The 57,671-nt window shown below is 70.3% G+C and carries 52 protein-coding genes (2 of these 52 only partly in view); 23 read left to right on the plus strand and 29 right to left on the minus strand.

Features of this window, described 5'->3' with window-relative positions; all coding sequences use genetic code 11:
- Positions 1-1,205, plus strand: the 3' portion of a protein-coding gene (locus VGB75_08485) for an acetyl/propionyl/methylcrotonyl-CoA carboxylase subunit alpha (protein ID HEY0167064.1). 565 nt of this gene lie to the left of the window's left edge; 1,205 of the gene's 1,770 nt are visible here — the last part of the coding sequence; the start codon falls outside the window, past its left edge; it ends in the stop codon at positions 1,203-1,205.
- Between the two features lie 62 nt (positions 1,206-1,267).
- On the opposite strand, the gene VGB75_08490 is transcribed toward VGB75_08485, so the two are convergent.
- Positions 1,268-2,122 carry a thioesterase family protein gene (locus VGB75_08490; GenBank protein ID HEY0167065.1) on the minus strand — a complete coding sequence of 285 codons (855 nt, stop codon included), beginning with the start codon at positions 2,120-2,122 and terminating at the stop codon, positions 1,268-1,270.
- A 32-nt stretch (positions 2,123-2,154) separates the two neighbouring features.
- Here VGB75_08490 and VGB75_08495 point away from each other — a divergent pair, with 32 nt between their 5' ends.
- A complete protein-coding gene (locus VGB75_08495; protein ID HEY0167066.1) occupies positions 2,155-2,481 on the plus strand; it encodes a DUF5313 family protein in 327 nt (108 codons plus the stop codon).
- Between the two features lie 36 nt (positions 2,482-2,517).
- Here VGB75_08495 and VGB75_08500 read toward each other — a convergent pair whose 3' ends face one another.
- A complete protein-coding gene (locus VGB75_08500) occupies positions 2,518-2,865 on the minus strand; it encodes a hypothetical protein (GenBank protein ID HEY0167067.1) in 348 nt (115 codons plus the stop codon).
- Positions 2,866-2,985: 120 nt separating this feature from the next.
- Positions 2,986-4,392 (minus strand): NAD(P)H-quinone dehydrogenase, encoded by a 1,407-nt coding sequence (locus VGB75_08505; GenBank protein ID HEY0167068.1) that lies wholly within the window; start codon positions 4,390-4,392, stop codon positions 2,986-2,988.
- 84 nt (positions 4,393-4,476) lie between these two features.
- On the opposite strand from VGB75_08505, the gene VGB75_08510 reads away from it, so the two are divergent.
- Complete coding sequence (locus tag VGB75_08510) at positions 4,477-4,929, plus strand: gamma-glutamylcyclotransferase family protein (protein ID HEY0167069.1); 453 nt, start codon at positions 4,477-4,479, stop codon at positions 4,927-4,929.
- A gap of 158 nt (positions 4,930-5,087) precedes the next feature.
- Here the strand turns inward: VGB75_08510 and VGB75_08515 are convergent, their stop codons facing one another.
- The 7 genes from VGB75_08515 to VGB75_08545 form a co-directional block, all read right to left on the minus strand.
- Positions 5,088-5,492 (minus strand): MmcQ/YjbR family DNA-binding protein, encoded by a 405-nt coding sequence (locus VGB75_08515; GenBank protein HEY0167070.1) that lies wholly within the window; start codon positions 5,490-5,492, stop codon positions 5,088-5,090.
- Between the two features lie 501 nt (positions 5,493-5,993).
- Positions 5,994-6,365, minus strand: a complete 372-nt coding sequence (locus VGB75_08520) for a hypothetical protein (GenBank protein HEY0167071.1) — start codon at positions 6,363-6,365, stop codon at positions 5,994-5,996.
- A gap of 297 nt (positions 6,366-6,662) precedes the next feature.
- Positions 6,663-7,853 carry an amidohydrolase gene (locus tag VGB75_08525; protein HEY0167072.1) on the minus strand — a complete coding sequence of 397 codons (1,191 nt, stop codon included), beginning with the start codon at positions 7,851-7,853 and terminating at the stop codon, positions 6,663-6,665.
- A gap of 9 nt (positions 7,854-7,862) precedes the next feature.
- Entirely contained in the window at positions 7,863-8,582 is a 720-nt protein-coding gene (locus VGB75_08530) for a VOC family protein (GenBank protein ID HEY0167073.1), read from the minus strand.
- Complete coding sequence (gene meaB / locus VGB75_08535; GenBank protein HEY0167074.1) at positions 8,579-9,622, minus strand: methylmalonyl Co-A mutase-associated GTPase MeaB; 1,044 nt, start codon at positions 9,620-9,622, stop codon at positions 8,579-8,581. Before meaB ends, VGB75_08530 begins: the two co-directional genes overlap by 4 nt.
- 6 nt (positions 9,623-9,628) lie before the next feature.
- Positions 9,629-11,809: a methylmalonyl-CoA mutase gene (gene scpA, locus VGB75_08540; protein HEY0167075.1), complete on the minus strand. Its 2,181-nt coding sequence runs from the start codon at positions 11,807-11,809 to the stop codon at positions 9,629-9,631.
- Positions 11,806-13,668, minus strand: coding sequence for a methylmalonyl-CoA mutase subunit beta (locus VGB75_08545; GenBank protein ID HEY0167076.1), 1,863 nt, complete (start codon positions 13,666-13,668; stop codon positions 11,806-11,808). Before VGB75_08545 ends, scpA begins: the two co-directional genes overlap by 4 nt.
- 175 nt (positions 13,669-13,843) lie before the next feature.
- On the opposite strand from VGB75_08545, the gene VGB75_08550 reads away from it, so the two are divergent.
- From VGB75_08550 to VGB75_08560, 3 genes are read left to right on the plus strand one after another with little or no spacing between them, the layout of a single operon-like run.
- Entirely contained in the window at positions 13,844-14,740 is an 897-nt protein-coding gene (locus VGB75_08550) for a purine-nucleoside phosphorylase (GenBank protein ID HEY0167077.1), read from the plus strand.
- Positions 14,737-15,591 carry an NAD(P)-dependent oxidoreductase gene (locus VGB75_08555; protein HEY0167078.1) on the plus strand — a complete coding sequence of 285 codons (855 nt, stop codon included), beginning with the start codon at positions 14,737-14,739 and terminating at the stop codon, positions 15,589-15,591. Before VGB75_08550 ends, VGB75_08555 begins: the two co-directional genes overlap by 4 nt.
- Complete coding sequence (locus VGB75_08560) at positions 15,588-17,345, plus strand: phospho-sugar mutase (GenBank protein ID HEY0167079.1); 1,758 nt, start codon at positions 15,588-15,590, stop codon at positions 17,343-17,345. The genes VGB75_08555 and VGB75_08560 overlap by 4 nt, the downstream gene beginning before the upstream one ends.
- A gap of 46 nt (positions 17,346-17,391) precedes the next feature.
- On the opposite strand, the gene VGB75_08565 is transcribed toward VGB75_08560, so the two are convergent.
- From VGB75_08565 to upp, 3 genes are all read right to left on the minus strand, one after another.
- Positions 17,392-18,180 (minus strand): hypothetical protein, encoded by a 789-nt coding sequence (locus VGB75_08565; protein ID HEY0167080.1) that lies wholly within the window; start codon positions 18,178-18,180, stop codon positions 17,392-17,394.
- Between the two features lie 166 nt (positions 18,181-18,346).
- Positions 18,347-19,234 carry a hypothetical protein gene (locus tag VGB75_08570; protein ID HEY0167081.1) on the minus strand — a complete coding sequence of 296 codons (888 nt, stop codon included), beginning with the start codon at positions 19,232-19,234 and terminating at the stop codon, positions 18,347-18,349.
- A gap of 234 nt (positions 19,235-19,468) precedes the next feature.
- Complete coding sequence (gene upp / locus VGB75_08575; GenBank protein ID HEY0167082.1) at positions 19,469-20,092, minus strand: uracil phosphoribosyltransferase; 624 nt, start codon at positions 20,090-20,092, stop codon at positions 19,469-19,471.
- 77 nt (positions 20,093-20,169) lie between these two features.
- Here upp and deoC point away from each other — a divergent pair, with 77 nt between their 5' ends.
- The 5 genes from deoC to VGB75_08600 all read left to right on the plus strand — a co-directional run bounded on the left by deoC (position 20,170) and on the right by VGB75_08600 (position 25,676).
- The gene (gene deoC / locus VGB75_08580; GenBank protein HEY0167083.1) at positions 20,170-21,147 is read left to right on the plus strand and encodes a deoxyribose-phosphate aldolase; all 978 of its coding nucleotides are present in this window, start codon (positions 20,170-20,172) and stop codon (positions 21,145-21,147) included.
- Between the two features lie 71 nt (positions 21,148-21,218).
- Positions 21,219-22,658, plus strand: a complete 1,440-nt coding sequence (locus VGB75_08585; protein ID HEY0167084.1) for an aldehyde dehydrogenase family protein — start codon at positions 21,219-21,221, stop codon at positions 22,656-22,658.
- A gap of 2 nt (positions 22,659-22,660) precedes the next feature.
- Positions 22,661-23,548, plus strand: a complete 888-nt coding sequence (locus VGB75_08590; GenBank protein ID HEY0167085.1) for an aldehyde dehydrogenase family protein — start codon at positions 22,661-22,663, stop codon at positions 23,546-23,548.
- A 45-nt stretch (positions 23,549-23,593) separates the two neighbouring features.
- Positions 23,594-24,226 carry a hypothetical protein gene (locus VGB75_08595; GenBank protein ID HEY0167086.1) on the plus strand — a complete coding sequence of 211 codons (633 nt, stop codon included), beginning with the start codon at positions 23,594-23,596 and terminating at the stop codon, positions 24,224-24,226.
- The gene (locus VGB75_08600; GenBank protein ID HEY0167087.1) at positions 24,210-25,676 is read left to right on the plus strand and encodes an amidase family protein; all 1,467 of its coding nucleotides are present in this window, start codon (positions 24,210-24,212) and stop codon (positions 25,674-25,676) included. Before VGB75_08595 ends, VGB75_08600 begins: the two co-directional genes overlap by 17 nt.
- A gap of 83 nt (positions 25,677-25,759) precedes the next feature.
- On the opposite strand, the gene VGB75_08605 is transcribed toward VGB75_08600, so the two are convergent.
- Entirely contained in the window at positions 25,760-26,866 is a 1,107-nt protein-coding gene (locus tag VGB75_08605; protein ID HEY0167088.1) for an adenosine deaminase, read from the minus strand.
- A gap of 116 nt (positions 26,867-26,982) precedes the next feature.
- On the opposite strand from VGB75_08605, the gene VGB75_08610 reads away from it, so the two are divergent.
- Complete coding sequence (locus VGB75_08610; GenBank protein ID HEY0167089.1) at positions 26,983-28,551, plus strand: aminopeptidase P family protein; 1,569 nt, start codon at positions 26,983-26,985, stop codon at positions 28,549-28,551.
- A 61-nt stretch (positions 28,552-28,612) separates the two neighbouring features.
- On the opposite strand, the gene arfB is transcribed toward VGB75_08610, so the two are convergent.
- The 3 genes from arfB to mca all read right to left on the minus strand — a co-directional run bounded on the left by arfB (position 28,613) and on the right by mca (position 30,450).
- Positions 28,613-29,041, minus strand: coding sequence for an alternative ribosome rescue aminoacyl-tRNA hydrolase ArfB (arfB, locus tag VGB75_08615; protein HEY0167090.1), 429 nt, complete (start codon positions 29,039-29,041; stop codon positions 28,613-28,615).
- A 72-nt stretch (positions 29,042-29,113) separates the two neighbouring features.
- Positions 29,114-29,470, minus strand: coding sequence for a hypothetical protein (locus VGB75_08620; protein HEY0167091.1), 357 nt, complete (start codon positions 29,468-29,470; stop codon positions 29,114-29,116).
- The gene (gene mca / locus VGB75_08625) at positions 29,467-30,450 is read right to left on the minus strand and encodes a mycothiol conjugate amidase Mca (GenBank protein ID HEY0167092.1); all 984 of its coding nucleotides are present in this window, start codon (positions 30,448-30,450) and stop codon (positions 29,467-29,469) included. The genes VGB75_08620 and mca overlap by 4 nt, the downstream gene beginning before the upstream one ends.
- A 209-nt stretch (positions 30,451-30,659) precedes the next feature.
- Here mca and greA point away from each other — a divergent pair, with 209 nt between their 5' ends.
- From greA to VGB75_08640, 3 genes are all read left to right on the plus strand, one after another.
- On the plus strand, positions 30,660-31,163 hold the full coding sequence (gene greA, locus VGB75_08630) for a transcription elongation factor GreA (protein ID HEY0167093.1): 504 nt from the start codon (positions 30,660-30,662) through the stop codon (positions 31,161-31,163).
- 76 nt (positions 31,164-31,239) lie between these two features.
- Complete coding sequence (locus tag VGB75_08635; protein HEY0167094.1) at positions 31,240-32,691, plus strand: magnesium chelatase; 1,452 nt, start codon at positions 31,240-31,242, stop codon at positions 32,689-32,691.
- 171 nt (positions 32,692-32,862) lie between these two features.
- Entirely contained in the window at positions 32,863-34,809 is a 1,947-nt protein-coding gene (locus VGB75_08640) for a VWA domain-containing protein (protein HEY0167095.1), read from the plus strand.
- 40 nt (positions 34,810-34,849) lie between these two features.
- On the opposite strand, the gene VGB75_08645 is transcribed toward VGB75_08640, so the two are convergent.
- Positions 34,850-35,581, minus strand: coding sequence for an HU family DNA-binding protein (locus tag VGB75_08645; protein ID HEY0167096.1), 732 nt, complete (start codon positions 35,579-35,581; stop codon positions 34,850-34,852).
- A 182-nt stretch (positions 35,582-35,763) separates the two neighbouring features.
- Between VGB75_08645 and VGB75_08650 the strand changes: the two genes are divergently transcribed.
- Positions 35,764-36,228 (plus strand): GNAT family N-acetyltransferase, encoded by a 465-nt coding sequence (locus VGB75_08650; protein HEY0167097.1) that lies wholly within the window; start codon positions 35,764-35,766, stop codon positions 36,226-36,228.
- A 1-nt stretch (position 36,229) separates the two neighbouring features.
- Here VGB75_08650 and VGB75_08655 read toward each other — a convergent pair whose 3' ends face one another.
- Both VGB75_08655 and VGB75_08660 read right to left on the minus strand, forming a co-directional pair.
- Positions 36,230-38,944: a GNAT family N-acetyltransferase gene (locus VGB75_08655; protein ID HEY0167098.1), complete on the minus strand. Its 2,715-nt coding sequence runs from the start codon at positions 38,942-38,944 to the stop codon at positions 36,230-36,232.
- Positions 38,937-40,133 carry an acetoin utilization protein AcuC gene (locus tag VGB75_08660; protein HEY0167099.1) on the minus strand — a complete coding sequence of 399 codons (1,197 nt, stop codon included), beginning with the start codon at positions 40,131-40,133 and terminating at the stop codon, positions 38,937-38,939. Before VGB75_08660 ends, VGB75_08655 begins: the two co-directional genes overlap by 8 nt.
- Before the next feature lie 187 nt (positions 40,134-40,320).
- On the opposite strand from VGB75_08660, the gene VGB75_08665 reads away from it, so the two are divergent.
- The 4 genes from VGB75_08665 to VGB75_08680 all read left to right on the plus strand — a co-directional run bounded on the left by VGB75_08665 (position 40,321) and on the right by VGB75_08680 (position 44,250).
- The gene (locus VGB75_08665; protein ID HEY0167100.1) at positions 40,321-40,611 is read left to right on the plus strand and encodes a hypothetical protein; all 291 of its coding nucleotides are present in this window, start codon (positions 40,321-40,323) and stop codon (positions 40,609-40,611) included.
- Positions 40,608-41,429 carry a hypothetical protein gene (locus VGB75_08670; GenBank protein HEY0167101.1) on the plus strand — a complete coding sequence of 274 codons (822 nt, stop codon included), beginning with the start codon at positions 40,608-40,610 and terminating at the stop codon, positions 41,427-41,429. The genes VGB75_08665 and VGB75_08670 overlap by 4 nt, the downstream gene beginning before the upstream one ends.
- Before the next feature lie 69 nt (positions 41,430-41,498).
- On the plus strand, positions 41,499-43,415 hold the full coding sequence (locus VGB75_08675; GenBank protein HEY0167102.1) for a fumarate reductase/succinate dehydrogenase flavoprotein subunit: 1,917 nt from the start codon (positions 41,499-41,501) through the stop codon (positions 43,413-43,415).
- An 82-nt stretch (positions 43,416-43,497) separates the two neighbouring features.
- Entirely contained in the window at positions 43,498-44,250 is a 753-nt protein-coding gene (locus VGB75_08680) for a succinate dehydrogenase/fumarate reductase iron-sulfur subunit (protein ID HEY0167103.1), read from the plus strand.
- Between the two features lie 30 nt (positions 44,251-44,280).
- Here the strand turns inward: VGB75_08680 and VGB75_08685 are convergent, their stop codons facing one another.
- The 6 genes from VGB75_08685 to VGB75_08710 are packed head-to-tail and all read right to left on the minus strand — an operon-like array spanning position 44,281 to position 49,648.
- On the minus strand, positions 44,281-44,850 hold the full coding sequence (locus VGB75_08685; GenBank protein HEY0167104.1) for a hypothetical protein: 570 nt from the start codon (positions 44,848-44,850) through the stop codon (positions 44,281-44,283).
- A complete protein-coding gene (locus VGB75_08690) occupies positions 44,847-46,169 on the minus strand; it encodes a DUF58 domain-containing protein (protein ID HEY0167105.1) in 1,323 nt (440 codons plus the stop codon). Before VGB75_08690 ends, VGB75_08685 begins: the two co-directional genes overlap by 4 nt.
- A gap of 32 nt (positions 46,170-46,201) precedes the next feature.
- Complete coding sequence (locus VGB75_08695) at positions 46,202-47,188, minus strand: MoxR family ATPase (GenBank protein ID HEY0167106.1); 987 nt, start codon at positions 47,186-47,188, stop codon at positions 46,202-46,204.
- A complete protein-coding gene (locus tag VGB75_08700) occupies positions 47,188-47,706 on the minus strand; it encodes a hypothetical protein (GenBank protein ID HEY0167107.1) in 519 nt (172 codons plus the stop codon). Before VGB75_08700 ends, VGB75_08695 begins: the two co-directional genes overlap by 1 nt.
- Positions 47,699-48,418, minus strand: a complete 720-nt coding sequence (locus VGB75_08705) for a DUF4129 domain-containing protein (protein ID HEY0167108.1) — start codon at positions 48,416-48,418, stop codon at positions 47,699-47,701. Before VGB75_08705 ends, VGB75_08700 begins: the two co-directional genes overlap by 8 nt.
- A gap of 57 nt (positions 48,419-48,475) precedes the next feature.
- On the minus strand, positions 48,476-49,648 hold the full coding sequence (locus VGB75_08710; GenBank protein ID HEY0167109.1) for a cystathionine gamma-synthase: 1,173 nt from the start codon (positions 49,646-49,648) through the stop codon (positions 48,476-48,478).
- A 107-nt stretch (positions 49,649-49,755) separates the two neighbouring features.
- Between VGB75_08710 and VGB75_08715 the strand changes: the two genes are divergently transcribed.
- Entirely contained in the window at positions 49,756-50,742 is a 987-nt protein-coding gene (locus VGB75_08715) for a serine hydrolase (protein ID HEY0167110.1), read from the plus strand.
- Between the two features lie 48 nt (positions 50,743-50,790).
- Here VGB75_08715 and VGB75_08720 read toward each other — a convergent pair whose 3' ends face one another.
- Positions 50,791-52,182, minus strand: a complete 1,392-nt coding sequence (locus VGB75_08720) for a cystathionine beta-synthase (protein HEY0167111.1) — start codon at positions 52,180-52,182, stop codon at positions 50,791-50,793.
- A gap of 66 nt (positions 52,183-52,248) precedes the next feature.
- Here VGB75_08720 and VGB75_08725 point away from each other — a divergent pair, with 66 nt between their 5' ends.
- On the plus strand, positions 52,249-53,283 hold the full coding sequence (locus tag VGB75_08725; protein ID HEY0167112.1) for an SGNH/GDSL hydrolase family protein: 1,035 nt from the start codon (positions 52,249-52,251) through the stop codon (positions 53,281-53,283).
- Positions 53,284-53,322: 39 nt separating this feature from the next.
- The gene (locus VGB75_08730) at positions 53,323-54,552 is read left to right on the plus strand and encodes an acetyl-CoA C-acetyltransferase (protein ID HEY0167113.1); all 1,230 of its coding nucleotides are present in this window, start codon (positions 53,323-53,325) and stop codon (positions 54,550-54,552) included.
- Positions 54,553-54,775: 223 nt separating this feature from the next.
- Here VGB75_08730 and VGB75_08735 read toward each other — a convergent pair whose 3' ends face one another.
- Both VGB75_08735 and VGB75_08740 read right to left on the minus strand, forming a co-directional pair.
- Complete coding sequence (locus VGB75_08735) at positions 54,776-55,528, minus strand: Bax inhibitor-1/YccA family protein (GenBank protein HEY0167114.1); 753 nt, start codon at positions 55,526-55,528, stop codon at positions 54,776-54,778.
- Positions 55,529-56,021: 493 nt separating this feature from the next.
- Positions 56,022-57,671: the 3' portion of an NACHT domain-containing protein gene (locus VGB75_08740; protein ID HEY0167115.1), read on the minus strand. The gene runs 1,017 nt beyond the window's last position; 1,650 of the gene's 2,667 nt are visible here — the last part of the coding sequence; its start codon lies off the right edge, out of view — the gene reads right to left on this strand; its stop codon occupies positions 56,022-56,024.

The raw sequence follows: 57,671 nt of genomic DNA on the forward strand, positions 1-57,671 counted from the left end.
CCGCCTTCGGCCGCGGCGAATGCTTCGTGGAGCGGTACCTGGACCGGTCCCGGCACGTCGAGGCGCAGGTGCTGGCCGACACCCACGGCAACGTGATCGTGGTCGGCACCCGGGACTGCTCGCTGCAGCGGCGCAACCAGAAGCTGGTCGAGGAGGCCCCGGCCCCGTTCCTGTCCGACGAGCAGCGCGAGCGCATCCACGCCTCGGCCAAGGCGATCTGCCGAGAGGCTGACTACACCGGCGCCGGAACCGTGGAGTACCTGGTCGGCGCCGACGGCGTGATCAGCTTCCTCGAGGTCAACACCCGGCTGCAGGTCGAGCACCCGGTCTCTGAGGAGACCACCGGCCTGGACCTGGTCCGCGAGCAGTTCCGGATCGCCGACGGCGAGCCGCTGCGCTGGACCGAGGACCCGACGCCGCACGGGCACGCGATCGAGTTCCGCATCAACGGCGAAGACCCGGGCCGGGGCTTCCTGCCGGCCCCCGGCATGGTGACCACCTACCGCGAGCCGGCCGGCCCCGGTGTCCGGGTCGACTCCGGCATCGAGGGCGACTCGGTGATCGGCGGCGCCTTCGACTCGCTGCTGGCCAAGCTGATCGTCTGGGGCGAGACCCGCGACGAGGCACTGGCCAGGTCACGCCGCGCGCTGGATGAGTTCGTGGTGGACGGCATGGCGACCGCGCTGCCGTTCCACCGCGCGGTGGTCCGCGACCCGGCCTTCGCCCCCGCTGACGGCGCGCCGTTCACCGTGTTCACCAGGTGGATCGAGACCGAGTTCGACAACCAGCTGCCGGCCTTCAGTGGCGGCGCCGACGCCGAGACCGAGGCCGGTGAGCGGGATCGGGTGGTCGTGGAGGTGAACGGCAAGCGGCTGGAGGTCACGCTGCCGGCCGGCTTCGGCGCGGCCGGTGCGGCGGGCGCCGGCGGCGGCGGCGTGAAGAAGGCGCCCAAGCGTTCGGGCAAGAAGCGAGCCGGCGCGGCAGTGTCCGGTGACGCCCTCACCGCGCCCATGCAGGGCACCATCGTCAAGGTCGCGGTCAGCGACGGGGACACGGTGGAGGCCGGTGACCTGGTGGTGGTGCTGGAGGCCATGAAGATGGAGCAGCCCATCAACGCCCACAAGGCCGGCACGGTCACCGGGCTGTCGGCCGAGGCCGGAGCGGTGGTCACGTCCGGCTCGGTCATCTGCGAGGTCAAGGACTAGAGGGACTGCAGCCGCCCGGGTGACGTGCGCCAGGGCTGATCCCGGTGAGTTTTCGGCCGGGGCTAGTCCCGGCGACTGCGGATGAGCAAGGTCTGCATGCCCGCGCCGATCAGGCCGGCGCGGTCGGACAGGGTGGAGCGCGCCAGTCCCAGCCCGGCCCCGAGCTCGGTGACGGCCTGCATCAGCACCCAGTCGTCCTGGCTCTGCCGCATCAGGTGCACGTCCAGGTCGACGTTGGCGAAGGACCAGTCATCCCAGTCCACCAGTGATGAGATGCCACTGGCCGAGTCGGCGACCAGCGCCAGCCGTTGCAGGGTGGAGGGCCGCTCACCGGCCACCAGCGGCACTCGGGACCGGGTCCAGGTGGCCGCCGGCCCGGGCTTGCGGGCCGCTCCGGAGACCGCTCGCCACTCCAGGTGCTGGGCGTAGGGAAAGCCGTACATGTCCAGGACCGGCAGGACAGACGGGTCGTCCGGGGCTTCTGGCGTGTCCGCGACGGCTGCCGGCGCACGCCGGCCGTGCGTGCCGGCCGCGTCGGCCGCGGAACCGTTCTCGGCCATCAGCCAGACCCGCGCCTGCAGGCAGGCACGCCCGTCAGCGGCCAGCTCGGCCGAGATCAGGACGGCGCTGCGCGCCAGCCGAAGCACCCTGGCCGACACCGTGAGCGGGGCGACCGGGACCGGCGCCAGGAACTCGGCCGCGATCCGGGCCGCCATCAGGTCGGCTCGCCCGGAGGCGGCGACGCCGAGCCGCTCGGCCAGCAGGACCAGCAGCGCGTTAGGCGGCCCGCCGTGCTGCAGCTCGTCTGACCACGGTCCGCCGCAGGCCGCCGCGCTGTTCACCGAGCCGTCCAGCTCGGTGCGCGCTCCCGCGCCGCTGAGCTCGGTGTTCAGCTCTGTGAAGAAGGCGGTGTCCACCTCGGGAACGATAGCGGCAGACTGGAACGGTGATGACGCCCGCTGAGCACCCCAGCGTGTTGAGGTGGCTGGGATACGCATTCGGCGGCCGGCTGCCCGAGCGCTATCACGACTGGGTCTTCGCCGACCTGATGGGCCCGGATTGGCGGCTGCGCGAGGCCGGCCGGATCATGCTGTTCGCCGTCGTCCCGATCACCGTGCTGCTGTTGCTGCCGGGCCGGCTGGAGATCCGGATCTACGCCGCGCTGTTCGTCCTGGTCGGGCCGCTGTTCATCGGTCTGGCCTACGGCGACGAGCTGCGCGACCGGCGGCTGCGTCAGCACGGCATGCTGCCTCCGTCCGGGCCTGATCCGGACTGACGGGCCGGGCCTGATCCGACTGACCGGTTGGGGGTCTCAGGCCTGCCGGCGGGCGGCGATCCGCGAGATCATCTCGATGCGCTTCTCGGCCAGCGAGATCATCTCCGTGGTGCGCGAGCCGACGTGGGCGGTGTCGGCGCCCTCGGAGAACACCATCGCCCAGCCGCGGTCGCCCTCCAGCGCCGGCACCCGCTCGACCAGCTCGGTGCGCGCGACATGGTGCACGCCGTCGAACAGGTAGTCCTCGGTCACCACGGCGACCACCACGTGGTCGGCAGGTAGCAGGGCCACGTGCGCCACGATCCGCTCGGAGTTCTCGGCGAACACCGCGGCCGCTCGTATCGTCCGGCGAGATTTCTCGATCTGTTCAGGTGAGATGTCCATCTGCTGCCTTCCGGTTCCTCACTTCTCCGGTCGCTGAGCCGTGTCAGTCCAGGTCGCCATGGCGCATCAGCTGCCGAGCCGTGTCAGTCGTGTCGCCCAGTCCTCAGTCACTCAGTCGTGTCAGTCCAGGTCGCCATGGTGCATCAGCTGCCGAGCCGCTTCGGTGACCGAGCCTGAGATCGACGGGTAGATGGTGAAGGTGGCCGCGAGCTCGTTGACGGTGAGCCCCAGCTGGACCGCCACGGCGATCGAGTGGATCAGCTCCGAAGCCTGCGCCGCCACCACCGATCCCCCGATCACGACGCCGGAGGCCGGCCGGCAGTAGATCTTGACGAACCCCTCGGTGACGCCCTGCATCTTGGCACGGGCGTTGCCGCTCAACGGCAGCGTGATGGTGCGAGCCGGCACCTGTCCGGAGATCACCGCGGCGTGGCCGATGCCGACCGTGGCGATCTCTGGATGGGTGAAGACGTTGGCGGCGACGGTCTTGAGCCGCAGCGGCTGCACCGCCTCGCCGAGGGCGTGCCACATCGCCACCCGGCCCTGCATGGCAGCGACCGAAGCCAGCAGCATCACACCCGTGCAGTCCCCAGCCGCGTAGATTCCCGGGACCTCGGTGCGCGAGACCCGGTCCACCTCGATGAAGCCGGCCTCGGTGGGGGCCAGGCCCACGTGCTCCAGGCCCAGCCCGGCCGTGTTCGGCACCGAGCCGACGCACATCAGCACGTGCGAGCCGGCGACGGTGCGCCCGTCCACCAGTTGCACCTCGACGCCGTCGCCCACCCGGGACACCGAGGCGGCCCGAGCCTGCTTGATCAGGTTCCCGCCGCGCTGGGTGAACACCTTCTCGATGACGTCGGCGGCCTCCGGGTCCTCTCCGGGCAGCACCTTCTCGCGGCTGGACACCAGGGTCACCGGCACGCCCATCTCGCTGTAGCCGGAGGCGAACTCAGCGCCGGTGACGCCGGAGCCGACCACGATCAGGTGCGTCGGCAGCTCGGTGAGGTCATAGAGCTGGCGCCAGGACAGGATTCGCTCGCCGTCGGGCTCGGCGCCGGGCAGCACCCGCGGCGTGCCGCCGGTGGCGAGCAGCACCACATCGGCCTCGATCCGCTGGGTCGATTCGAGCTCGCCGGCGGCGGTGACGTCGATGGCGAAGGTCCGGCCCTGCTGATCGGGGGCGAAGCAGGCCCGACCGGGCAGCACGGTGACGCCGTGCTTGCTGAGCCGGTCGGCGATGTCGGCGGACTGGTTGGCGGCCAGCTGGCGCACCCGCTCGTTGACCACCGCCAGCTGCACGCTCACCTCACCGGCGCCAGTGGAGACGCCGACCGCGGGGGCGTCCCGGAAGGCGGTCACCTTCTCGGAGGTGGCGATCAGGGTCTTCGACGGCACGCAGTCATAAAGCACGCACGCCCCGCCGACGCCGTCAGACTCGACCAGGGTGACCTCGGCGCCCAGTTCGGCCGCCACCTGAGCTGCCTCGTAACCGGCCGGGCCGCCGCCGATGATCGCGATACGTCTCACGGAAGCCATTGTCGCCGATCTTGCCCCGGCGCACCCGCGCGGGGCTGGCGATGACCTGGCGAGATGTCGGTAGGCTGCCTGATCGTGCCCCTTTACGCCGCCTATGGATCCAACATGGACCCGGCCCAGATGCGTACCAGGTGTCCGCACTCCCCGTTCGCCGGCACCGGCTGGCTGGCCGACTGGCGGCTGACCTTCGGCGGTGAGGACCTGGGGTGGGAAGGCGCGCTGGCCACCCTGGTCGAAGAGCCCGGCGCGACGGTCTTCGTCGCGCTCTATGACATCACCCCCCAGGACCGGGTCGCCCTGGACAAGTGGGAGAGCGCTGACTCGGGCCTTTACCGCACCTCCCGGCTGCGGGTCTCCACGCTGGACGGCGACGTGCTCGCCTGGACCTACGTGCTCAACGGCTACGAGGGCGGCCTGCCCTCGGCCCGCTATCTCGGCCTGATCGCCGAAGCCGCCGACGCCGCCGGAGCGCCCGGCGACTACGTCGACGAGCTGCGCAAACGGCCCTGCCGCTCCATCGGCGGCTGACGCTCCGACTGGGATAACTAGTACGCCCCCGGTGGTGGATAAGCTGGCGCTATGCGGGCTGACAAACCCTAGGTCCCAAATCGGCGCCGGCAAAGGCGGACATTTCTTGGAAACTGCCGGCTGCGTGTCGCAATATGGACGGCCGCCTATCCCCTCCCTCAGTCCTGATAAGGGCGTGCCTGATAAGGGCGTGGAACGCTGTCGATGCCTACGAGGTCGTTTGGGGCTCGCATCCGCCAGGCGTCGGTCACCAGCTCTTCCAGGCGCTCGACGTCCACCTTGTCCAGTCGCAGCATCACCAGGGGTGATCCGTCGTAGGAGGGCGTGGTGAAGAAAACCTCGGGCTCGCCGAGCAAGAGCGCCTGCTTCTCGGCCTCGTCACCGACGAACAGCACTGCGATATCGGTTCGGATCAGTCGCGCCTGGCCCGGCCGGCGCTCGGGATAGGACCAGACAAATCCCTTGTTCGCCACTCGAAAGTCGAACCCCTCGCTGTCGATCTCCATCACCTGAGGCAGGGCGAGCGCCATCCGGCGCACGTCCTCGGCATTAACCATCGACATGTCCTTCGGATCGCTTCACCCACACCCGCACAGGTTAAGCGGCGGCCCTGGCCTGTCACCGACGAAGTCGCCAGAACCCGACTGTCAACGGTGCGGGGGCCGGTCAGGTCGGATCCGTTCAGGCTGCGGATTGGTCGCAGAGGGCCTTGGCGGTGGCGTAGTCGAGGCCGTAGAAGTCGTGACTCAACTTCCCGGCGGCGGGTGCGGTGCGCCGGGGGGTAACCCTGGGAACCCGTTGAACCACGCCTGCACCTGGCATGGCCCTAGCACGTCAACCGAGCAAAAAGCTCCGGTCCATCCGACGAAGACATCTACATAACCCTGATGCGAATTACCTTCCAGATAGAATGGAATTGCGGCACCAAAAGTACGCCACCGGAAGTCACATCCATTTCCGCGAAGTACCAAGTGCGCGGTGGGCGGTGCGGTGCTAAACACGAAGACGTTTGTCCAAGTTGCGGTGGGTGGGGCGGGCGGCGGGTTTGGGCTAGGCATACGAGCTCAGCTCCTCGACTCGGCAACTGCACGCTTATGTTGAGTTACCCGCTGCTCGGCATGGTGAAATTCTCGCCCGGCGCAGAATGCGGCATAGAGCTTTGTCAGTAGATCATCTTCATCCACTATGGGTAAAAAGACCTGAGGAAAATGATCAAGAGCATTTTCTGCACTGATCGTGATCCCATCAAGTTGAGCGTGCGACTTGCCCTCGTCGACGGTGGCAGCGATAAGCTGCTCCAGCGTCTCGAGAGGAAAGGTCGAGGAGTCCACGCGCGCAGCGACCTGAACCGTATACCAGAGTTCTGGGTTCAGCCGAAGCGCCTTCTGGCAAAGCTCGACGTTCATGATCTTGCCCCCGTTCTCATCGGCGCCCAAAGGGAACCGCTGATCCTGTTCGGACAGCTACCAGCTTTCCACTACTTGATGCAGCGATCAATGCTTGCGGGTGAAGAAAGCAGACTGCTGCCCGGTCTGAGCGAGCACGAGGACCAGGCGCTCAATATCCCGACAAATTAGGTTTCGTTCTGCACCAATCTTTGGGAGTAGATCAAAATGCGATTCACGGGTCAACGCGACCAAGGCACCTATCTCAGAGCGCTACGCAAGACCAATTCATACGATCACATTATTCGGGACGTACGTGTAAGTGGGTTCGCAGAAGTCCGCAAGCGATCAGGCCGACTTGACGGCCTCGGCCCAGAACTCGTCCAGCAGCGCGGCGGTGAACCGGACGCCGATCGCCAGGGCGTCCTCGTCGATGTCGAAGTTCGACTGGTGCAGGTCATAGATCGGCGCGCCCGGCGCCCGTACCCCGAGCCGGGCCAGCGCCCCGGGAACGGTCTGCAGGTACCAGGCGAAGTCCTCCCCGCCCATCGACTGCGGGGTGTCTGAGACCGCCTGCGGACCGAACGCCGCCAGCGCCGCCTGGGTCTGCAGACCGACCAGCGTGCCGTCGTTGGTGACCGCCGGCACGCCCGGGTCGTAGTTGATCTCGATCTCGACGTTCGTCGGCGCCACGATCTGGCGGGCCAGCTCGGTGACCACCGACTCCAGGCGGTTCCACAGCTGACCGTCGAGCATCCGCACGGTGCCACGCAACGTGCCGGTGGTGGGGATGGCGTTGGCGGCCGAGCCGGCGGCCACCGCGCCCCAGACCAGCGAGACGGCGGCGCGGGGGTCGACCCGGCGCGACAGCAGCCCGGGCAGCTCGGTGATCAGCTTGCCCATCGCGTAGACCAGGTCGACGGTCAGTTGCGGGCGAGCGGTGTGCCCGCCGGGGCCGGACAGCTTGATGTCGAGCTGGTTGCACGAGGCCGTGATCGGCCCGACCCGCAGCCCGATCTGGCCGACGGTGAGCTTGGGGTCGCAGTGCAGCGCGAAGATCTGGTTGACACCGTCCAGCGCGCCCTCTTTCACCGCCGCTTCAGCGCCGCCGGGCAAGCGTTCCTCAGCGGGCTGGAAGATCAGCCGGATAGAGCCGCCGAGCTCCTCGGCCCCGGCCAGGCAGCCGGCGACGGCCAGCAGGATCGCGGTGTGCACGTCATGCCCGCAGGCATGGCAGACCCCGGCGTTCTGCGAGGCGTAGCTGACCGTCTTGGTGTCGGGCAGCGGCAACGCGTCGATGTCGGCCCGCAGGGCGAGGTAGTCCGGGCCGGCGCCGACATCGCAGATCACCCCGGTGCCGAAGGACAACCGCCTGGGGTCCAATCCGAAGCCGGTGAGCACCCGGACGATCAACTCGGTGGTGCGGTGTTCGGAGTAACCCACCTCGGGATGGCTGTGCAGCTCACGCCGCCATCCCACCAGCTCAGCCTGGTGACCGCCCAGCCAGTCCAGGGCATGGGTGTGAAGGCTGCTCGGCACAGGGGCACCTTATCCGGCGCTGGGGCCGTCCTGGTGGGCAGTCGGCTGGAATACGCAGAACTCGTTGCCGGCCGGATCGGCCAGCACGTGCCAGCCGATGTCACCGCCGCGCGGTCGCAGCAGGGTGGCGCCGGCGTCGACCAGCAGCTGCGGGTCCGACGCCTCGACATCCCAGTGCACCCGGTTCTTGACGGTCTTCGCCTCGGGCACCGGCACGAACACCAGGTACTCGAACGGGACGCCGGGCGCCTTGGACAGCCACCAGCCACCGTGGCCGGACTGCAGCTCACCGCCCAGCACCGAAGCCCACCAGCGGGCCAACGGCTCAGGCTCAGCGCAGTCGATCACCAGCTCATACAACCGGTACTCCGGCGCCTCGTCGCCGATGAAGGCGCAGAACTCCTGGCCGTCCGGGTCGCTCATCACCGTCCAGGCCCGGCCGGCGCCTTCCGGCTCGACCACCAGCGCGCCCGCGGCGGTGAGTTCGTCCAGCGACCGGGTGTGGACGTCGAGATGCACGCGGTTCTTGACCGTCTTGGGCTCGGGCACCGTGTTGACCCACACGGTGTGGGCCTCGGACGGGCCGACCAGCCGGACGCCCCACTCGCCGCGGTGGACGCGCAGGCCGAGCGCCGTGGACCAGAAGCGGGCCGCGTCCTCAGCGTCGACGGCGTCGAGGCACAGGTCCTTGAACCGAGCCGGCGCGGTCGAGCTGTCGTGGGCGGTCATGGGCGCTGACCTGTCCTGGGCGGCGCCGTCGGCTCGCCGGCGGAAGCGCTGCCCGGGGCTGATGGCAGGCCTGCCAGGATCTGCTGCGCCGCCTGGTCCGCGGTCAGCTCACCGGCCAGCACCGCCCGCTCAGCGGCGGCGCTCAGCTCGCGCGCGGCGGGAGTCTGCAACTGCTCCAGCAGCCGGTCGCGCACCATCGACCTGGTCCACTCCACCAGCTGGCGGCGGCGCTTGGCCTCGAACTCACCGTCAGCCATCAGCTTGTCGCGATGGCGCTGCACGTGCTTCCACACCTGGTCCAGGCCGGTGTTGCGCAAGCCGCTGCAGGTCAGCACCGGCGCCTGCCACTCGCCCTCGACGCCGCGCAGCAGCCGCAACGCCGCCGACAGCTCACGGGCCGCGCGCTGCGAGGTGTCCTGATGCTCGCCGTCGGCCTTGTTGACAGCGATCACGTCGGCGATCTCGAGAATGCCGCGTTTCATGCCCTGCAGCTGATCACCGGTGCGCGCCAGGGTCAGCAGCACGAAGGTGTCGACCATGTCGGCCACTGTGAACTCCGACTGGCCCACCCCGACCGTCTCGACCAGCACCACGTCATAGCCGGCCGCCTCCATCACCAGCATCGACTCGCGGGTCGCCTTGGCCACCCCGCCGAGGGTGCCGGAGCTGGGCGAGGGACGCACGAACGCGTTGTCGTCGGCGGCCAGCCGGGTCATCCGGGTCTTGTCCCCCAGGATGCTGCCGCCGCTGCGCGCTGAGGACGGGTCCACCGCCAGCACCGCGACCCGGTGGCCGGCCGCGGTCAGGTTGCTGCCGAGGGTGTCGATGAAGGTCGACTTGCCGACCCCGGGCACCCCGGTGATGCCGACCCGCTGCGCCGAGCCGGTGTGCGGGTGCAACCGTGCCAGCAACCGCTGGGCCTGGGCCCGGTGATCGGAGCGGTGGGACTCGACCAGGGTGATGGCCCGCGCGATCGCGGCCCGGTCCCCGGCCAGCACGGCCTCGCTCAGCGCCCCGACGGCGGCGTCCTCGACGTCCACCGCGGTTCAGCCGGCGCTGGGCTGCTGGGTGGTGAGCACCTCGAGCAACTGCAGCGCAGCCGTGGCTATGACGGTGCCGGGCGGGAAGATGGCCGCCGCGCCCGCTGCACGCAGCTCGTCGAAGTCCTGTTCCGGGATCACCCCGCCGACCACGATGAGGATGTCCGAGCGGCCGAAGGCGGCCAGCTCGTCCCGCAGCGCCGGCACCAGGGTCAGATGCCCGGCGGCGAGGGAATTCACACCCACCACGTGGACGTCGGCCTCGATCGCCTGCCGGGCCACCTCGGCCGGCGTCTGGAACAGCGGCCCGACGTCGACGTCGAAGCCGAGGTCGGCGAAGGCGGTGGCGATCACCTTCTGGCCGCGGTCGTGCCCGTCCTGGCCCATCTTCGCGACCAGGATGCGCGGCCGGCGGCCGTGCTCGGCCGCGAACCGGTCGGTGGCGGTCCGGGCCTGCTCGATCGAGGTCACCCTGCCCTCCTGTTCGGCCTCGGCGCCATACACCCCTGAGATCGTCCTGATCTGCCCGGCGTGCCGGCCGAAGACCACCTCCAGCGCGTCGGAGATCTCGCCCACGGTGGCCTTGGCCCGGGCGGCGTCGATCGCCAGCGCCAGCAGGTTCTGCTCCAGACCGGCCGGCCTGCTGCCCTCTGCCACCGCGGCCGCGGCCCGGGTCAGCGCGGTCAGCGCCTGCTCGCAGGCCCGCGGATCGCGTTCGGCCTTGAGCCGCAGCAGCTTCTCACGCTGGGATGCCCGCACGCCGGCGTTGTCGATCTTCAGGACGTCGATCTTCTCGTCGCTGTCGACCCGGTGCTTGTTCACCCCGATGACCGGCTGGCGGCCGGAGTCGATCCTGGCCTGGGTGCGGGCGGCGGCCTCTTCGATGCGCAGCTTCGGCAGCCCCGCCTCGATCGCGGCGGCCATCCCGCCCGCCTTCTCGACCTCTTCCAGGTGGCCCCACGCACGGCGGGCCAGGTCATGGGTCAGCTTCTCGACGTAGGCGCTGCCGCCCCACGGGTCGATCACCCGGGTGGCGCCGGACTCCTGCTGCAGCAGCAACTGGGTGTTGCGGGCGATCCGGGCCGAGAAGTCGGTCGGCAGCGCCAGCGCCTCGTCCAGGGCGTTGGTGTGCAGCGACTGGGTGTGCCCCTGGGTCGCGGCCATCGCCTCGACGCAGGTGCGCACCGCGTTGTTGAAGACGTCCTGAGCGGTCAGCGACCAGCCCGAGGTCTGGCAGTGCGCCCGCATCGCCAGCGACTTCTCACTCGCCGGCTCGAACTGCCGGATCAGCTTGGCCCACAGCAGCCGGGCCGCGCGCAGCTTGGCGACCTCCATGAAGAAGTTCATGCCGATGCCCCAGAAGAACGACAACCGGGGCGCGAAGGCGTCGATGCCCATGCCCGCCGCCAGCCCCGCGCGCACGTACTCCACGCCGTCGGCCAGGGTGTAGGCCAGCTCCAGGTCGGCCGTCGCGCCGGCCTCCTGGATGTGGTACCCCGAGATCGAGATCGAGTTGTAGCGAGGCATCCGCGCCGAGGTGAAGGCGAAGATGTCGCTGATGATCGTCATCGAGGGAACCGGCGGGTAGATGTAGGTGTTGCGCACCATGAACTCTTTGAGGATGTCGTTCTGGATGGTGCCGGTCAGCTGCTCGGGCGCCACCCCCTGTTCCTCGGCGGCCACCACGAACAGCGCCAGCACCGGCAGCACCGCGCCGTTCATGGTCATCGACACGCTCATCTTGTCCAGCGGGATGCCGTTGAACAGCTCGCGCATGTCATAGATCGAGTCGATCGCCACCCCGGCCATCCCGACGTCGCCGATCACCCGGGGGTTGTCGCTGTCATAACCCCGGTGGGTGGGCAGGTCGAAGGCGACCGACAGGCCCTTCTGCCCGGCGGCCAGGTTGCGCCGGTAGAAGGCGTTGGAATCCGCGGCCGTGGAGAACCCGGCGTACTGCCGGATCGTCCAGGGCTGGTTGACGTACATGGTGGGGTAGGGCCCGCGCAGGAACGGCGCGATGCCTGGATAGGTGTCGAGGAAGTCCAGCCCAGCCAGGTCGGCGGCGGTGTAGAGCTCAGCGACCTCGATGCCCTCCGGGGTGCTCCAGCCGCCGCCGGTGGGAGGCCGGCTCGACTGCCCGGCCGCGGGGCGGCCCAGCGACAGCCCGCCGAAGTCGGGGATCACGAAGGCACCTCCAGCACCTCGAACATCGACCGCAGGGCCGCGACCGCGTCACAGCCGGAGTAGACCGCGGCGTCGACCGCGTTGCCCGTGGATTCGACGAGCTTCGGCGGGCCAGCGATCCAGACCTGATCGGCGCCGGCGGCCCTCAGCCCAGCGGCCAGCGACTCGGCCTGCTGGGTGTACTCCGCGTCGGAGGAGCACAGCACCGCCAGCGGGGTCGCGCTCGCCCCGAACGCCGCCACCACCTCCTCGGGCCGCCCGAGGCCCACCACCGGCTCAAGGCCGCCGGCGGCGAGCAGGTTGCGGGCGAAGCCCAGCCGCCCGGCGTGCGCCGTAGCCGGCCCGAACGCGGCCAGGAACACCTTCGGCCGGGCGCCGGTGGCAGCCAACTGGGCGTCGGAGCGGTCCCGCAGCGCCTCGAACGGCTCGGCGTAGCGCACCCGGGGCAGCCCGCCGGCCGGCGGCGCCGGCTGCGGCCGGCGGCTGAGCGCGGGCTCATCGGGCATCGCGAACTCGCTGACGCCAGTGATCGGGTCGCGACGGCGGGCGATGTTGTCGCGGCGCGGTTGCCAGCTGGCCGCCAGCATCCCGGCCAGCTGCCCGGACTCCAGGGCGGCCACCACGCCGCCACCGCGCTCGATCGCGGTGAACTTGCTCCAGGCCACCTCGGCCAGCTGCTCGGTCAGCGACTCCAGGTACCAGGAGCCGCCGGCCGGGTCGAGCACCCGGCCCAGGCCGGACTCGTCGTGCAGGATCGACTGGGTGTTGCGGGCGATCCGGCGGCTGAAGTCCTCGGGCAGCCCGACCGCGGAGTCGAACGGGGCCACCGTGATCGCGTCCGCGCCGCCGACGGCCGCGGCGAAGCAGCCGACGGTGGCCCGCAGCAGGTTCACCCACGGATCGCGCCGGGTCAGCGTGACCGCGGCCGTGATCGCGTGCTGGCGCTGACCCTGGCTGCCGGCCGAGGCGCCGCACAGCTCGGCCACCCGGCTCCAGAGCCGGCGCCCGGCTCGGAGCTTGGCCATCGAGGCCCACTGGTCGGCGCTGACGGCGTACCGGAATTCCAGTCGCGCCAGGGCCGAGTCGACGCTCAGGCCGGCGTCGGTCAGGGCCCGCAGATAGGCCACCCCGACCGCGACGCTGATCGCCAGCTCATCGGAGTCGCTGCCGCCGGCCTCGGAGTAGACGCCGGCGTCGACCGTGCACAGCCCCAGCCGGGGGAAGACGGCGGCGACTTCGACCAGCCGTGCGATCAGGCCCGAGTCCGGCGCGAGGCCGGTGCGCGCGGCGTGCCCGATGGGGTCCGCGCCCAACGTGCCCGACACCTCCTCCGGGGCCAGGCCGCGGTCGCTCACCAGCCGCAACAGCGCTTGGGCCGCCGGGCCGGTCTCGGCGCCGGCGTCCAGGGCCACTGGCGCCAGCTCCAGGTACATCCCGTCCAGGACCTCGGCCAGCGACTCGACCGGCGCCCCGCCCTGGCCCAGCTGCAGCCAGATCGAGGAGGCGCCGCCGGTCAGCTCGGCCAGCACGGCCCGGTTGCTGGCCACCGGATCAGGATCGCTGACCCGTTGCCGGACGTCCCAGCCCGTTCGCTCGGCACTGGACCCGCGCGTGAAAGGGGGCTGGCCCGGCAGCCCGGCAGCCTCAAGCCCCACCCCGTCCGGCAGGTCGGCGGCGGTGTAGAGCGGAGCGATCCGCAGGCCGTCGTAGCTGCGGTAGGACAACGCGTCCTCCGGCTCACCGGCGCCGGCGCTGATTCCTGACTTGGCCAACACCGCGGCCACCAGCGAACGCCATTGCTCCCGGTTCGCCGCCGGGAAGTCAGCAGCCAGAGCCAGGTGATCGGAGGGCGCCGTCATAGCGTGATGTTAGAGCGAACCGGTTCACTCCGGATGCGGGGGCGTGGCCTATCTCTCGACCATCGAACGCGCGCTCGGCCTGAACCGTGTGCGGGCCCGGACGCGGCGGAGCCTGCGCTGGCCGCGGCGGTTCTATCGGGTGCGCCCCGGGGCCGCGAGGCTAGGCTCTGCTCCCGTGACCGAGACCGAGACCGAGATCCCGACCGCAGGCGCCCCCCGGCACGGGCAGCCGCAGCAAGCCGAGCGCGGGGCGCCCGATCCGGGCCAGCTGGCCGCCGAGGCAGCCCAGGCACTGGCCGCCCGGACCGGCGCCGAGCGGCATGACCTGGCACTGGTGCTCGGGTCCGGCTGGCTGCCGGCGGTCACCGCGCTGAGCGAGCGGGCCACCGCCGACGAGGAGTTCGCCAGCACCGAGCTGCCCGGTTTCCTGCCGCCGGCGGTCGCCGGGCACGCCGGCACGATCCGATCGCTGGCCATGCCGGGCGAGGACGGCAGGCCCGGCAAGCGCGTCCTGATCTTCTCCGGGCGCACCCACTTCTACGAGGGCCGCGGAGTGGCGGCGGTGGTGCACGGCGTGCGGGTGGCCGCCGCGGCCGGCTGCGCCGTCACGGTGCTGACCAACGGCTGCGGAGGGCTGCGCGAGGACATGCGGGTCGGTGATCCGGTGCTGATCTCAGACCACCTCAACCTGACCGCCACCTCGCCGCTGGTCGGGCCGCGGTTCGTCGACCTGACCGACCTGTACTCACCCCGGCTGCGGGCGCTGATGCGCCAGATCGACCCGTCCCTGGCCGAAGGGGTGTACGCGCAGTTCCCGGGCCCGCACTACGAGACCCCTGCCGAGGTGCGGATGGCCAGGACGCTGGGCGCGGACCTGGTGGGCATGTCCACCGCGCTGGAGGCGATCGCGGCCCGGGCCGAGGGCTCTGAGGTGCTCGGCATCTCACTGGTCACCAACCTGGCGGCCGGCATGACCGGTCAGCCGCTGAACCACGAAGAGGTGCTGGCTGCCGGCAAGGCCGCCGCGGCCCGGGCCGGCGGCTTGCTCGGCGAGCTGATCGGCCGGCTGTGACCGTCCTGATCACCGGCTGCAGCGGTGTGATCGGCAGCTCGCTGGCGACGCTGCTGCCGGCGATGGGCTGGCAGCTCAGGGGGTTCGACCGGGAGCCGGCGACCACCCCGATCAAGCAGGTCCAGGGTGACATCACCGATCCGGACGCCCTGGATCAGGCGATGGCCGGGGTGCGGGCTGTGGTCCACCTGGCCGGCCGGTCCACCGAGGCGCCCTGGCCCGAGATCCGCGACGCCAACATCGACGGCGTCTACCAGGTGTTCGAAGCCGCCCGGCGCGCCGGCGTCCGGCGGGTCGTCTACGCCTCGTCCAACCACGCGGTCGGCTTCACCCCCAGGCAGCCGGGCCAGGCTGCCGACGGCCAGCGCTCGCCGGCCGGCGATCCCACGGCGGCCGGCGCCGCTGAGCTGGCCGCGGACACGCCGCCGCGGCCGGACACCCTGTACGGGGTGAGCAAGGTGTTCGGCGAGGCGCTCGGGCGCTACTACGTCGACCGCTACGCCATGCAGGTCGCCTGCCTGCGGATCGGCACCTTCGCCGACTCCCCACCCCATGCCCGGGCGATGTCGACCTGGCTGTCACCGCGGGACTGCGCGAGCCTGGTGGACGCCTGCCTGCGCACCGACCAGCTCGGCTTCGCGCTGGTGTGGGGCGTGTCGGCCAACCGGGACCGGTGGTGGTCCCTGGACGCCGGGCGCGCGCTGGGCTATCAGCCGCTCGACGACGCCAGCAAGCTCCGATCGGACCCGCCGGGCGCCGAGGGCGAGGACGTGCTGGTCGGCGGCGGCTTCACCGATCCGCCCTTCGGCATCGACGAGGTGCGTCAGCGCGCGCAGGAGCAGGCCCGATGAGCGCCACCGTGCCCCAGCAGCTCAGCGACCAGGTGAGCGAGTGGATCGCCGATGAGCCCGACCCCGCCGCCGTCGCCGAGCTGCAGGCGCTGCTGGCCCGCGCCCAGGACGGTGACCCAGCCGCGCTGGCCGAGCTCGGCGACCGATTCGCCGGCCCGCTGACCTTCGGCACCGCCGGGTTGCGCGGACCGCTGCGAGCCGGCCCGAACGGCATGAACACCGCCGTGGTCCGGCGCGCGGCGGCCGGGCTGGCGGCTCAGCTCACCGCGTCCGGACGGGGCGGCGGCATCGTGGTGATCGGCTATGACGGCCGGCACGGCTCGCGGTCCTTCGCCACCGACTCCGCGGCGATCCTGGCCGCCGCCGGCTTCGACGCCCGGCTGCTGCCCCGGTTGCTGCCCACCCCGCTGCTGGCGTTCGCGGTCAACCATTTCGGCGCGGTGGCCGGGGTGATGGTCACTGCCTCGCACAACCCGCCGCAGGACAACGGTTACAAGGTCTACGCCCACGACGGCGCGCAGATCGTGCCGCCGATGGACGCCGAGATCGAGGCTGCGATCCGGGCGGTCGGCTCGGCGCGCGCGATCGCCATGTCGAGTGACTACCGGACGCTGGACGAGTCGGTGGTCCAGGCCTACGTGGTGGCGGTGGCCGGCCTGGTGCGTCCCGGCGCTCCTCGCGAGCTTCGGGTGGCGCACACCGCGCTGCACGGGGTCGGCGCCCCGCTCATCCGGGCGGTGTTCGCCGCAGCCGGCTTCAGCGCGCCGAGCGAGGTCAGCGAGCAGGCCGAGCCCGACCCGGACTTCACGACCGTGAGCTTTCCCAACCCGGAGGAGCCCGGGGCGATGGACCTGGCCCTGGCGTTGGCCGAGCGGGACCAGGCCGACCTGGTCATCGCCAACGACCCCGACGCCGACCGGTGCGCGGTGGGCGCGGTGTTTCCGGCGTCGGCCGACCGCCCGGGCGGCTGGCGGATGCTGCGCGGCGACGAGGTGGGCGTGCTGCTGGCGGACTGGCTGCTGCGCCGCGGCGCCCTAGGGACCTACGCCACCACGATCGTCTCCTCCACGATGCTGTCGGCGATGGCAGCACGGCATGGGGTGGGCTTCGCCGAGACGCTCACCGGGTTCAAGTGGATCTCGCGGGCCGCGCCGGACCTGGTGTACGGCTACGAGGAAGCGCTGGGCTACGCCGTGGCGCCGGGGCTGGTGCGCGACAAGGACGGCATCTCCGCGGCGCTGCTGATCGCCGAGCTGGCAGCCGACCTCAAGGCCGCCGGCTCGTCGCTGCCCCGGCGGCTGGCCGAGCTGGCCGCCGAGTACGGCCTGCACGCCACCCGCCAGCTGTCCTGGCGGGTCACCGACCTGGGCCTGATCACCGAGGCGATGAGCCGGTTGCGCGCCGAGCCGCCCGGTGAGTTGCTGGGCAGGCCGGTCAGCGTCAGCGACCTGGCGCCTGACAACGATGTGGTGATCCTGCGATTCGAGGGTGGCCGGGTGGTGGTGCGACCCTCGGGCACCGAGCCCAAGTGCAAGGCCTACCTCGAACTGGTGATCCCGACCGCCGCTGGCCAGCCGGACGAGCCGGTGACCGCCGAGCCGCTGCTGGCTGAGCCGCTGCTGGCCGCCGACCCGCTGCTGGCCGCCGACCCGCTGCTGGCCGCCGTCGCGTCAGCCGAGCAGCGAGCCGCCGCTGAGCTGGCGTCCCTGGCGGCCGAGGTGACCCGGGCTCTGGGGATGCCCTCGGCCGGCTAGCGCCCAGCATGGTGAGCGCCCAGCCATGGTGAGCGCCCAGCTTCGGCTAGCTGGGAGACCGCACCGGGCAGGCGCCGGTGAGCAGCCGGCTCGGCGGCGGCTCGGCGGCGGTCCGGCGCGGTGAGCAGCCGGTCCGGAGCAGGCTGCCGTCGGCGAACCGGTAGGTGGCCCAATAGTTCTTGCCGGTGGCGTAGTTGGGCTGGTAGTCGTTCTCGGTGCCGAACACGTCCAGCCAGCCGTCCCGATCAAGGTCGGCGGCCATCGGCCGGCCGCCGTCGAAGCTCACGCTCGCCTGGGCCGGGCTGGCCAGCGCGCCGGAGCGCAGCAACACCAGCTCGGCAGTGCCGGCATGCGAGCCCGCCGCGGCGAGCACCGCGCAGTGCGCGCTCACCCCTGCCTCGACCGGCAGGCAATCCAGCTTTGTCGTCCAGCCGAAACCGGATCGGCCGACCCACCATTGCAGGTGCTGGCCGTCTCGCAGCAGTTGCAGCACCGGCGCGCTGTTATCCGGTGGTGAGACCGTCGCGGTGGGCGCCGCGCTGGACCACAACCGCACGGCGTAACCGCCGCCGAGCTGCACCGGTTGCCTCGGCGTGCACGACCATTGCCGGCACGGCGCGTCCGCGGCGTCGCCGGGGCCGGGCGAGATCGCGCCGGGCGGCTGCGACGAGCTGGCCGCCGCCGAGCCCCCGGCCGTCGACCCACCCGACTGTGTGGCCGAGCTCGCGCATCCAGCCAGCACCACGCCCAGCGCCAGCGCGGACCCCAGCAGCGCCAGGGCTGGTCCGGGACTGAGTGGCCGGCGCCGGGCCAGGGCTGTCGCGCGCTTGGTCATCTGACACCTTCTCGGCAGTGCTTGCATCCGGCGGCGGGGGCCTTCGCCGGCGGTGAGAAGCGCCACCGCCTCTCATCAGAACACCCAACAGGGTTCTGCGCTTTCAGCACTTGGCATCAAGTCGGTAACAAGGGCCTCAAGTCGGTAACGAGGACAGGCAGGCCCGTCAGGAAGTGGCGCTCGGCGACGGTGAGCTGCTGCTGGAGCGCTGCCAGCGACTGTTGTCCTGGGTCGCGCTGGCGCTCGGGACCGGTGGGAGTTTGGCGGCGGCGATGGGCTGGTCGCCGACCTCGATGATCGAGCGCAGCACACCCGTGGCGTCGATCGCGGCTTGGGCGAAGAACCCGGCGTCTGCCGCGCGGATCAGCTGATCCAGCGTGCACGTGCTGCCCGCCGGCGGGCAGATGCTGCCACCGGAGATGACGACGGCCGAGGGCGCCAGCGCGGCGGTGAAGGTCTGGGAGTCACTGATCAGGTACAGATCGCCGCCGTCGGCCGCGGCGCGGGGCTTGACGGTGGCGAACTGGTAGGCGAGCCGGCCGCTGGACTGGTCGAAGCCGCTGACGTGAATCACCGCGTTGCCCAGCGGGCCGCTGGGCGAGGGTGTCGGCGTCAGCGACGGGCTGCCGGCCGGCGCGGACGCGGACGGACTGCCGGCGCGGGAGGTGGCAGGCGTCGTCGCGAGCTGCCGGGCAACGCTGCTCAGGGCCGGAGCTCCGGCGACGCCGGGCACGCTGCCCCCGCCGGCGGCGCCGGGGCTGGTCAGAAGGCCGGCGGGCGGCGGGATCTGGGACTGCCGGCCGGTGGTCGGCGAGGCCGGGCGGTGCGGCGCGGCTGACCGCCTGGCCGCGACGGACTTGCCGGAGCTGGCCGCATGCTGGCTGGCTGACGGCGCCACCGCGTGGCCGGGCCGGGCCGGCAGGTCATCGGATCCGATCGCCGAGGCGGTGATCACGGTCGCCGCCGCCGCCACAGCCAGCGAGCCGCCGAGCGCGGCCACCAGCATCCCGCCGCCGAGCACGAACGGCCCGAGGACGACGCGCCGGATAGGCATCAACCGAGCCATCCCGCGACGCTCCCGCGGAACCTCTTCGAACATGCGACGAACTCCTGACGTCTGACCCGGCTGCTACCTGCCGGTGAGGTCAGTCACCGGCAGGGGCGTCGCAGGAGGCAACGGCAGGCAGGTCAAATTTTGATTCCTCATCTATATGACCAGGCTGAGGAGTGCTTAAACATCTCATCTGATACCGAGAGTGGCAAACGCTTAACGGGCGCGAACTGCCGGTTAACGGGGCCCGAACTGCCGGTCGCCGGCGTCGCCCAGGCCGGGCACGATGTAGGCGTCGGCGTTGAGGCCCTCATCGACGCTGGCGGTGAACAACCGACCGGCCAATCCGCTGCGCTCGACCGTGGCTATGCCCTCAGGAGCGGCCAGCGCGCAGATCACGGTGATGTCGCTCGCCCCGCGCGAGGCGAGTAGTTCACAGCAATGCACCAGCGAGCCGCCGGTGGCCAGCATCGGATCGAGCAGCAGCACCGGCCGGCCGGCCAGCGAGTCCGGCAACGAGGCCATGTACGCGGCGGGCAGGTGGGTCTGCTCGTCGCGGGCCAGCCCGACAAAGCCCATCTGGGACTCTGGCAGCAGGTTGAACGCCGCCTCGGCCATCCCGAGCCCCGCCCGCAGCACCGGGACCAGCAGCGGCGGGTTGGCCAGCGTGGCGCCCAGGGTCGGGCCGACCGGGGTCCTGATCGGCACCTCGGTCACCGGCAACTCCCGGGTCGCCTCATAGACCAGCAGCGTGGCCAGCTCACGCAGCGCCGCCCGGAACTCGGCGTTGCTGCTTCTCTCGTCCCGCATCACGGACAGGCGGGTTCGCACGATCGGGTGTTCCACGACGACGGTCTGCACGCCAGGAGCCTAGCGGCGAGCCGGTCGTGCCCGGACCTCGAAGGCGGCCGGGCGGCGCACAACCTAGACTGGCGCGCGTGAGTGTCATCGTGAGCCAGTCCGCCGGGTCCAGTCCGGCCGCGTCCAGCCTGGCTGAGGCCGGCCGTGACGACGCCTCGCTGCGCCGGTTGCTGCACGGCCTGCCGGGCGTCGACCAGGTCGGCGCCGAGTCCAGGGCCGCGGCCCTGGCCACTCGCAGTATCAAGACCACCGCCAAGGCCTGGGCGATCGACATGGCGATCCGGATGGTCGACCTGACCACCCTGGAGGGCTCTGACACCCAGGGCAAGGTGCGCTCGCTGTGCGCCAAGGCCGCGCGTCCGGACCCTTCGGACTCAAGCGCGCCGCCGGTCGCCGCGGTCTGCGTCTACCCCGACATGGTGGGTTTCGCCGTTCACGCGCTGCGGGGCACCCAGGTGCAGGTGGCCTCGGTGGCCACCGCCTTCCCCTCCGGCCGGGCCTCGCTGACGACCAAACTGGTCGACGTCGCCGAGGCGGTCGCGGCCGGCGCGACAGAGATCGACATGGTGATCGACCGGGGCGCGTTCCTGGCCGGGAACTACCTGAAGGTCTTCGAGGAGATCGTCGCGGTCAAGCACGCCTGCGGCCCCGCTCACCTCAAGGTGATCCTGGAGACCGGCGAGCTGGTCACCTTGGACGCGGTCCGGCGGGCGTCCTGGCTGGCCCTGCTGGCCGGCGGCGACTTCATCAAGACCTCGACCGGCAAGGTCAGCCCGGCGGCCACCCCGCCGGTGGCGCTGGTGATGCTGCAGGCCGTGCGCGACTTCGCCGCCCGGACCGGCGAGGTGCGCGGGGTGAAGCTGGCCGGCGGGATCCGCACCACCAAGGAGGCCGTCCGCTACCTGGTGATGGTCAACGAGGTGGCCGGGCAGCGCTGGCTGGACCCCAAGGCTTTCCGGTTCGGCGCGTCCTCGCTGCTCAACGACCTGCTGCAGCAGCGGCACAAGCTCAGCTCCGGCGCCTACGACGGCCCCAACTACGTCACGATCGACTGAGGAAGCCAATGGCAGCCACCGAGCCCGCCGACATGTCACAGCCGACAGGGCTGGCGAACCGGAAGGACCCTGTGAGCGTCTTCGAGTACGCCCCGGCGCCGGAGTCGCGCGCCATCGCCCGGCTCAAACCCTCCTACGGCATCTTCATCGACGGCGAGTTCCGCGACGGCCGGGGCGAGGCGGTCAAGACCCTCAACCCCGCCACCGAGGAGCCGCTTGCCGAGGTCGCCGAGGCAAACGAGGCCGACGTGGCCGACGCGGTGGCCGCCGCCCGCCGGGCCTATGAGGGCAGCTGGTCCCGGCTGCCGGGCTCCGAGCGCGCCAAGTACCTGTTCCGGATCGCCCGGGCCATCCAGGAACGCGCTCGCGAGCTGGCGGTGCTGGAATCGCTGGACAACGGCAAGCCGATCAAGGAGTCGCGCGACGTCGACGTCCCCAACGCCGCCGCGCACTTCTTCTACTACGCCGGCTGGGCCGACAAGCTGGGTCATGCCGGGTTCGGAGTCGATCCGAGACCCGTCGGGGTGGCCGGCCAGATCATTCCGTGGAACTTCCCGCTGATGATGGCGGCCTGGAAGATCGCGCCCGCGCTGGCTGCCGGCAACACCGTCGTGCTCAAGGCCGCCGAGACGACGCCGTTGACCGCGCTGACGCTGGCCGAGATCATCGCCGAGTGCGACCTGCCGCCCGGCGTGGTCAACGTGCTCGCCGGCGGACCGGCCATCGGGCAGGCGCTGGTGAACCAACCTGGCGTCGACAAGCTCGCCTTCACCGGTTCCACCGCGGTCGGCAAGGCGCTGCAGAGGTCGGTGGCCGTGTCGGGCAAGCGGCTGTCCCTCGAGCTCGGCGGCAAGGCCGCCAACATCGTCTTCGACGACGCCGCGATCGACCAGGCGGTCGAGGGCATCGTCAGGGGGATCTTCTTCAACCAGGGCCATGTCTGCTCCGCCGGGTCGCGGTTGCTGGTGCAGGAGTCGGTGCACGACGAGGTCGTCTCGGCCCTGCAGGACCGGCTGCAGACGCTGCGCCTGGGTGATCCGCTCGACAAGAACACCGACATCGGCGCGATCAACTCCGCGAAGCAGCTCGCCCGGGTCCAGGAGCTGGTCGACGTGGGCGAGGCCGAGGGCGCCACCCGCTGGTCGCCGGCCTGCGAGCTGCCCGAGCGGGGCTACTGGTTCCCGCCAACGGTCTTCACTGGCGCCAGTCAGGCCAGCCGGATCGCCCAGGAGGAGATCTTCGGGCCGGTGCTCACCGTGCTCACCTTCCGGACCCCGCAGGAAGCGGTGGACAAGGCCAACAACACCCCGTACGGGCTCTCGGCCGGGGTCTGGACCGAGAAGGGCTCGCGCATCCTGTGGATGGCCAGCAAGCTGCGGGCCGGGGTCGTCTGGGCGAACACCTTCAACCACTTCGATCCCACCTCGCCCTTCGGCGGGTACTCCGAATCCGGCTTCGGGCGCGAAGGCGGCCGTCACGGCCTCGAGGCCTATCTCGACAGCGAGGGATAGCAGTGCCCAACAAGCCAACCAGCAAGCCGGCCAGCCAGCGGCTCGCGGTCCGCAAGACGTACAAGCTCTACATCGGCGGGGCGTTCCCCCGGTCGGAGTCCGGGCGCTCCTACCCGGTCACCGATCCGGCCGGCCAGCTGCTGGCCCACGCCGCCCAGGCGTCGCGCAAGGATGTGCGCGACGCCGTCAGCGCGGCTCGCACAGCCTTCGCCGGCTGGTCCTCTGCCACGGCCTACAACCGGGGGCAGGTGCTGTACCGGATCGCGGAGATGCTCGAAGGCCGCCGTGAGCAGTTCATCGCCGAGGTCGCGGCGGCCGAGGCCTGCAGCGCCGACGACGCGGCCCGCCAGGTGGACGCGGCCATCGACCGCTGGGTCTGGTACGCCGGCTGGAGTGACAAGTACGCCCAGGTGGTGGGCGGCGCCAACCCGGTCGCCGGGCCGTATTTCAACTTCTCCGTGCCCGAGCCGTCCGGCGTGGTGGCCATCATCGCCCCGCAGGAGTCCTCGCTGCTCGGCTTCGTCTCGGTGGTCGCCCCGGCGCTGACCACCGGCAACACCGTGGTGGTGCTGGCCTCGGCCGACCGTCCGCTGCCGGCCGTCTCGCTCACCGAGGCGCTGGCGACCTCGGACCTGCCCGGCGGGGTGCTCAACCTGCTGACCGGATCGGTCGCCGAGCTGGCGCCCTGGCTGGCCAGTCACCGCGACGTCAACTGCCTCGACCTGACCGGCGTCGCCCCGGCCGACCGGGTGCCGCTGGCCCAGGCGGCGGCTGACACCGTCAAGCGGGTGCTGTCCCCGGCGAAACTGAACTTCGAGGCTGAGCCCGGCATCTCCAGGCTGGCGGCCTTCGTCGAGACCAAGACGGTCTGGCATCCGCTGGGGGTGTGAGCCCGGCGTCCGCGGTCGTGGCTGTGACCGGCTAAGTTGCCTGTCATGCCGTCCTTCGCTGATCCGATCGTCGCCGTCTCGCTGGCCGCCAACGGCCGCTCCGGGCTCACCCTGTTCGCCCCGCCGTGGGAGGACACCGACGGTGAGGAGTGGCAGGGCTTTCTCGGCGACGGCTCCAAGATCGTCCTGCTGGGCACCGCGGACGAGCTCAACACCTGGCTCGGCGATCACCCCGACCACGACCTGGCCGACCACCCGGCTTGGCGGGCGTTCGCGGACAAGGGCAAGAGCGCGCTGTCGCCGACGCCCGAGGCGCACTACGACTTCGACCGGGTCTATGAGCTGGCTGCCGCCGAGCCGAGTGCCGAGACGGTCTCAGAGCTGGCCGACATCGTCGACGTCGCGGCCCGGATCGCCGACTGCTGCGAGGACGGCATGCTGCGCTCGCTGCTGGGCGGCACCCGCGAGTACGCGTTGCTGGTCGAAGGCGAGACCGGCTACTCCGGCAAGGACGGCGCGCTCGAGTGGTCCCAGCTCGGTGACGTGATCGCCAAGAGCTGGGAGCGCGCGCTGGTCCGCATCGAGTCCTGGCTGCGTTGGGAAGGCTCCAGCGCCATCCCGGTGACCGCCGTCGCAGAAGACGCCCTCGACGGCGACGCCGATGACGAGACCCGCTGAGCACACCGCGGCCGAAGCCCAGCGGCTGCTTGCTCAGGGCGCGCTGACGGCGCTGGAGCTCACCGACTTCTACCTGGACCGGATCGAGCGGCTGAACCCCCGGCTGGGCGCGGTCCTGGCCCTGGACGCTGACGGCGCCCGCTCGGCGGCCCGGGCCAGCGACGCCCGGCGCCGCGACGGCGTTGCGCTCGGGCCGCTGGACGGCGTGCCGGTCCTGATCAAGGACAACATCGAAGCCGTCGGGCTGCCGGGCACGGCCGGCTCGCGGGCGCTGCTGAACTCACCGCCGGCCGCCGACGCCCCGCTGGTCACCCGGTTGCGCCGCGGCGGCCTGGTGGTGCTCGGCTCGACCAACCTGTCCGAGTGGGCAAACTTCCGCTCGACCGCCTCGACCAGCGGCTGGAGCGCGGTCGGCGGCCAGACCCGCAACCCTTTCGCCCCCGGGCGCAACACCTCCGGCTCGTCCTCGGGCTCAGCGGCGGCGGTCGCGGCGGGGCTCGCGCCGCTGGCAGTGGGCACCGAGACCGACGGCTCGATCGTCTCGCCCGCCGGGGTGTGCGGCGTGGTCGGCTTCAAGCCGACGCTGGGCCGGCTGCCCGGCGCCGGCATCGTGCCGATCAGCTCGCGCCAGGACACCGCCGGCACGATGGCCCGAACGGTCGCCGACGCCGCCGGGCTGTTCGCGGTGCTGTCGGCCGGGGCGCTGGCCGCGCCGGGGGCCGGGGCGCAGGTCTCGTCGGGGGCCGGGGCGCAGGTCTCGTCGTCGCACGACGGCGCCCAGCCCGGCCTGAGCGGACGCCGGGTGGCGCTCTGGCGCCCGGACGCGATGACCGCAGACGTCGCGGCAGTGTTCGAGGCGGTGGCCGAGCGGTTGAGCGACGCGGGCTGCCAGCTGACCCAGACCCGGGCGGCGATGTCGGGCCCGTTCGAAGACGCCGAGTTCCAGGCGCTGCTGGCGGAGTTCTCGGTGGAGTTGCCGGCCTATCTGCGCGGGCGGCCCGGTCCGCATCCGCGCGACTGGCCCGGGCTGCTCGCCTTCAACCGGGCTGATGAGCACGAGCTGTCCCGCTTCTCCGACGAGATTTTCGGACTCTGCGCCGAGCTGTCGGGCGGCGTCGAGTCCGAGGAGTACCAGCGGTTCCGCCAGACGGCCGACGCTGCCTGCGCGCAGGGGCTGGCCGACGTGCTCGGCGACTGCGAGTTCGCGCTGGCGCCCACCAACTCCCCCGCCTGGCCGATCGCCTACGGCGACCAGGAGGAGCACGGCATCCTGACGTCCTCGCTGTGCGCGGTGACCGGCGCCCCGTCGATCAGCCTGCCGGCCGGCGCGGTGGACGGGCTGCCGGTCGGCGTCAGCGTGCTGGGCCGGCACGGCGAGGACGAGCGGTTGCTGGCCTTCGCCGCCGAGCTGGAAGCGGCGCTGCCGCGGCTGAGCTACCCGCTGGACTGACCCCGAGCCTGAGCCTGGCCGAGCGTCATGCTCACGCGTCGCCATGGCGCGCGCCGAGCATGACGCTCGGCCGATGAGGTGATCTACAGGTTGAGGGCGGCGTAGCCGGGCTTGATCTGGCCGTTGATGATGGCCAGCCGCTCGTCGAACGGGATGAAGGCGCTCTTCATGGCGTTGACCGTCAACCACTGCAGGTCTGACCAGGTGTAGCCGAAGGCGTTGGCCAGCAGGTCCAGCTCGCGCGTCATCGACGTCCCGCTCATCAGCCGGTTGTCGGTGTTCACCGTGACCCGGAAGTGCAACCGTCGCAGCAGCCCGATGGGGTGCTCCTCGATGGAGGACGCCGCGCCGGTCTGCAGGTTCGAGGACGGGCACATCTCCAGCGGGATCCGCTTGTCCCGGACGTACTGCGCCAGCCGGCCCATCTCGACCGAGGCGACCTGCTGCTCCAGGCTCTGGCCGGTCGCCTTGATGTCGTCGATGATCCGGACGCCGTGCCCGAGCCGGTCCGCCCCGCACCACTGGATGGCCTCCCAGATCGAGGGCAGGCCGAACGCCTCGCCGGCGTGAATGGTGAAGTGGAAGTTCTCTCGCCGCAGGTACTCGAAGGCGTCCAGGTGACGGGTGGGCGGAAACCCCGCCTCGGCGCCGGCGATGTCGAAGCCGACCACGCCCCGGTCGCGGTAGGCCACTGCCAGCTCGGCGATCTCGCGGGACCGGGCGGCGTGGCGCATCGCGGTCACCAACGAGCCGATCCGGATCTGCTGGCCCTTCTCCGAGGCGGCCTGCACGCCGTGGGCGAATCCCTCCAGGGTCGCGTCCATCACCTCGTCCAGGCTCAGGCCCTCGGCGACGTGCTGCTCCGGCGCCCACCTGATCTCGGCGTAGACCACGCCGTCCTCGGCCAGGTCCTGGGCGCACTCGCTGGCCACCCGGTGCAGGCCCTCCCGGGTCTGCATCACCGCGACGGTGTGGTCGAAGGTCTCCAGGTAACGCACCAGCGAACCCGAGTTGGCCGAGTCGATGAACCACTGGCCCAGTTGACCGGCGTCGGTGCTCGGCAACTTCTGGTACCCGATCCCGGCCGCCAGGTCGATGATGGTCTGCGGTCGCAGCCCGCCGTCGAGATGATCGTGCAGCAGCACCTTGGGAGCGGTCCGGATGGTCGTGGGATTCAGTTCGGCAGTCATGGCCATACGCTAGTCGCACATCGCGCATACCGTCGGCCGGTGATCGCCGCGACCTGGAAAAACCAGGGGGGTGAAGCACACCGGCTGGTGAGGCGCACCGGCCTAGACTCACAGCCATGAACGATGAGACCACGCCGTCGGCGGCGAACTCCGCCACCGCCGAATCAGCCGTCGAGCCCACGTCCGAGACCGCTGCCGGACCGACCGACGGCACCAGCTCGCACGACATCCCGCTGCCGGCGGGCCTGGCCAAGGCGATGGCCGAGAACTGGGACCCGGCGCCGCCGATGCCGCACCCGGCCAGCCGGAACGGGGCCCCCTCGCCCGGCGCGGCCACCTTCGCCCGCAACCGGGCGGCGCTGTCGGCTGCCTTCGGCGGCCAGCTGGTGGTCATCCCGGCCGGGGCGCCCAAGGTCCGCTCCAACGACACCGACTACAGCTTTCGCGCGTGGTCGGGTTTCACCTGGCTGACCGGTGAGACGGTCGAGGGCGCGGTGCTGGTGCTGGCTCCGTCCGGCGCCGGCCCCGGCTCGGGCCACACCGCCGCGCTGTACGTGCGCGAGTACGAGGGCCCCGGGCAGCCGGGCTACTTCACCAACCGCGTCCGTGGCGCGATCTGGGTCGGCAACGTTCCCACGGTCGCCGACACCGAGGCGGTGCTGGGCGTCTCGACCCGGCCGCTGTCAGAGCTCGGCCGCGACCTGCAGGCCCATCGCGGCCGGCCGGCGCTGGCCCCGCGCGGTGTCGACCCGGACGTCGACGCGCTGCTGCCGTCCGCGGAGTCCGGCCGGCTGGCCGAGGTGATCGACGAGCTCAGGCTGGTCAAGGACGACTGGGAGGTCAGCCAGCTGCAGGCCGCCTGCGACGCCACCGCGCGCGGCTTCGCCGACGTCGCCGCCGAGCTTCCGGCCGTGCTGGCCCGAGGCGGGCGCCGCGGCGAGCGCTGGCTTGAGGGGACGTTCTGGCGGCGGGCTCGGCTGGAGGGCAACGAGGTCGGCTACGGCTCGATCGTCGGCGCCGGCCAGCACGCGACCACCCTGCACTGGTGGCGCAATGACGGCGATCTGGCCGAGGGCCAGCTGCTGCTGGCCGACATGGGCGTCGAGGTCGACTCGCTGTTCACCGCCGACGTGACGCGCACCATGCCGGTGAACGGCGTCTGGACCGACGCCCAGCGCCAGCTGTACGGCGCCGTGCTCGAGTCGCAGGAGGCCGCGATTGCCGAGGTGAAGGCCGGAGCGGACTTTCTCGCCGCCCACCGGGCCGCGATGTGGGTGCTGGCCGATCACCTGCACTCCTGGGGCGTGCTGCCGGTGACCGCTGACGTCGCGTGCGCCAGCGACGTCGAAGCCCCGGGAGCGGGCCTGCACCGCCGCTACACGCTGCACGGGGTGAGCCACATGCTCGGCATCGACGTCCACGACTGCGCGGCAGCCCGGGACGAGACCTATCGCAGCGGCCCGCTGGGCTCCGGCTACGTCCTGACCGTCGAGCCCGGGCTGTACTTCCAGCCCAACGACCTGTCGGTGCCGGCGGAGTGGCGCGGCATCGGAATCCGGATCGAGGACGACATCCTGGTCACCGACGGGGCGCCGGTGAACCTGTCCGGCAGCCTGCCCCGCCAGCCGGATGAGATCACCGCCTGGATGCGCGAGGCGCAGTCACAGCCGACCAATCGGCTGTGACCGGGACGGACCACGGCCTAGCCCTACCGGGACGCTCGGTGTCAGCAGCGCCGGCGGGCTGTTAGGCCTCCTCGCCACGCGAGCGCCGCAGCCGCTTCACGCCTGAGCGACGCCGCTTGGACTCCAGCCTGCGCTCGGTCGAGCCCCGCGTCGGGCGGGTCGCCCGGCGCGACGGCGGGGCCGGCGCGGTCGCCTCGGTGAGGATCTGGATCAGGCGCTGCTCGGCTGCCTCGCGGTTTCTCAACTGCGAACGGTGCTCCGACGCCGTGACCGTCAGGACGCCGTCGGTCAGCCGCCCTGCCAGCCGTTGCAGGGCTCGCTCGCGCAGCACGGGGCCGAGCGAGGCCGACCCGGCGACGTCGAAGATCAACTCGGCTCGGGTGTCGGAGGTGTTCACGCTCTGCCCGCCGGGGCCGGAGGACCGCGAGAACCGCCAGGAGAGCTCAGCCTCGGCAATCAGCGCCGAGCGGACTCGCAGAGGACCGGGCATCAGGCCACTCTGCCGCTGTCAGCGGTGTTTGTCGCCCGAGTTCTGCTCGAAGGGCCCCCGCACCGCCGACCGTTAACGCTCGGCTGGGGGCTCTGAGCGGGGTCCGGCAGGAGGCCCGGCCGGTGGCTGCTTGGCCAGCCGCACCGGATCGCCGCCCAGCCGGGCAGCGGTGTCCGGGTCATCGGCGTCCGGGTCAGCAGGGGCCACGCCGCCGGCGGCGGCAGCGGTGCTGACACCGTCAGCGCCTGCGCCGTCGGTGCCCGCGGCGCCGTAACCGGGAAACCGCTCCGGTAGCCGGCGGAGATGACCCGACATCGAGCGGTACAGCAGGTACACCGCGATGACCAGCACCAGCACCACGAACAGTCCGATGGGGCTGCCCTTGCCGGTGTCAGAGGCGGCCAGCACCGCCGGGGCGTGCTGGCTCACGAGGTCCGCGCCTTCTCGCGGACGCCGGCGAACAGGTCGTCCTCAGGGATCTCGGTGTCGACCAGCGAGCGGGCGAGCTCGAACTGCTCCCACGGAAAGACCTCGCGCTGGACGTCCAGGGGCACCTTGAAGAACCAGCCCTGCGGGTCGACCTGGGTGGCGTGCGCCAGCAAGGCGGCGTCCCGGCGGTCGAAGTGGTCGGCGCAGTACACACTGGTCGTCACCTTCGCCGCGCGCCTGCTGGCCGCGCGCTCCTCCCAGTTCGCCAGCCATTCCTCATAGGGCGACTCCAGGCCGCGCTCGACCAGGGCGGTGTGAAAGGCCTCCACCCGCTCGCGGGTGAATGTCACGTCGTAATAGAGCTTGAGCGGTTGCCAGGGCTCCCCGGCGTCGGGAAAGGCCTCAGGGTCACCAGCCGCCTCGAAGGCCGCCACCGAGATCTCGTGGCAGCGAATGTGGTCGGGGTGGGGGTAGCCGCCGTTCTCGTTGTAGGTGGTCAGCACGTGCGGGCGGAACCGGCGGATGACCTCGACCAACGCCCGGGTCGGCTCCTCCAACGGCGCCAGGGCGAAGCAACCCTCGGGAAGCGGCGGCAACGGGTCGCCCTCGGGCAGGCCGGAGTCGACGAAGCCCAGCCAGTGATGCTGGAAACCCAGCACCCGCTGGGCTTGCGCCATCTCGGCACGGCGGACCTCGTGGATGTTGTCCTCGATCTCGGGCCGGCCCTTGAGCGCGGGGTTGAGCACGTCGCCGCGCTCGCCTCCGGTGCAGCTGACCACCAGCACCTCGACGCCTTCGTCGACATAGCGGGCCATGGTGGCCGCGCCCTTGCTCGACTCGTCGTCCGGGTGGGCGTGCACGCACATCAGCCGCAGCTGCTCATCGGAACCGGCCGCGGCGGCCTCGGGAGCCGTGTCGCCGGCCGGGGTCGGCCCAGTGGCTGACGGCGCGGGCAAGGAAGGAACAGAAGTGTCGGGCACCCTGCCATTGTTCCCGATGGACCGGCTGAGGCCCACCCGCGGGGGGCGTGCCGACAGCGGAACCGGCCCGGGGGTGAGGGCGCTGGCGCGCTCGGCGGTCGGTTTCGCGGAACCTCAGCCGCCGGTGTTACGTTCTAGGACTTCAGGCAAACCGCCCGCACCTCTGACCGGCGCCACCTCTGGCCGGCGCAGCATTGGGGAGTCACACCGTGAGCACCGATACCTCGTCGACCAGCTGGCTTACCCAGGAGGCCTATGACCGCCTGTCGGCCGAACTCCAGAAGCTGATCGCCAACCGGCCGGTGATGGCCCAGGAGATCAATGACCGCCGGGAGGAGGGCGATCTGAAGGAGAACGGCGGCTACCACGCGGCGCGTGAGGAGCAGGGCAAGCAGGAGGGCCGCATCATGCAGCTGACCAAGCTGCTGCGCGAGGCCAAGGTCGGCGAGGCGCCCACCAGCGAAGGCACCGCCGGCCCCGGCATGGTGGTCACCGTCCGGTTCGGCGAGGCCGACGACGACGACGAGGTCGAGACGTTCCTGATCGGCTCCCGCGAGGAGGCCGGCACCACCGACCTCGACGTGTACTCCTCAGCCTCGCCGCTGGGTCAGGCGTTGACCGGCGCCAAGGAGGGCGACGAGGTCTCCTACTCCACCCCCACCGGCAAGACGCTGACGGTGACCCTGCTCACTGCCAAGCCGTACCGCGGCTGAGCCCTGGCGCGAGGACTCGACTGACTGCTGAGGCCGGCCATAGCCGAAACACGGGTTGGCGACGTAGCGTCGAACGGTGACTACAGCACCGCAGAACACCACGCTGGGCCAGCTGCGCGCCTCCGGGCACGTGCACCGCGTCGTGAAGGCCGAGATCCGGCAGAATCTCATCGCCCGGCTGGCAGCCGGGCTGCCCAGCCTGCCGGGGATCGTCGGCTTCGACGACACGGTGGTGCCCGAGGTCGAGCGCGCGCTGCTGGCTGGCCACGACCTGGTGCTGCTGGGCGAGCGCGGCCAGGGCAAGACCAGGTTGATCAGGACCTTGACCGGGCTGCTCGACGAGTGGACGCCGGTGATCGTCGGCTCGGAGCTCAACGAGCACCCCTATGCCCCTATCACCCCTGCCTCTCGTCGGCTGCTGGAAGCGCTCGGCGACGAGCTGCCGGTCACCTGGAAGCACCGCAGCGAGCGCTACGGCGAGAAGCTGGCGACTCCGGACACCTCGGTCGGCGACCTGATCGGCGACGTCGACCCCATCAAGGTGGCCGAAGGCCGCTCCCTTGGCGATCCCGAGACGGTGCACTACGGCCTGGTGCCCCGCACCAACCGCGGCATCTTCGCGGTGAACGAGCTGCCCGACCTGGCTGAGCGGATCCAGGTGGCCATGCTCAACGTGCTCGAGGAGCGTGACATCCAGGTGCGCGGCTACCAGTTGCGGCTGCCGCTGGACCTATTGCTGGTCGCCAGCGCCAACCCTGAGGACTACACCAACCGCGGTCGCATCATCACCCCGCTCAAGGATCGCTTCGGCGCCGAGGTCCGCACCCACTACCCCATCGACCTCGACGACGAGCTGCGGCTGATCGCCCAGGAGGCCGCGGTGCTCTGGGAGGACGCCGACCAAGGCGGCGCCGACGGCACCGCGCACGGCGCCCCGCTGGTTCCCTCGCATCTGCTCGAGGTGGTGGCCCGGTTCGCCCGTAACGTTCGCGACGCCCCGCAGGTCGACCAGCGCTCGGGGGTCTCCGCCCGATTCGCGATCGCCGCGGTCGAGACGGTCGCCGCCTCAGCCGTCCGGCGGGCCGCGATCAACGGCGAGCCGGTCGCGGTCGCCCGGATCTCAGACCTGCCGGCGATCGTGCCGGCCGCCCGCGGCAAGGTCGAGTTCGAGGACACCGACGAGGGACGCGAGTTCGAGGTGCTGGAGCACCTGCTGCGGCGAGCCATCGCAGAGACCGGTCGAGCCCGGCTGGCGGGCCTGGATCTTCGGCCGCTGCAACAGAAATTCGACTCCGGATTGCTGGTGGAGTCCGGTGACACCGTCTCGGCGGACAAGTTGCTGGAGCAGCTGGGCACCATTCCGGGACTGGCGGCGCTGCTCGAACGGCTTGAGCCTGACAGCGTGCACGAGGGCCCGGCGACCGTGGGAATCGCCGCCGCCGCGGTCGAGTTCGCCTTGGAAGGGCTTTACCTGAACAAGCGGTTGGCCAAGGAGTCGGCCGGCAACCGAACGGTGTATGGCGCATGAGCGAGCATCGAGCGACGCAGGAGCGAGGAGCGCAGCGAATGCCAGCGATGAGCGCTCGCGCGAAGAGCCGGAAAGCCTCATGAGCGAGCATCGAGCGACGCAGGAGCGAGGAGCGCAGCGAATGCCAGCGATGAGCGCTCGCGCGAAGAGCCTCATGAGCGAGAAAACCGCATGAGCATCCGCTACGGCGCCTGGCATGGCGGAGCCGACCCGCTGGAACCGCCCTATGACATCCGTCAGGCGCTGGACGAGATCGGCGAGGACGTGCTGGCGGGGATGTCTCCGCGGACGGCGCTGAACCGGCTGATGCGCTCGGGGGTGGATGGCCGCAGCGGGTTGGACGCGCTGCGCCAGCGAGCCCGCAACCAGGCCCGGAAGCTGCGGAACTCCGGACGGTTGGACGGCACCCTGGACAAGGTGCGCCAGCTGCTGGACCAGGCGCTGGAAAGCGAGCGCGCCGCGCTCTTCCCCGACCCGGCCGACTCGGCACGACTGGCCGAGAGCGAGCTGGACGCGCTGCCCTCCGACACCTCCAGAGCCGTCCGGGAGCTGGCCGACTACCAGTGGCGCTCGCCGGAGGCCGCTGCTGCCTACCAGCAGATCTCGGACCTGCTGCGCTCAGAAGTGCTCGACGCTCAGTTCGCCGGGTTGCGCGATGCCCTGGCCAATCCCGATCCGCGCGCCATGGAGCAGATCCGGCAGATGCTGGCCGACCTCAACGAGCTCCTGGACGCCGATGCCCGCGGTGAGCACACCGAGGCCGACTTCGCCGAGTTCATGGCCAAGCACGGCCAGTTCTTTCCCGACAACCCGGCCGACCTCGCCGAGCTCATCGACTCCCTCGCCCGGCGGGCAGCGGCGGCCGAGCGGCTGATGAACTCCCTCACCGCGCAGCAGCAAGCCGAACTCAGCTCGCTGATGGACCAGGCACTGGGCCAGGCGGGTCTGGGCGACCAGCTCAGCCGGCTTCAGCAGTCGCTGCGGGCTGCGCGTCCGGACCTGCCCTGGGGCGGCTCGGAGCGGATGTCGGGCGAGCAGCAGCTCGGCTACTCCGACGGCACCCAGGCCCTGGCCGAGCTGGCCGATCTGGACGAGCTGGCCGAACTAGCCGGGCAGGACTACCCCGGCGCCAGCCTGGCCGACATCGATGAGGAGCTCGTGGAGCGGGCGCTGGGCCAGCAGGCGGTCGAGGACCTCGACCAGTTGCGCCGGATCGAGCGTGAGCTGCAGCGGCAGGGCTATCTCGAACAGGGCAGCCGCGGTCTGGAGCTCAGCCCACGGGCCTTGCGCAGGCTGGGCAGCACCGCGCTGCGCAAGGTGTTCGCCGCTCTGGAGTCAGGTGGCCGCGGTGACCACGACGTCCGTGACGCCGGGGCTGCCGGTGAGGTGACCGGCGCCAGCCGGCAATGGCGTTTCGGTGACGAGCAACCGCTGGACGTGGCGCGCACCGTGCAGAACGCCGTCCTTCGCTCGGGCTCGGGCCGGGTGCGGTTGAGCGCCGAGGATTTCGAGGTGGTCGAGACCGAGCGCCGTTCCTCGGCCGCGGTGGCGCTGCTGGTCGACATGTCGTACTCCATGGAACTGCGCGGCACCTGGGGCGAGGCCAAGACCACCGCGCTGGCATTGCACTCGCTGGTCAGCACGAAGTACCCGCAGGACGCCATCGAGATCATCGGGTTCTCTGACTACGCCCGCGTCATGACCCCCCGCGACCTGGTCAATCACGACTGGGAGCGGGTGTACGGCACCAACCTGCAGCACGCGCTGATGTTGGCTCGCCGGCACCTGGACAAGCACCGGGGCGCCGAACCGGTGATCCTGGTGATCACCGACGGCGAGCCCACCGCCCACCTGGCCGCCGACGGCTACTCCGACTTCTGCTGGCCCCCCTCGCGTGACACGATCGCGGCGACGGTGGCCGAAGTGCAGCGATGCACCCGGCGCGGCGCCACCATCAACATCTTCATGCTCGATGACGAGCCGCGACTGGTCGACTTCATGCAGGAGGTGGGCCGCCGCAACGGCGGACGGGTGTTCCTGCCCAAGTCCGGCGCCCTTGGCGAGTACGTAGTGGCTGACTATCTCAAAGCCCGCAACGGACGCCGTCGAGCCGGCTGACACGTGGTGGCTCGGCGGGTCGCCGAGCCACCACACTGTCTCAGCGAGCGCTCTTCGCCGGCGCCTTCCGGGCGGTGGTCTTCTTCGCCGGAGCGGCCTTGGCGGTGCTCTTGGCCGCGCTGGCCTTTGCCGGAGCGGCCTTGGCGGTGCTCTTGGCCGCGCTGGCCTTCGCCGGAGCGGTCTTGGCCGTCGTGGTCTTGGCAGCCGTGGTCTTGGCAGCCGTGCTCTTGGCCGTCGTGGTCTTGACCGGAGCCTTGGCAGCCGTGCTCTTGGCAGCCGTGCTCTTGGCCGTCGTGGTCTTGGCCGGAGCCTTGGCAGCCTTGGCCGGAGCCTTGGCGGCGGCGGTCGTCTTCGCCGGAGCAGCAGCCGAGCTCTTGGTGGCCCTGGCCGGCTTCACCGGAGTCGTCTTGGCAGCGCCGGTCTTGGCGGCTGCGGACTTGGCAGCCGGAGCAGCCTTGGCGGCGACCTTCTTGGCCGGCGCCTTGGCGAGCTTGCGGCGACCGGCGATGATCTCCTTGAATTCGGTTCCTGGGCGGAAGGCCGGCACTGAGGTCTTCTTGACCCGAACCTTGGCACCGGTAGCCGGGTTACGCCCGATGCGGGCTGCCCGGTCGCGCTTCTCGAAAGCGCCGAAACCGGTGAGGATCACCTTCTCGCCCTTGACGACGTTGGCGTACACCTCGTCGGTGATCGCATCCAGGATGGCTGCGGTGGACTTGTGGTCTGCATTCAGTCGAGCCGCGACGGCGTCGATGAATTGGGTCTTGTTCAAGCTCGTCCTCCCAATGTGTTGTGATTCCAGCGGAAAGTGTGGCACCAATTGATCATCAATGTGAAATCTTGGCTCGTTTTGTTCTCGCGAGTCTTTTTCTGACTCAGCCGGCCTGGCCCGCCGCAGTCGTGATTTGCCCTGTGGAATAAGCGCTTTCGCGAGACGGCCGCTAATCTGGCCTGGTGAAGACATCTTTGTCGGCTCGCCGGATTCAGGCCGCCGAAAGCAGTGAGTTGCGCCGATCAGTGCTGCGTCCGGGCCTGCCGGAGGGCACGGAGTTGCCCGGAGAGGACCAGCCGGGGGTCGTGCATCTGGGCGCCTATGACGGAGAAGAGCTTCTCAGCGCCTGCCTGATCTTTCCCCAACCGTGCCCCTGGCTGCCCGATGAGCACGCCTGGAGACTGCGGGGAATGGCGACCGACCCACAGCGTCGCGGCGCCGGCGCGGGAACTGCCATAGTGCGCGAGGCGAGTCGAATAGCCATCGCTGACGGGGCCACCGTCCTGTGGTGTCTGGCACGTGAGACAGCGACGGGTTTCTACCTTCGCAATGGTTGGACAGCGTTCCAAACGCTGTTCGACACCGACCTCGGACCCCACCAGCGAATGTGGCTGCGGCTGGGCCCGGCCAGCGGTCCCAGGTCCTGACTCACCAGCCGCGCAACCGCCGGGCGCCGAGGTCATTGCGCGTGATCGGCGGGGCGATCCGGACGCGCGCGCTGAGCACGTGCGCTCCGGCAGCCGCCGCGACCACCGGCTCCAGCGCGCACTCGACCACTTCAGGAAGGTCATCGGCCAGCCGGGACAGCCGCAGCGCGACCTCGGCCAGGGCCGCGATGTCAGCCGGCTCGCCGCCGCCGTAGCCGGTCAGCAGCGGAAACGCCTTGGGCCCGCTGATCAGATCGGCGGCGTCGAGCGGGGCCAACGGGACGACGGCATAGGCGCGGTCGTTGAGCAGATCGGTGGCCAGGCCACCGACCCCGAAGGACATCAGCGACCCGAAGGACCTGTCGTCATGCACCTGCAGCACGGTGTCGACGCCGCGAGGCGCCATCCGCTGCACGATCACCTCTGCGTGCTCGGCAAAGCCGAGCGAACGCCAGGCCTCGTCGAGGTCACGGGGGCCGCCCAGGTGCAGCCGCACCGCGCCGGCCTGCTTCAGCGCCACCGGCCAGCCCAGCCGCTCAGCCGCCCGCACCGCCGCGGCGACGCTGTCGACCGGCTCAGCCTCGACCATCGCGATGCCATAACTGGCAAGCAATCCGCGCGCCTCTGCCAGCGTCAGCCAGCGTCCAGCCGGCGCGCCGGCCATCAGAGCGGCGACTAGCTCGCGACCCTTTTCTGCGTTCACCCCGGTCAGTTCCGGCGCCTCGCCGGCATCGCGGCGACGCCACCTGGCATAGCGCGTCACGTGCGCCAGGGCGCTCACCGCGCGCTCAGGCGAGGAGTAGGACGGGATGGAGCCGCGCATCGGCGCCAGCGGGCCCGGAGTGGCCAGCGCCGCTGGCACGCCGTCGAAGCCCAAGAAGGTCGACAGCACCGGTTTGCGCTGCCCGGCAACGGCGTTGCGCAACTCCTCGGCGACCGCGTCCTCCTGGCCGCGATGCATCGGCGGGACGAAGATGGTGATCGCCGCGTCGACGTCTGGCGCCGCAAGCGCTTCCCGCAAGGCGACTCCGAAGTCATCGGCGCTGGCCTCGACGCCGACGTCGACCAGCCTGGCCAAGTCCATTCCGGCGGTGGCCAGTGCGTCGAGCACCAGCACCCCCAGCGCGGTCGAGTGGCCCACCACGGCGATCCTGTTTCCCTCGGGCAGCGGTTGGGTCATCAGCAGCAGGGCGACGTCGAAGAGCTCGGCCAGGTTCTCGGTGCGGATCACCCCCGAGGCCTCGAACAGCGCCTGGACGCTGGCTTCGGGCACCTCTACCGAGGTGTGCTGCAGGCCGGCGACCATCGAGCCGCGGCCGCTCTTCACGGCCACGATGGGTTTGTGCCGCGCGAATCGGCGAGCGATCCTGGCGAACTTGCGGGGATTGCCGAAGCTCTCCAGGTAAAGCAGGGCGATCTCGGTCGCCGGGTCGGCCTCCCAGTACTGCAGCAGGTCATTGCCCGACACGTCTGCCCGGTTGCCGGCGGAGACGAAGCTCGAGACTCCCAGCCCGCGCCGGGCCGCCTCACCGAGCACCGCGACTGACAAGGCCCCGGACTGGCAGAAGAAACCGGCCCGTCCGGCCAGCGGGGCCACCGGCGCCAGCGACGCGTTCAGCGCCACCATCGGATCGGTGTTGATCACTCCCAGGCAGTTCGGCCCGACCACCCGCATGCCGTGGGCGCGCGCCTGCGACACCAGTCTCCGCTGCGCCCTGGCACCCTCGGCCCGAGCCTCGGCCGTGCCGGACTCGTCGAAGCCGGCCGACATCACCACCACGGCGCGGACCCCGCGGGCGCCGCACTGCGCCACAACTTCCCCGACCTCAGCGGCCGGAACGGCCACCACTGCCAGGTCCACCTCGCCAGGAACGTCGGCGATGCTCGGGTAGGCCAAGGTCGCGCTGACCGAGCGGGCTTGTGGGTTGATCGGGAAGATCGGGCCGGTGAAGCCGGAGCGCTGCAGGTTCTGCACCACCAGATGGCCGATCTTCGCCGGGTCGGCGCTGGCGCCGATCACCGCCACCGAGCGCGGGTACAGCAACCGGCGGATCGAGCTGGACTCGGCGCGCAGCTCACGCTCGCGGACCACCCTCTCGGTCAACTCGGTGGGCGCGATGTCGAACTCGAGGGTCACCTCATTGCCGTTGAGGTGGCGCGACGGCTGGTAGCCGGCGTCGAGGAACACCCGCAGCATGGTGGCGTTCTCGGCCAGCACCAGCGCCTCGAACCGGGTGATGCCCAGCCCACGGGCGGTCTCGGCCAGATGCTCCAGCAGCACCGAGCCGATCCCCCGCCCCTGATGGGCGTCGGCGACCACGAACGCGACCTCAGCGGCCTGGCCCGGCGTGGCCGGGTCATCACCCGGGAGCCGGTCGAAACGCCCGACAGCGACGACCTCGTGGCCCAGCCAGGCCGCCAGCGCCACCCGGTCGACGTGGTCGACATGGGTGAACCGGATCAGGTCTCGTTTCGGGATGGTCGGATAGGCCGAGAAGTAGCGCAGGTAGCGGGTGCGCATCGACAGCCCGGCGTGAAAGGCGACCAGCGCTTCGGCGTCGGCGGGGGTCAGCGGCCGCAGGTGCAAGGTGCCGCCGTCGGCCACCACCACGTCGGCTTCCCAGCTCGGCGGGTAACCGCCCGGCTCGGTCACCGAGCCCTGCGGGTCAGCCACCGGGCCCTGCGGCTCAGCCACCGGGCCCTGCGGCTCAGTCACGGGGGTCCTGCGGGTCCAGGCCCAGCAGCGGGAAGCTGGCGTTGCGGGTGGCCCAGATCGAGCGGTCCAGCCAGGATTCACCGCCAGGCGCCCACGGCTGCGGTCGCGGCTCGCGGCCCTCACCCATCACCTCAGGCAGCGCGGCCGTCACGCCCCGGCGGCGCAACCGCTGCGACCAGGACTGCGGGATCTGGACGCCGGGGTCGATCGGGTGACCGGTCATCTCGGCCAGCAGATGGGTCCAGGTGCGCGGCACGCAGCGCAGCACCCCGTAGCCCCCGCCGCCCATCGCCAGCCATTTGCCACCGGCGACCCGGTGGGCGAGCCGGTGCAGCGCCGCGTAGGCGGCCCGCTGGCCGTCGACGGTCAGGGCCAGGTCGGCCAGCGGGTCCTCATGATGGGTGTCACAGCCGCACTGGGTCACCAGGACGTCCGGGCCGAATGCTGTCACCGCGCCGGGGACCACCGCCTGAAAAGCCCGCAACCAGCCGTCGTCGGAGGTGCCCGGGGGCAGCGCCAGGTTGATCGCGCTGCCCTCACCCGCGCCGGCGCCGACGTCGCCGGCCGATCCGGTTCCCGGGTACAGGGTTCGGGGGTCCTGGTGCATCGAGATGGTCAGCACCCTGGGGTCGTCGTAGAAGGCCGCCTCGACGCCGTCACCGTGATGGACGTCGATGTCGACGTAAGCCACCCGACGGGCGCCGGCGGCCAGCAGCGTCCGGATCGCCAGCACCACGTCGTTGAACACGCAGAAACCGGCAGCCGAGTCGCGCATGGCGTGGTGCAGGCCGCCGGCGATGTTCACCGCGTGCTGGGCAGCGCCGCTCCACACCTCCAACGCGGCCTGCCGGGAGCCGCCGGCGATCAGCGCGGCGGCCTCGAACATCCCCGCAAACACCGGGTTGTCGGCGCTGCCCAGGCCGAAGCCCTGGTAACCCGGGTCCCTACCCGCGGCCCGCACCGCCGCCAGGTAGTCCGCGCCGTGCACCGTCAGCAGCTCGGACTCCTCGGCCGGCGCCGGTTCCACCACCGTCAGCCGGTCCAGCACCCCCAGGCTGCGGGCCAGTGACATCGTCAGGTCCAGCCGGACGGGCGCCAGCGGGTGCTCGCCGAAGTCGTATCCGAGATAGCCGTCCCCCCAGACCAGGGTCGTCCGGCAGTCCGATCCGATCCCAGGTGGCGAGCTCATGGGAATTGACGGTAACCGTCGCGGCGCCGACCTTCATCTCAGCGTCCATGGCAGGCTTGAGCCAGGGCCCTGCCGACGTGGGAACGCGCCGGCAGGGGTGCTTGGCTGGGGGTGTGAGGTTGGACATACTCAGGCCCGGCCCAAGGTCTGCGTCATACGATTTCGCCCGTTGAATGAAAGAGGCAACATGCCGGTCTCTGTCGAGCTGAGAACGCTGAACCGCGTGGTGGAGGACCTCCGCACGGCTGTCACGTCCCTGCATGGCAAGTACGGTGATGTGCCGACCGTGAGGCGGCTCCGCAACGATCTCGAACGGCTCGAGCTGGACGTGCACGACGTCTGCTCGCTGCCGCCGACTGGCCCGGGAGGAAACCCCATCGAGATGCACCAGCTGACCGACGAGCCCTATGACGCCTCGATGTGGGCCGAGGACGCCGACGACGAGGGCCTGGGCGGCTACCGGGGGACCTCACGATGACCAAAGCAGACCCCACTGACCGGACGACCGGCACCGGTGTCCACGCTCCCGGCCGGGCCCGCATCAGCGCCCGGACCCTGCGCACCGACCGCTGGTGGATGCCTCAGCTGATCACCGCCCTGGTGCTCGGGCTGTTCGCGATCTACGCGACGCTGCGAGCGTTCCAGAACGGCGACTACTACTCCAAGCCCTACCTGTCGCCGCTGTACTCGCCCTGCCTGAGCACCAAGTGCGTGCCCGGCTCCAGCGACTTCGGCGAGCCGATCGGCTCCTGGTTCCCGCTGTCGCCGGCCATCCTCATCCTGATCTTCCCGCTCGGCTTCCGGATGACCTGCTACTACTACCGCAAGGCCTACTACCGCTCTTTCTGGCTGTCGCCGCCGGCCTGCGCGGTGGCCGAGCCGCACGCCAAGTACACCGGTGAGACCCGCTTTCCGCTGGTCCTGCAGAACATCCACCGTTACTTCTGGTACGCGGCGATGGTGTTCTCGGTCATCCTGACCTTCGACGCGGTACTCGGTTTCCGGGATGAGAAGGGCAACTGGGGCCACATGGGCCTGGGCACCGTGGTGCTGCTCGTCAACGCCGCGCTGATCTGGGCGTACACGTTGTCCTGCCACTCGTGCCGGCACATCACCGGCGGCCGGTTGAAGCACTTCTCCAAGCACCCGGTCCGGTACTGGGCCTGGATGCAGGTCTCGGCGCTCAACGCCAAGCACATGCAGCTGGCCTGGGTGTCGCTGGTGTGGCTGGTCCTCACCGACGTCTACGTCTTCCTACTGGCTCGTGGCGCCTTCAGCGACCCCCGGTTCTTCTGACCCGGCCGACCGCGCTGACCTGGCTCTTGCGCCACCAACGAACAACGAGCACCCGAGGACTGCTGCCTGATGATCGAATTTGAACAGCACCGCTACGACGTCGTGATCATCGGAGCCGGGGGCGCGGGCCTGAGGGCTGCGATCGCCGCCCGCGAAGCCGGCCTGCGGACCGCGATCATCTGCAAGTCGCTCTTCGGCAAGGCGCACACCGTGATGGCCGAAGGCGGCATCGCGGCCTCGATGGGCAACGCCAACTCCAACGACAACTGGCAGGTGCACTTTCGCGACACCATGCGCGGGGGCAAGTTCCTGAACAACCCGCGGATGGCCGAGTTGCACGCCAAGGAGGCCCCGCAGCGCGTCTGGGAGCTCGAGACCTACGGCGCGCTGTTCGACCGGACGCCCGACGGCCGGATCAGCCAGCGCAACTTCGGAGGGCATGAGTACCCGCGACTGGCCCACGTCGGTGACCGCACCGGCCTGGAGCTGATCCGGACCCTGCAGCAGAAGATCGTGTCGCTGCAGCAGGACGACGGCGGCGGGGTGGCCTCCGACGACAAGCTCAAGGTGTTCGCCGAGCTGACCGTCACCGAGTTGCTGCACGACGACAGCGGCGCCATCGCCGGAGTCTTCGCGTACTGGCGCGAGTCGGGCAAGTTCGTGGTGTTCCGGACCCCGGCCGTGGTGCTGGCCACCGGCGGCATCGGCAAGTCCTTCAAGACCACTTCCAACTCCTGGGAGTACACCGGCGACGGGCACGCCCTGGCGCTGCGGGCCGGCTCGAACCTGGTCAACATGGAGTTCGTGCAGTTCCACCCGACCGGCATGGTCTGGCCGCCCTCGGTCAAGGGCATCCTGGTGACCGAGTCGGTCCGCGGCGACGGCGGGGTGCTGCGCAACTCCGACGGCGAGCGGTTCATGTTCAACTACGTGCCCGACGTGTTCCGCAAGAACTACGCCCAGAGCGAGGACGAAGCCGACCGCTGGTACAAAGACCCCGAGAACAACAAGCGCCCGCCGGAGTTGCTGCCCCGCGACGAGGTCGCCCGGGCGATCAACTCCGAGGTCAAGGCCGGTCGCGGCTCGCCGCACGGCGGGGTGTTTCTCGACGTCTCGACCCGGTTGCCGGCCGAGGAGATCATCCGCCGGCTTCCCTCGATGTGGCACCAGTTCAAGGAACTGGCCGACGTCGACATCACCAAGGAGCCGATGGAGGTCGGCCCGACCTGTCACTACGTGATGGGCGGCGTCCAGGTCGACCCGGACACCGCGGCCGCCGACGGCGTCCCCGGCCTGTTCGCCGCCGGCGAGGTGGCCGGTGGCATGCACGGCTCGAACCGGCTCGGCGGCAACTCGCTGTCTGACCTGCTGGTCTTCGGCCGGCGGGCCGGCATCGGCGCGGCCGAGTACGTGGCCTCGCTGGGGGGCTCGTACCCGCTGATCAACGACAAGGCGCTGGACGCGGCCTCAGAGGCCGCGCTCAGGCCGTTCCAGACCGAGTCCGGCGAGAACCCCTACACCGTGCACCAGGAACTGCAGCAGACCATGAACGACCTGGTCGGCATCATCCGCACGGAGCCTGAGATGCAGCAGGCGCTGGACCGGCTGGTCGAGCTCAAGGCACGCGCCCGGCAGGTCAGCGTCGAGGGCCACCGGCAGTTCAACCCGGGCTGGCACCTGGCGCTGGACCTGCAGAACATGATCGCGGTCAGCGAGTGCGTGGCCCGAGCCGCGCTGATCCGGCAGGAGAGCCGTGGCGGGCACACGCGCGACGACTTCCCGGCGATGAGCTCGGACTGGCGCCAGCGCAACCTGCTCTGCGCGCTCACCCACGACGCCGACGGGATGGGCGCGGTCACCGTCACCGAGAAGCCCACGCCCACGATGCGACCCGACCTGCTCGAGCTCTTCGAGCGGGACGAGCTGGCCAAGTACCTGACCGAGCCCGAACTTCCCGTGACGGCAGCTAACGAAGGAAACCGATGAGCGAGGATCGCAGCGAGCGTCAGCGAGCGAGGACCGGAGCGAAATCAGTGATGAGCGCTTGCGCGAAGAACGAGGGAAACCGATGACCTACGACGCGAAGTTCCGAGTGTGGCGCGGCGACTCCGACAACGGTGAGCTGCGTGATTTCACCGTCGAGGTCAACGAGGGCGAGGTCGTCCTGGACATCATCCACCGGTTGCAGGCCACCCAGGCCTCGGACCTGGCCGTCCGGTGGAACTGCAAGGCCGGCAAGTGCGGCTCGTGCAGCGCCGAGATCAACGGCCGGCCGCGGCTGCTGTGCATGACCCGGATGTCGACGTTCACCGAGGCCGAGACGATCACCGTCACGCCGTTGCGAGCCTTCCCGGTGATCCGCGACCTGGTCACCGACGTCTCGTTCAACTACCAGAAGGCCCGCGAGATCCCGTCCTTCGAGCCGCCGCTGGGCCTGGCGCCCGGCGAGTACCGGATGCAGCAGATCGACGTCGAGCGCTCGCAGGAGTTCCGCAAGTGCATCGAGTGCTTCCTGTGCCAGGACACCTGCCACGTCGTGCGCGACCACGAGGAGAACAAGAGCTCCTTCGCCGGGCCGCGGTACCTGATGCGGATCGCCGAGTTGGACATGCACCCGCTGGACGCCCGGGACCGCCAGCGCGAGGCGCAGGAGGAGCACGGCCTGGGTTACTGCAACATCACCAAGTGCTGTAGCGACGTCTGCCCCGAGCACATCAAGATCACCGACAACGCCTTGATCCCGATGAAGGAACGGGTCGCCGACCGCAAGTACGACCCGCTGGTCTGGCTCGGCAGCAAGATCATGCGCCGCGACATCTAGCGCCCAGGGTCCCGGGGCTGAGGCCGCACCTCAGCCGCGGGACCGGTGCGCCAGCAGCACCGGAATGCCGACCAGCACCAGCACGCCGAGCAGCCCGAGCAGTTGCAGCGCGCTGGTGCTGCCAGGCCGGCCCAGGCCGTAGCTGGCGCCCGCCAGCGCCGCCGCGACGGCCAGTTCGACCGCGCAGCGCCCTGTCCAGCGGCGCAGCACCGGGCCTCGCAGCCGCGCGCTCAGGGGAACGGCCGCGGCCAGCGCGGTGCTGGTGTGCAGCAGGTACAGGGCGAGCGCGAAGCCGGCTGTGGCGGCCAGCGGCGGCGTGGCGTGCCAGCCGTAGGCGGCAAACCAGTTGCCGATCCCCGCCCCGAGCGCGAGCCCGGCGCCGGCGCGATCCGGGCTGGCGACCGCGACCAGCACGCCTGCCACCGTGAGCAGGACCCACCAGGGATGGCTTCCGGGCGCGATCACCAGCACCGCCAGCCCGGCCAGCAGGGTCACCAGCCGCACTCCCAGCGCGGCCACCGGATAGCGGCGCCACGCCGGTGGGCCCGAGTCCCCCACGGGCAGCCCACCGCCGCCCAGCTTCACCGCCGGCCTGCTCATCGCCGCACCCTGGCAGCCCGGGCGGTCCTGCTGAGCCCGGCCAGCACCTGGTCCAGGCTGCCACTGCCCAACCAGGGCACCACGGGCACGCCGTGATCGGCCAGCGCCCCCACCAGGCCTCTGCGTTCGGCCAGCTGCACCCGCCAGGCCAGCTCGAGCCAGGGCCCGCGCTCGGGCAGCGCCACGTCAGCCGGCAGCGTGTCCACGACCAGCACCGAGCGGCCGGCCCGCGACAGCCCCGCCGCCTCTATCGCCACCTCGGCGCTGAGCAGCGGGCTCAACACGATCACCAGGGCCCGACCGGAGATCCTGGCCATCGCCCGGTTGGCGGCCAGCTCGCTGACCGGAGCGCTGCGCACGTCCAGCAGCACGTCCATGATCTGAAACAGGTGCGCCTGGCCGGTTCGGGGCCGGATCGGCCGACCCGCCCTGCCCAGGTCAAGCACCGCCACCCGGTCACCGTGGCGCAGGTAGTGCTCGGCGATCGAGGCCGTCGCGCGCACCGCGACGTCGAGGTTGCTGGCAGTGCCCGGGCCGGCGCCAGCGCCCACCTCGAAGGCGGTGTCGAGCACCAGCACCACCTCGGTGTCGCGGTCTGAGTAGGTGGCGGTGACATGCAGGTCCCCGGTCCGCAGTGACACCGGCCAGTTGATCCGTCGCAACCGGTCGCCGGCGACGAAGGGACGCACCCCTGCCGGATCGACTCCCTCTCCGACCCGCCGGGATCGGTGCGCCCCGACGATGCCCGGGGCCGCCGGCAACAGGTCGGTGGCCGAGAACTCGGCGCGCAGCGGAAAGGTGGCCAGCGTCGCCACCTCGTCGCCGGTCACGGTGGTGCGCAGCAGGCCGTGGGCGGCGGTGACATCCATGCTCACCGGGCCGATCCGGCTACGCCCCCAGCGGGGCGCTGCCAGCCGATGGTCGAGGATGACGTCGGAGTCCCGGCCAGCCGTCGCGCACACGTCCTGGCCGCCCTCAGCCAGCTCCGCCCGGCCTTCCAGGCGGGTTCGCAGCCTGATGACGTCGACCGCGTCGGGGGCGTGGAGCTGCTGGCTCACAGTGGTCGACTGGCCCTCGAACAGGGTGGCGCTCGCGGTGCGCAGCCGCACCACCGGCGCTCTCCAGGCGCGGTCGGCCAGCGGCAGCACGGCGCCCACCGCCAGCGGCAGCGCCAGCAGCAACAGGTCCTGGCGTCCCAGCAGCGCCGCCAATGCCAGCAGCACCGCGGCGGCGCCCACCGCCGGACCCAGCGCCACGGTCGGTGACCACCGCGCCGGCGGGACCGCGGCCCGCCGGGACTCCCGGTCCTCTGGACTCATGGCCGGCTCTGGGCTCATGGCCGGCTCTGGGCTCATGGCCGGCTCGCCGGCGGCAGCCGCGGCCGGTCGGTTCCGGTCACCGGGGCCGGCACCTCGGCCAGCACCGTTGAGATCACCTCGGCCGGCGACAGCTGGCGCATCCACATCTCCGGGCGCAGCGTCACCCGGTGGGCCAGCGCCGCGACCGCGATCGCCTTGACGTCCTCCGGTGTCACGAAGTCGCGATGGTTGATCAGGGCGTAGGCCCTTGCGACCAGCAGCAGGGCCAGCGCGCCACGCGGTGAGGCGCCCACCAGCAGGTGGTGATGAAACCGGGTGGCGTCGACCAGCGCGACGCAGTAACGACCGACGCTCTCCTCGACCTCGATGCCCTCCACGACCCGTTGCACCGCCAGCAGGCCGGCCGCGTCCAGCACCGGGTTCAGGGTGATCGCCTCAGCCCGGCGTGCCATCCGGCGCTGCAACACCTGCCATTCCTCATCCTGACTCGGGTAGCCGAAGGACACCCGCAGCAGGAACCGGTCCAGCTGGGCCTCGGGCAGCGGATAGGTGCCCTCGTATTCGATCGGGTTGGCGGTGGCGATCACGTGGAACGGCTCGGGCAGCGCGAAGGTGCGGCCCTCGACGGTGGCCTGGCGCTCCTGCATCGCCTCCAGCAGCGCCGCCTGGGTCTTGGGCGGCGTCCGGTTGATCTCATCAGCCAGCACCAGGCCGGCGAACAGCGGTCCGGCGCGAAACTCGAACTCGCCCTGGCGCTGGTCATAGACGAAGGAGCCGGTGATGTCGGAAGGCAGCAGGTCCGGGGTGAACTGGATCCGGCGGAACCCCAGGCCGAGCGCCTGGGCGAAGGACCGTGCCGCCAGCGTCTTGGCCAGGCCCGGGTTGTCCTCGATCAGGACGTGCCCTCCGGCCAGGATTCCGGCCAGCACCATGGCCAGCCGGCCACGCTTGCCGACCACCGCCCGGCCGACCTCGCTCAACACCCCGTCACAGGCCTGGGCAGCCGCCGCCGCGTCCATCACAACGCCTCGATCTGGTCCAGCAGCGCGCTCAGCTGGGCGTGGCTGGGCGCCGGGCTGGCCGGCGTCGGCGGGGCGATCGTCAGCGACCACAACTGCTCTCCTAGCACTTCTCTGGCCTGGATGGGCTGGCTGACCGGGTCGAGCCCGTACTTCTGGCGCAACCGCTCGACGGCCAGTCGGGCAAGCACCGGACGGACATTGCGGTCGTACTTCGAACCGTCCCGGCTGGCCGCTTCGAGCCGGCGTTCGGACTGCCGCAGCCTGCTGAGGTACTCCCCGCCGGCCGGCGCAGGCGGGTCGACAGGCGCTGGCGGCGGTGGTTCGGCGGCCGTCTCACGCACCAACTGAACCAGCACCGCAGCCGCCACGCCTATCCCGGCGCACAGCTCCGGCCGCGGGCTCAGGCCCGCGGCGAGGCTGGCCAGCAGCACGATGACGCCTGCCCCCAGCCCCAGCCCGGCGGCCAGCGCCAGCCGAGCCGGCAACCGCGACCGCCAGCTGACCGGCTCAGTCATGCCCTGCTCGGACCGGCGGTCCGGCGGCTCTGGCCGCCTCGAGCTCCGAGCGCAGCCGGGCGAGGTCGGCGCGGGCCTGCGTGACCGCCTCGGCCGGTATCGGATGGCTGGAGAACCGGGCTTCGCGGTACAGGGCGGCCAGCCGGTCCAGCGGCGCCTGGCTCAGCGGCAGCGTGGACAGCAACCGCTCGGCCAAGTCGGAGGAGGTCTCAGACGGCAGGCGAGGCAGGCCGGCTGCCTCGGCGGCCTGCTCCAGCCGGTGCCAGCACAGGATCACCCCGTCCCGGATCTGGCCCTGTGCCACGTCGGTCACCGGCGCGCGCAGCCTGTCCGGGACCCGCCTGAGGACTTCTTCACGCGCCGGCTCGACCGGCCGCGCGGTCCTGGAGGCAGCCCGCCGCGAACGCAGCCAGGCGATCAGCCGCGGTCCGAGAACGACCGCGAGCCCGAGCACCGCGAGCAGCAGCGCGCCGAGGAGGACCCACTGGATGAGCGACCAGGGCACCCGGAAGTCGCCAGTGGCCTCCGGGGGCGGCGTGGTCCATTGATCGGGCTGGGGGACGGCGGTGGTCGCAGCCTCTCGAGGGCCGCCCGACCGGACGGCGCTCGGAGCGCCTGACTGCTCCGGCTCGGCCCGCGCGGCCAGCCCGACCAGCAGAAAACCGGCCAGCGCCGCCGCCGCCAGCCCCCCGTTGCCGGCGTTGAACCTCACGGCGCGGCCCGCCACCGTCGAACCCGTCTGCCAGCCGGACGCCGATCGCGAGCCGGCTCAGGCCAGCGCCGCGGTGAGGTCTGCCAGCAGATCCTCGATGTCCTCGATGCCGACCGACAGCCGGATCAGGTCGCCCGGGACCTCCAGCGGTGAGCCCGCCACGCTGGCGTGCGTCATCCGCGCCGGGTGCTCGATGAGCGACTCGATGCCGCCCAGCGACTCGCCGAGGGTGAACATCTGAGTCAGCTCGCACACCTTCAGCGCCGCCTCTTCACCGCCGCGCATCCGGAAGGACACCATGCCGCCGAAGCCGCTCATCTGCCGGGCGGCGACCTCATGGTTGGGATGGTTGGGCAGGCCCGGGTACAGCACGCTCGAGACCGCCGGGTGCTGACCGAGGAACCGCACGATCTGCGCGGCGTTGGAGCAGTGCCGGTCCATCCGCACGCCCAGGGTCTTGATGCCGCGCATCACCAGCCAAGCGTCGAACGGGCCGCAGATGGCGCCCATCGAGTTCTGGTAGAAGGCCACCTGCTCACCGACCTCGGCGTCGCGGGTGACCACCGCCCCGCCGACCACGTCGGAGTGCCCGCCGAGGTACTTGGTGGTCGAGTGCACCACGACGTCGGCGCCCAGAGCCAGCGGCTGCTGCAGGTAGGGCGAGGCGAAGGTGTTGTCGACGACCATCATCGTCTGGTGCTGCCGCGAGACCTCGGCCAGCGCCGCGATGTCGACGATGTTGAGCAGCGGGTTGGTGGGCGTCTCCACCCAGATGACGCGGGTGTTGGGCTGGATCGCGGCAGCCACCGCGGCGGTGTCGTGCATGTGGACGGCGGTGAACTCCACGCCCCATCGGCTCAGCACCCGGGCGACCAGCCGGTAAGTGCCGCCATAGGCGTCATCGGGCAGCAGCATGTGGTCACCGGGAGAGCAGAGCGCCCGCAGCAAGGTGTCCTCGGCTGCCAAGCCCGAGGCGAAGGCCAGCCCTCGCGCGCCGCCCTCCAGAGCCGCCAAGCACTCCTCCAGCGCCGTCCTGGTCGGGTTTCCGGACCGGCTGTACTCATAGCCGTTACGCAGGCCCCCGACGCCGTCCTGCTTGTACGTGGAGGTCTGGTAGATCGGCACCGCGACCGCTCCGGTCAGTGGGTCCGGTTCCTGCCCGGCGTGGATCGCCCGGGAGTTGAAACCGAGCCGGCCCAGCGCGCTGCTGTCATTCATCGAGTTGCCCATAGCGCTCAGATTACTGCCCGTTCTGACCCGCTGACGGCCGTATGCAACGAAGCGGCGCCCACTGCGTCTAGCTCACGAGGACCAGCCATCTGAGAGGAACGCCAACCATGCCCAGAGCACCGATGAGCCGGGGCGTCGCGGTCCTGCTGCTCGCAGCCGTCCTGCTGACGGTGGCCTGGGTGAGCGGCCGGCCTTGGACGGCCGCTCACCGCGCTCTGGAGGCCGCGCCGCGCCTGGCGGTGGCCGGCGGTTCGCCAATGGTCACCGCGGCGCCGGCCGGGGTTGCCGCAGCGCCGGCCGGGGCTGCCGCGACGGCGCCGGCCGGGGTTGCGGCAGCGCCGGCCGGGGTTGCCGCGACGGCGCCGCTGCCGGCCCGGCCGAGCGCCGCCCAGCAGGCCGGCTGCCTGAACAGGCTGTTCGGCGGTGGCGGTGACTCCTACTCCGTCGCCGCGCTGGATCTGTCCACCGGCAGGTCTGTCCGTCTCGGAGCCGGCGGCGGCATGGTCGCGGCCAGCCTCGTCAAGCTCGATTTCCTCCAGGCCCTGCTTCACCAGCATCAGCTGAGCGGACGGCCGCTGTCGCCGAGCCAGCATCATGACGCGCGCGCCATGATGCGGCGCAGTGACAACGCCGCTGCCGACCGCATCTGGGCGGCGGTGGGTGGGAACACCGGCCTGCGCCGTTACAACTCGTTGCTCGGCCTGCGCGACACGGTCTTCGACGCCGACGGCAGATGGGGGCTGTCGACCACCTCGGCCGATGATCAGATGCTCCTGCTGCAGGCGCTGACCTCGACGAGCTCGCCGCTGGAGGCAGCCTCCCGGCGGTACGCGCTGGAGCTGATGGGCCAGGTCCAGTCCGACCAGCGCTGGGGTGTCAGCGCGGCCGGGGACCCGGGCAGCGACCCGGCGATCAAGAACGGCTGGTTAGGCGTCGACGCCGACGGCGGGCGGTGGGTCGCCAACAGCGCCGGCGTGCTCCAGGTGGGCGGCCGTCAGGTTCTGATGGTGGTGCTGAGCCAGCACCAGCCCGGGTACTCCACCGCGGTGGCCCGGGTGCGGCAGGCAGCCCTTGACGTGGCTGCCGGCCTGTGAGCACCCGGGCCCCTGCGGCTACTTGCTGAGCGGCTATCTGGTGAGCGGCTACTTGCTGACGAGGTAGCCCAGCAGGTCCTGCCGGGTCACGACCCCGGCGGGCTTGCCGTCGACGTGCACCAGCAACGCGTCCGCCCCGCCCAGCGCCTCGACCGCCCGGCGGACCGGCTCGCCCGAGCCGATGATGGGCAGCATCGCCGACATGTGCTTCTCCAGCGGGTCCGACAGCGAGGCCTCGCCGGCGAACAGGGCGTCCAGCAGCGCCTTCTCCGACACCGACCCGACCACCTCACCGGCGGTCACCGGCGGCTCGGCGCCGACCACCGGCATCTGGGACACCCCGTACTCGCGCAGGATGTCGATCGCCTCCCGGACGGTCTCGTTCGGGTGCCCGTGCACCAGGGCCGGAGTCTGGCCGCTCTTGGCGGTCAGCACCTCACCGACGGTGGTCTCGGCGCTGGTGTCCAGGAAGCCGTAGTCGCTCATCCACTTGTCCGAGAAGACCTTGGACAGGTAGCCCCGGCCGCCGTCGGGCAGCAGCACCACGATCACGTCGTCAGGTCCCGCGCGCTCGGCGACCCGCAGTGCCGCCGCGGCCGCCATGCCGCACGAGCCGCCTACCAGCAGGCCCTCCTCGCGGGCCAGCCGGCGGGTGATCTCGAAGGACGTCGAGTCCGACACCGCGATGATCTCGTCGGGCACCGACGGGTCGTAGTTCGCCGGCCAGAAGTCCTCGCCGACCCCCTCGACGAGGTAGGGGCGCCCGGTGCCTCCGGAGTACACCGACCCCTCGGGGTCGGCGCCGATCACCCGCACCGGGCCCCCGGCACGATCGGCCGACATCTCCTTGAGGTAGCGTCCGGTGCCCGAGATGGTGCCGCCGGTGCCCACGCCGGCCACGAAGTGGGTGATCCGTCCCTCGGTCTGCTCCCAGATCTCCGGGCCGGTGCCCTTGTAGTGGGCGAGGGAGTTGTTCACGTTGGCGTACTGGTTCGGCTTCCAGGCGCCAGGCACCTCACGGGCCAGCCGGTCAGAGACCTGGTAGTAGGAGCGCGGGTCCTCCGGCGCCACCGCGGTCGGGCAGACCACCACCTCGGCGCCGTAGGCCTTGAGGAGGTTGATCTTCTCCGGGGCGACCTTGTCCGGCAGCACGAAGATGCAGGAGTAACCGCGCTGCTGGGCGACGATCGCCAGGCCGACCCCGGTGTTGCCCGACGTCGGTTCCACGATCGTGCCACCGGGCTTGAGCTCGCCGGCCCGCTCCGCGGCTTCGATCATCGGAAGCGCGATCCGGTCCTTGCTCGATCCGCCGGGGTTGAAGTACTCGACCTTGGCCAGCACCAGCGGCGCGGTGGCGGGATCGAGGTGCCGGGTGACGCTGCGGAGCTGGATCAGCGGGGTGTTGCCGATCAGGTCAATGAGTGAGGTGTAGTAGCGCATGGGGCAAAGGCTAACCTCGCCTCTACGATTCGCGACATCGAACGGGTCAATTCTGGAGGTAGCCGCATGAGCCGGGCTTCACGCGCGCGTCGGGTGGTGACCGCGGCCGCCTTCGGAACGGGCAGCCTCGGCGCGCTCAGCGCCGCGGCGGCCGGCGTCGTCTACGGCCAGACCAAGCTGGCCCGGCGCCGGATTCAGCCGGCCGAGACCGACCCGCCGCGGGCCGACGGGGTGTGGCTGGCGCCCGGCGCCCGGGCCGACGAGCCGCCGTTGAGGCTGGCGATGCTCGGCGACTCCTCGGCCGCCGGCTTCGGCGTGCACACCGACTCCGAGACCCCGGCCGCGCAGATCGCGATGGGGCTCTCGGCACTGGCCCGGCGACCGGTCCAGCTGCGCAACGTCGCGGTGGTAGGCGCTCAGAGCTCGGCGCTGCCGCGGCAGGTCGGGCTGGTGCTGGCCGAGCGGCCCGACCTGGTGGTGATCATGATCGGGGCCAACGACGTCACCCACCGGGTCCGGGCCTCAGAGTCGGTCCGCCATCTCAGCGCTGCGCTGAGCATCCTGGCCGAGCACGACGTGCCGGTGGTGATGGGCACCTGCCCGGACCTGGGGACGATCCGCCCGATCGCGCAGCCGCTGCGCTGGCTGGCCCGCCGGATGTCGCGGACGCTGGCCGCGGCCCAGGCGGTCACGGTGGTGGCCGCAGGCGGCCGGGCCGTCAGCCTGGGCGACCTCCTGGGCCCTGAGTTCGCCAGCAGCCTGGATTACTTCTCCGCCGACCAGTTCCATCCCTCGGCGATCGGCTACGCCCGGGCCGCCGAGGTGCTGCTGCCCTCGGCGGCGGCGGCGCTGGGCCTGAGCACGGTGTCCGAGGCAGCCGCGCCGTTCACCTCGACCCGGGCCCGGCCGGTGGCCAAGGCCGCGGCCCGAGCGGCCGGCCTGCCGGGCACCGAGGTGCAGCCGGCCCAGGTGCACGGCCAGTCAGCCGGCCGCCGGGGTCCGTGGGCCCGGCTCATCCGCCGCCGGGCGAGCACCGTGATACCGCCCACGTCCAGCGGCCAGGAAAACTTCACCCCTGCCACCATGGTGGGTAGTGACTAGCCCGTTTGGGCAGCTTCGACAGCTTCACAAGGAGATCCGATGCCAAGCACTCCTCAGGCCGTCATCGTCGCCACCGCCCGGTCGCCGATCGGCCGGGCCGGCAAGGGCTCGCTGGTCAGCATGCGGGCCGATGACATGGTCGCGCAGATGATCACCGCCGCCCTGGCCAAGGTGCCCGAGCTCGACCCGCGCCAGATCGATGACCTGCTGCTGGGCTGCGGCATGCCCGGCGGCGAGCAGGGCTACAACATGGCCAAGATCGTGGCCACCCTGCTGGGACACGACTACCTGCCGGGCGCGACCGTCACCCGGTACTGCGCGTCCTCGCTGCAGACCACCCGGATGGCGATGCACGCGATCCGGGCCGGCGAGGGCGAGGTGTTCATCTCCGCCGGCGTCGAGATGGTCTCGCGGTTCGTCAAGGGCTCCTCCGACGGCCTGCCCGACACCAAGAACCCGCTGTTCGCCGAGGCGCAGGAGCGCACCGCCAAGGTCGCAGCCGAAGGCGCCGACGGCTGGCAGGACCCGCGCGAGCGCGGTGACCTGCCAGACCCCTACATCCCGATGGGCCAGACGGCCGAGAACCTCGCCCGGGTGATGGGCGTCAGCCGGGAAGAGATGGACCACTTCGGGGTCCGGTCGCAGAACCTGGCCGAGAAGTCGATCGCCAACGGCTTCTGGGCCAAGGAGATCACCCCGGTGACGCTGCCCTCCGGCGAGGTGGTGAGCGCCGATGACGGACCGCGGGCCGGGGTCACCTACGAGGCGGTCTCCCAGCTCAAGCCGGTGTTCCGCCCGGACGGGCTGGTCACCGCGGGCAACTGCTGCCCGCTCAACGACGGGGCCGCGGCGCTGATCATCATGAGCGACACCAAGGCCGCCGAGCTGGGTGTGACGCCGCTGGCCCGGATCGTGTCGACCGGAGTCACCGGCCTGTCACCGGAGATCATGGGCCTGGGGCCGGTGGAGGCGTCGCGGCAGGCGCTGGCCCGGGCCGGCATGTCAGTCTCTGACATCGACCTGGTGGAGCTCAACGAGGCCTTCGCCGCCCAGGTGATCCCGTCGTACCAGCAGCTGGGCTTCGACCTCGACCAGGTCAACGTCAACGGCGGCTCCATCGCCGTCGGCCACCCGTTCGGCATGACCGGGGCGCGGATCGCCACCACGCTGATCAACTCGCTGCAGACCCACGACAAGCAGTTCGGCCTGGAGACGATGTGCGTCGGCGGCGGCCAGGGCATGGCGATGATCCTGGAGCGGCTGTCCTAGCCGCCATCCAGTCCGACAGTCGTCGTCATGCTCAGCGGTCGCTCCAGCGCTCGGAGAGCATGACGCTGGCTGCCCCGCACTCGCATGCCCACGCGACTTCACCGGTCTGCGCGGCATGCCCACGCGAGTTCATATGCCCACATCATCTTCCGAACCTGGACGACGCACGCGGCCCCGCCCCACGGGTTGAGGGACGGGGCCGCGTGCGCGATGCCAGGTTCGCTTAGTCGCGTCCGCTGAAGTAGCTGAGCAGCCGCAGGATCTCCAGGTACAGCCAGACCAGGGTCACCAGCACGCCCCAGGACAGGTACCAGCCGACCTTCTCGTCCACCCCGCGCCGGACCGACTGCTCGATCATGTCGAAGTCCATGATCAGGTTCGAGGCCGCGATGACGATGCACAGCAGGCTGAAGCCGATGGCCAGCGCCCCACCGTCACGCAGGCCCAGACCGCCCTCGGTGAAGAAGCCGGCGACCAGGTTGACCAGCATCAGCCCGACGACGCCCAGCGTCGAGGCGAACACGATCTTGGTGAACTTCGGGGTGACCCGGACCGCGCCAGTCTTGTAGACCACCAGCACGCCACCGGCGACCATGATCGTTCCGGTGATCGCCTGCACGACGATGCCGTTGAACCGGTCGTTGAAGAACTCGCTGATGCCACCCAGCGCCAGGCCCTGCAGGCCGGCGTAGACGGTGGCGGTGACGGCGTTCGCCTTGCCCGAGAAGGCCATGTAAAGCCCGAGGCCGAGCGAGCCGAGCACGCTGACCAGCAGGACGGCGCCGATGGTCGAGTCCGGCACGATGAACCAGGCCACGCCCGCTGCCACCAGCAGGGTCCCGAGCAGCACCATGGAACGGGTTACGACGTCATCCAGGGTCAGGTACCGCGACGGCGCCGCGGGCGGGGCCGCCTGACCGTAAGCCGGTTGGTTGTACCACTCGTTGAGCTGGCCGGCCGAGGGCGGCGGCGGCACGACCGGGCCGCTGGGGCCCTGGGATGCCGCACCTGGTCGTCCGGTCTTCTCAAAACCCCGCAAGACAGGGTTACTGGCCACTTTGCGCCTCCACCTCGATATCCACACCGGTTGTTCCCGGTGCGCATGTTGACATCAGCTACAACGCCCGACGGTGCACGGGTAGTTCCCGCGCCACGCCGAACGCCATGGAGCAGCGCTGAACGAGCACCCGCCTACTTCTCCGGATCTACCGCCAAGGCTCTGTCCCGCCGACCCGAATTGGCTAGGGGTCCGCCTGGAGCCGACATCAGGCAGGCTTCATTTCGATGCCAGGAGGGGGCGTCCGCACGGTCGCCACCGCGGGCCGGTAATGATCAAGACAGGGAACATCACCGATGACCACGTTCGCCGCAACCCTATAGGCTAAAGAAGCCGCCAGCAGCTCCTCGCACCACCCTAATAGTCCACGAGAACTCCTATGTTGACTGCACCTGCCCCGCCCATTGTGGGGCTACAAACTAGCGCGAATCTCGTCAAGCCCATTCAAATTAGACTGATATTTCCGCCGCATCGATCGGCGAAATAAACGCATTCCTACGGAAATAAGGCTTGTCCCCGGTACGAAATCGACAAAGAACGAATTCTCTATTTTATCCAGATCCACGACAAGTTCGCGTGCGCCTGCCTTAAATGGATTGGCGACGATATTCAACAATGCGGCATAGACGAATCGCATCGCGGTGATATAACTATAAATTAAGACGGCGGGGAGCATTGCGGCGTATATCCAAGCTACGCTTATGACCATTCCCGCAAACGAGTCTATACCGTTGGAACGTAACGGGGTTATAGCAATAGCAACAATGAATACGACTAATGCGGTCAGTCTGACCGCATTACGACGGATGCGTAACCGGCGCCAGCTAGGCAGGTCAGCCAGCCGAACTAAGCATTCATACACACTATCAAGCTGCGCGCTTCTATTTGCATTAACGTGGGCAACTCCGATCGAGACCGCCTCGCGGACCAGCTTCGAAACACCCGGGAAGTCACCCCACCTATCAATAGATCGAATCGATAAATAATGTTTAGTCCATTCGGGATTAAATGAAACTTGCCGACTTAAGTCGGCATTAACTGATTTATAGCGGAGTGCCGCCTCCGCTAGCATCGTTGCCCACTCTGCCATATCAACAGAACTAGTACTAAGATGATCGTAAACCATTGAAGCAAATACAGGCTCCGACATACTTGAAATCAAAACTTCCGGGGATTCGCGTAACAGATCAACACCAGCTTGCCTGGCCAATCTAAATGCCGACGATGGTTCTTGACGTGCTATTGACGAAAACATGGTAATAAGCCGCGACCGCTGATCCCGAACCAGTTCGTTGTAAAACTGCTCCAGGGAAACTGAAGGGACTTCAAAATTTTGAACCCCGGCTACGCGCGTTGCATCTTCTACAACTACTGACGCAAGGCGTAATCGGTTGAACCACTCAGCACCCCACTGGTTTTCGGGAGTTGACGCCAACTCGTCGAGTTCGGCCTCAAGTTTTGATCGCCATTTCGTGTTGATGTACGCCTGTGTTTCGAGTAAGCACCGAGCGATTGAAGGCCAAGAGAACTTATCGAGAATAATCTCGAAGGCGTTGAGTCTATTTGCCCGGGGCGTCAAACCCATAGCAAATGGCAGCACCTCAAGAAGCCGAGATCTAACTTCTGGCGCAGCCCGTTTAGAGAAATAATCGCATCTATCGATTACGAGTTCAAGACCGCCGATTCTTCCACGGATTGCTTCAACAGCTGCCATAAATTCACAGAATGTTAGGTGGATGAAGCGAATCGATTGCCCCTCCCGCTCTACTTCAAAGAGGCCCGTCTCCTTCATGAGGAGATTCAAAAATGCAATAGCGTCCGCTTCGCCGCAATGCAGCTTTTCTTGTGTAGTAGAAACAGCGACTGCCCAAGACAGTGAATTGGCCGACTGGGTCTCGTCAAGCATATGCGTTAAAGCCAGACTGCCTAACAATGACTCACGTTGTTCGCGTAGTGCTGTTCTTGCCATTATAGTGGTTCCCTGCCGTCCACGTCTAAGCACGAGTAACTCTTCCACTACTCGTTCATAGAATTGGGTTCGGGTTTCGGGGCCAACTGCCGA

The organism is Jatrophihabitans sp. (assembly GCA_036399055.1).
Lineage (GTDB): Bacteria > Actinomycetota > Actinomycetes > Mycobacteriales > Jatrophihabitantaceae > Jatrophihabitans_A.

Bases quoted from the DNA above. Each gene is read 5' to 3' on its own strand.
- VGB75_08560 (HEY0167079.1), top strand. From the start codon at position 15,588: ATGAGCGCCACCGTGCCCCAGCAGCTCAGCGACCAGGTGAGCGAGTGG.
- VGB75_08725 (HEY0167112.1), top strand. From the start codon at position 52,249: ATGAGCCGGGCTTCACGCGCGCGTCGGGTGGTGACCGCGGCCGCCTTC.
- VGB75_08670 (HEY0167101.1), top strand. From the start codon at position 40,608: ATGACCAAAGCAGACCCCACTGACCGGACGACCGGCACCGGTGTCCAC.
- VGB75_08665 (HEY0167100.1), top strand. From the start codon at position 40,321: ATGCCGGTCTCTGTCGAGCTGAGAACGCTGAACCGCGTGGTGGAGGAC.
- VGB75_08595 (HEY0167086.1), top strand. From the start codon at position 23,594: ATGCCGTCCTTCGCTGATCCGATCGTCGCCGTCTCGCTGGCCGCCAAC.
- VGB75_08680 (HEY0167103.1), top strand. From the start codon at position 43,498: ATGACCTACGACGCGAAGTTCCGAGTGTGGCGCGGCGACTCCGACAAC.
- arfB (HEY0167090.1), bottom strand. From the start codon at position 29,041: ATGCCCGGTCCTCTGCGAGTCCGCTCGGCGCTGATTGCCGAGGCTGAG.
- VGB75_08730 (HEY0167113.1), top strand. From the start codon at position 53,323: ATGCCAAGCACTCCTCAGGCCGTCATCGTCGCCACCGCCCGGTCGCCG.
- VGB75_08695 (HEY0167106.1), bottom strand. From the start codon at position 47,188: ATGGACGCGGCGGCGGCTGCCCAGGCCTGTGACGGGGTGTTGAGCGAG.
- VGB75_08610 (HEY0167089.1), top strand. From the start codon at position 26,983: ATGAACGATGAGACCACGCCGTCGGCGGCGAACTCCGCCACCGCCGAA.
- VGB75_08500 (HEY0167067.1), bottom strand. From the start codon at position 2,865: ATGGACATCTCACCTGAACAGATCGAGAAATCTCGCCGGACGATACGA.
- VGB75_08700 (HEY0167107.1), bottom strand. From the start codon at position 47,706: ATGACTGAGCCGGTCAGCTGGCGGTCGCGGTTGCCGGCTCGGCTGGCG.
- VGB75_08545 (HEY0167076.1), bottom strand. From the start codon at position 13,668: ATGACGGCGCCCTCCGATCACCTGGCTCTGGCTGCTGACTTCCCGGCG.
- VGB75_08690 (HEY0167105.1), bottom strand. From the start codon at position 46,169: ATGAGTCCAGAGGACCGGGAGTCCCGGCGGGCCGCGGTCCCGCCGGCG.
- VGB75_08715 (HEY0167110.1), top strand. From the start codon at position 49,756: ATGCCCAGAGCACCGATGAGCCGGGGCGTCGCGGTCCTGCTGCTCGCA.
- VGB75_08710 (HEY0167109.1), bottom strand. From the start codon at position 49,648: ATGGGCAACTCGATGAATGACAGCAGCGCGCTGGGCCGGCTCGGTTTC.
- VGB75_08600 (HEY0167087.1), top strand. From the start codon at position 24,210: ATGACGAGACCCGCTGAGCACACCGCGGCCGAAGCCCAGCGGCTGCTT.
- VGB75_08530 (HEY0167073.1), bottom strand. From the start codon at position 8,582: ATGACCGCCCACGACAGCTCGACCGCGCCGGCTCGGTTCAAGGACCTG.
- VGB75_08565 (HEY0167080.1), bottom strand. From the start codon at position 18,180: ATGACCAAGCGCGCGACAGCCCTGGCCCGGCGCCGGCCACTCAGTCCC.
- VGB75_08495 (HEY0167066.1), top strand. From the start codon at position 2,155: ATGACGCCCGCTGAGCACCCCAGCGTGTTGAGGTGGCTGGGATACGCA.
- VGB75_08685 (HEY0167104.1), bottom strand. From the start codon at position 44,850: ATGAGCAGGCCGGCGGTGAAGCTGGGCGGCGGTGGGCTGCCCGTGGGG.
- VGB75_08570 (HEY0167081.1), bottom strand. From the start codon at position 19,234: ATGCCTATCCGGCGCGTCGTCCTCGGGCCGTTCGTGCTCGGCGGCGGG.
- VGB75_08660 (HEY0167099.1), bottom strand. From the start codon at position 40,133: ATGAGCTCGCCACCTGGGATCGGATCGGACTGCCGGACGACCCTGGTC.
- VGB75_08720 (HEY0167111.1), bottom strand. From the start codon at position 52,182: ATGCGCTACTACACCTCACTCATTGACCTGATCGGCAACACCCCGCTG.
- VGB75_08675 (HEY0167102.1), top strand. From the start codon at position 41,499: ATGATCGAATTTGAACAGCACCGCTACGACGTCGTGATCATCGGAGCC.
- VGB75_08515 (HEY0167070.1), bottom strand. From the start codon at position 5,492: ATGTCGATGGTTAATGCCGAGGACGTGCGCCGGATGGCGCTCGCCCTG.
- VGB75_08605 (HEY0167088.1), bottom strand. From the start codon at position 26,866: ATGACTGCCGAACTGAATCCCACGACCATCCGGACCGCTCCCAAGGTG.
- VGB75_08640 (HEY0167095.1), top strand. From the start codon at position 32,863: ATGAGCATCCGCTACGGCGCCTGGCATGGCGGAGCCGACCCGCTGGAA.